Genomic DNA, 55717 nt, shown 5'->3' on the forward strand with positions numbered 1-55717 from the left:
CTGGCCGATGCCGTTGACGCTCTCCGCGCCCAAGGACTCCCGGTCCACCGTGTCCTGCTGCTGGGTGGCGGAGCTCGCTCCCGCGCCGTCCAAGCCCTGGCCCCAGCCCTCCTCGGCGCCGAGGTCATCCTCCCCGAACCAGCCGAGTACGTCGCCCTCGGCGCCGCCCGCCAAGCCGCCTGGGCCCTCACCGGCACCGACACCCCGCCCACCTGGCAGGTCCCGGTAGGCAAACCCGAGCCCTCCACAATGACCGACGCCGAAGCCGCCAAGGTCCGCAGCCTCTACTCGCACGTCCTCACCAACACCCAGCCCGTCCTCTCCACCCCGTACAACCGGTAGGGCGAGGAGCCGGGCGGCGGGTCGGCGCGTCTGACCAGCGTGGAAGAGCGTGAGCGGACCGCAGCCCGTCCCGAGGAGCCATCGCGTGCTCGGGCCAAGCGGCAGTGGCGAGTTGCGCCCGATGGCGTGATGTTCGTGTTCGTGGCGGTGATGATCGCCGGGGTCGGGTACGCCGAGATCGACGACAACCGGGTGCTGGAGCGGCGGGGTGAGGTCGTGGCCGCCATCGTGGTGCACGAGGAGACCGGCCGTAGCCCGCTGATCGAGGTTCGGTTCGTGACTCGCGACGGGCGGACGGTCGAGACCACCACCGAGAACTACCAGGAGGCCGAGGTCGGCAAGACCATCCAGCTGATCTACGACCCGCTGGATCCCACCCGGCTGCAGTCCACCGACTGGGGCTACGACAACCGGACCCCAGCGATCGCCTTCGGTGGTGGCGCTCTGGCAGCTCTGATCGTCGCCTTGTCCAGGTTCTGGAGCCGGCCGGACGAACCACCGACCGCCTAGAGCCGGGGGCCGAGGGGGTCTTCGTCGGGCGGGGCGGGCGCGCGGCGGGTGGTGTTGGTGAGGGAGCGTTCGGGGAGCCACAGGACGAAGGTGCTGCCTACGCCCACCTCGGAGTGCAGGGCGACGGTGCCACCGTGGGATTCGGCGATCTGGCGGACGATGGCGAGGCCCAGGCCGGCGCGGCGTTGGCCGGTGGACGGGACGGTGGCCGGGGACTGCCGCTGACCGGAGCGGAAGAAGCGGTCGAAGACGCGGTCGGCGTCCTCGGCGGCGATGCCGGGACCTTCGTCGCGAACGGCGATCCAGGCCCAGCCGTTACGGCTTCCCACGGCCAGCACCAGCTCGCTTCCACCGCGAGCGAGCCGGACCGCGTTCGAGAGCAGGTTGTCGACCGCCCGCCGGAGCGCCGATGCGTCCCCGGCCGCGGTCGGTCCCGGCGACAGGCGTCGTACGACGTGAAGCTCGCGATCGGCCGCGAGGAGTTGGTACTCCTCGGCCGCCTCGCCGGCGATCGCGGCCAGGTCCACATCCGCGTCGACGAACGCCGGAGAGGAACGGCGGGCGGATGCCAGCAGGTCCTCGACCAACCTGGTCATCCGCTGGATCGCGCGGCTCACGATCGCGGTCGCCTGGGCCCGGTCGTCGGGCGTGGTGTCATCGTGCGCGAGTACGGCGTCCACGTTCGCCTGGATCACCGCGAGTGGATTGCGCAGCTCGTGCGACGCGTCGTCCACCAGTTGCCGCTGGGACACGAACGCGGACTCGAGCCGGCCGAGCATGTCGTCGACGGTGTCGGCCAGAGTCTTCAGCTCGTCTCGCGGTCCGTCGAGGGCGATCCGGCGGGACAGGTCGGTCGCCGAGATCTCCTGGGCCGTCGTGGTGATCTGCCGGACCGGCCGGAGCGCCCGGCCGGACAACCACCAGCCGGTACCGAGGCTGACCAGGAAGAGGCCGGCCATGCCCGCGGCCGAGTAGTTCCGCAGGCTCTGCAGGGTCTGGTAGTTGACCGCGGACTGGAGGCTGGAGATCTCCGCGGCCTGGATCACCTGGCCCGGCTTGAGATGGAGGTTGCCCGCCTGATCCTTGTAGTACTTCTTGACCTCGATCTGGTCCAGCGGCTTGGGGTCGAGGATCTGTGACAGGGCGACGTACACGCCGCCGAGCAGGAGCGCCGACAACGCGATCAGTACGGCCGAATACGTCAGCGTGAGCCGGAACCGGATCGTCTGGGTCCACGGCGGGAGCTTGATCTTCACGTGTCACCTCTGAGCCGGTAGCCCCGGCCGATCACTGTTTCCAGGACGGGGTCCTCGCCGTCCTGGGTGAGTTTGCGGCGCAGCGTGCCGACGGTCACCCGGACGCTCTGGGTGAACGGGTCGGCGTTCTCGTCCCAGACGTGCTCGAGTAGTTCCTCGGCCGAGACGACGTGTCCGGGTCGGGACATCAGATACCGCAGTACGCCGAATTCCTTCAACGTCAAGGGAAGTTCGCGGCCGGACCGGGTCGCGAGGTGGCGGGACGAGTCGAGCACGAGGTCGCCGACATGCAGCTGCGTGCTGCCATTGGTGACGTCACGGCGGAGCAGGGCGCGGATCCGGGCGAGCAGCTCGACCAGGGCGAACGGCTTGGTCAGGTAGTCGTCCGCACCTTCGTCGAGCCCGCGGACCCGGTCCGCCAGCGATGCGCGCGCGGTGAGCATCAGCACCCGCAGCTCCCGGCCGGACGCCACCTCGATCTCACCCCGGCGTACGGCGCGGCAGAGGTCGAGGCCGCTGGTGTCGGGCAGCGTGATGTCGAGGATCGCCAGGTCGTACGCCGTGGTCGCAAGCTTCTCCATCGCCTCTTCACCGGTCGTCGCCGTGTCCACGGCATAGCCGGCCCGGCCGAGTCCGGAGCGCAGCGCGCTGACCAGGCCTTCCTCGTCCTCCACCACCAGTAGTCGCACGAGACCAAGGTAGCCGGACCGACCGGGTCGTCCAGCCTGCTCTTTCGGTGGACTTTCGCTCTGCTTTCCGGTCGTTTTCGCACTCCTTTGATGGTCTGGGGCCAATCGATCGAAGGAGATTTGATGAACGTCCCAGGTAAACGGCTCATTCTCGGTGCGGCGGTTGCGGTGGCGGCACTCGGCGTCGGCGGGGTCGCGTACGCGGCGGCCGACGACCCGGCTCCTGAGCAGGGTTACGTGACCATCGAGGACGGCGCCACCACGCCGTCGCCCGGCAACACCCAGCAGCAGAGCGGGACCCGGGGTGACTGCCCGGAGAAGAACGGCCAGGGCCAGGGTCAGGGCGAAGGCCAGGGCGAGGCGCAGCCGTCGCAGCTGCAGACTCAGCCGTCGCAGCCGCAGACGCAGCCCGAGCAGACCCAGCCGGACGCGGCCGAGAACGCATGACAACCCCGGACCCATCCACCCCGGCCCGGGGCGTCGCAAGGCCCCCGGCGCCGCCCAGCCCCCAGCCCCACGCGGCGCTGGGGGCGGGGAGTGGGGCGAGGCATTCCGGCCCCGATGCGCCGGGGTGGCCGCCGTCTGGTTCGAGTAATCACGTGGAGGTAGGTGTGGAGAGGCATTCGGAGGCGCGGCGGGAGCTGGGGGTTTCGTCGGCTCTGCTGGAACATGCGCTGTTCGAGGTGAAGCGGGTCGTCGTCGGCCAGGACCACCTGGTCGAGCGGATGCTGGTCGGGCTGCTGGCCCGCGGGCACTGCCTGCTGGAGGGTGTGCCCGGCGTTGCGAAGACGTTGGCGGTCCGGACGCTGGCCGAGGTGATCAGCGGTCAGTTCTCGCGGCTGCAGTTCACGCCGGACCTGGTACCGGGCGACATCATGGGTACGCGGATCTGGCGGCCGTCGGCGGAGGGGTTCGACACCGAGCTCGGCCCGGTGTTCGCCAACCTCGTGCTGGCGGACGAGATCAACCGTGCACCGGCCAAGGTGCAGTCGGCGTTGCTCGAGGCAATGGCCGAGAACCAGGTCAGCATCGGTGGCACCAGCTACCGGCTGCCCGAACCGTTCCTGGTCCTGGCGACCCAGAACCCGATCGAGTCCGACGGTGTGTACGCACTGCCCGAGGCGCAGCGGGACCGGTTCCTGCTGAAGATCACGGTGGACTACCCGAGCCCGCTCGAGGAACTCACCATTCTGCAGCGGATGAGCGCACACCGGCCGCACGCGAACGCCGTACTGACCCCGGATGAGGTCGCTCAGTTGCAGGCGGCAACGGAAGAGGTGTTTGTGCACAACGCGGTCGCGGAGTACGTCGTACGCCTCGTGCATGCGACCCGGGTGCCGCAGCAGTACGGCATCAACGACCTGCAAGGCGTGCTGGAGTTCGGCGCGAGCCCACGGGCCACGCTGGGTCTGGTCGCCGCCGGGCGGGCGCTGGCGTTGCTGCGCGGCCGGGACTACGTCCTGCCTGCTGATGTGTACGACGTCGCCCTCGACGTGATGGCGCATCGTCTTGTCCTCACCTTCGACGCCCTCGCCGACGGTGTCGACCCGCGCGCCGTGATCTCACGCATCCTGCACACCATCGAGCAACCGCACGTCGTCCCCGCTGACGACGCCCAGGGGTCAGCAGCATGAACGAGCGGAGCGAGTTCATCATCAAGCACAGGATGACTCGTGCCTCATCCGCGCCCGGAGCGAAGCGAGGACGTGGATGAGTCCATCAGGCCCGGACCTGTTGGCCGGGCGGGAGCGGGCACTGCGGACACTGGAGCTTTCGGTCAAGCGGAAGCTGGAAGGCCTGCTGCACGGCGAGATCACCGGCCTGCGGAGCGGTCCGGGCAGCGAACCCAACGAGGCTCGGCTGTACCAGGCCGGCCAGGACGACGTCCGCCGGATGGACTGGAACGTCACGGCTCGCTCGCTCGAGCCACACGTCCGGGCGCCGCTGGCCGAGCGGGAGCTGGAGATCTGGGCGTTGCTCGACGCATCGGCCAGCATGGACTTCGGTACCGCGCTCAGCGAGAAGCGGGATCTCGCCATCGCCGTCGTCGGGGCGGTCGGCCTGCTCGCCGACCGGCCCGGCAACCGGCTCGGCGTCCGCATCGCCGTCGGTGACCAGCTGTCCCGGGTCCCCGACGTCGGTGGGGCCGCAGCGCTTCGCCGTACCCTTCGAACACTGTTGTCGTTGCCTAGGGCAACTCCCGGGGAACATCCCGCCGTACCACTCGGCACGGCGATCACCCGCTTCAACCGGGAGCACCCACGACCCGGTCTGCGAGTGGTCGTCTCGGACTTCCACGACGAGTCCTGGGCGGACCCGCTACGGCGGCTGGCCGCGCGGCACGAAGTGATCGCCGTCGAGGTCCTGGATCCGCGCGAGCTCGAGCTCCCCGAGGTCGGCCTGCTCACGCTGGTCGACCCGGAGACCGGCCGGCGACGCGAGGTGCAGACGAGCAGCCGGAAACTGCGCCGGAGGTACGCCGACGCGATGAGAACCAGACGTGAACAGACCACTCGTGACATCCGGGCCGCCGGGGCGGCGCACCTCGTCCTGCGGACCGACACCGACTGGGTCCGCGACGTGGCCGCTTTCGCCACCGCTCGCCGCCGCGCGAGCGTCCGCCGGAACCCGATGGGAAGGACCGGTATCCGATGAGATTCGAGCAACCCCTGTGGCTCTGGCTGCTGGTGCTGGTCGTGGCGCTGGTCGCCGCGTACCTGGTCGCCCAGCGCCGCCGCAGCAAGTACGCCGTTCGGTTCGCGACCCTGCCGATGCTGGAGAAGGTCGCGCCGAAGCGCCCCGGCTGGCGCCGGCACGCGCCGGCCGTCGCGTTCCTGGCCGCACTGACCGTGCTGACGATCGCGATCGCCCGGCCGGTCGCCGACATCCGGGTTCCGCGCGAACGCGCGACCATCGTGGTCGCGATGGACGTCTCCAACTCGATGGCCGCGACCGATGTCGCGCCGAACCGGTTCGAGGTGGCCCAGCAGGCCGCGGTCGAGTTCGTCCAGGAACTGCCGGACAAGTTCAACGTCGGCCTGGTCTCGTTCGCCCGGAGCGCGACCGTGGTCGCACCGCCGAGCACCAACCACCAGGCCACCGTGGACGCGATCAACAGCCTCGAACTGACCGACAGCACCGCGATCGGCGACGCCGTCCTGACCAGCCTGCAGGCGGTCCGCACGATCGACCCGGAGGATCCACCGCCGAGCCGGATCGTGCTGCTGTCCGACGGCGGAAACACCTCCGGCAGCCCGATCGACGAAGCCGCCGACGCCGCGGTCCAAGCCGGCGTACCGGTCTCGACGATCGCCTACGGGACCGCCGAGGGCACTGTGAACATCGAAGGCCGGGACATCCCGGTCCCCGCGGACACCGAGGCGTTGCAGAGTCTCGCCGACGCGACCAGCGGCGAGGCCTATGCCGCCGAGAGCGACGAGCAGTTGCGCGACGTCTACTCCGACCTCCAGTCGTCGATCGGCTGGACCACCGAACCACGCGAGATCACCAACCTGGTGGCGGGAATCGCCCTGGTCGCAGCACTGCTGGCCGCGTTGGCCTCACTGCTGTGGTTCTCGCGCCTCCCTTGAGCCGTACAGCGCATTCCTGGCTGTGAAGGAGCCTTCGATGAGCCCTCATCTCGGTCACCCGTTCCGCGGGCCGCACTATGCGCCCGGTCCACCCCCTGCGGCGCCGATACCTGGCTCGGAACCGCCGTACCCCTTCTCCGTCACCCCGGCCTCCGCTGGGTCGGCACCCCCCTCTCCGGCCGCGGCACCTCAGGCCGGGGTGACGGTCTCACCAGCACGTACTTCGGCACGCCGCGGCCGGATCCTGGTCGCGAGCGTCGCTCTGTCGATCGTGGCCGGCGGGCTGGCCGGAGCGGTGACGGGATCGCGTGATCCCGAGTCCGCGGCGGTCGAACTGCCCCAGGCGGGCGCGCCACCCGCGGCCGCCCAGGGCTCGATCACCGCCGCGGCGGCGAGTGTGCTGCCCGGTGTGGTCTCGGTCCGGGCCGGCCGGGCGACCGGGTCCGGGTTTGCGATCGACCAGCAAGGTCACGTGGTCACCAACGCACACGTGGTGGAAGGAGCGAGCGATGTCTCGCTGGTCCTGTCGAACGGCCGCCGCGTCGACGCCGAGATCATCGGGGCGGACGAGGACAACGACCTCGCCGTACTCCAGGTCTCGGCTTCCGACGCCGAGGGACTGCGTGCGCTCACGCTCGGCCGGTCCGCACAGCTGCGGGTCGGCGACCCGGTGCTGGCCGTCGGCTCACCGCTCGGGCTGGAGGGAACGGTGACCGCCGGCATCGTCAGCGCGGTCGACCGGCAGGCGCGGTTCGGCGACAACGGCAACCGCCAGTCGGCGATCCAGACCGATGCCGCGATCAACCCGGGCAACTCCGGTGGCCCGCTGGTCAACGCCGCCGGTCAGGTGGTCGGCGTCAACACCGCCATCGCCACCCTCAGCAGCAGTTCCCGCACCGGCAACATCGGCATCGGCTTCGCCATCCCGGTCGACCGGATGAAGACGATCGTCGAGGGCCTGATCAACTGATTGCGGATCTCCAGCCCATCACAATCGCCCCGGCCGCGGCCGGCTGAGCGTGGTGCCACCGCGTCGCCGCGGTTGTGATGGCCTGGCGGTCCGGCACCCACCCTCTAGAGTTGGTGGATGGTGTTCTTCGGTGGGTTGCTCGCGCTGATCGGGCTGGGCACGTTGGTGTTCCGGGACGCCGACGTGGTCGGGCTGCCGGCAGTCGGGACCGGAGTGGGCCTGCTGCTGGTCGGCGCGGCGCTGGCCGGGTTCGGTTGGGTACGGCGTACGCGGGTCAAGCGCCGGCGGCGGGAACGCGGCGAGCCTGAGCCGGTCGGGGACGTGTTCGAGCGTGCTCGTGCGTTACCGCGACTCCTGCGCGCCGCCCGGCGAGGGGACTATCCCGGGTTGCCCACGAGCCGGATGGCCCTGTGGGGACTGGCACTGGTGTACCTGGTGTCGCCGATCGATGTGCTGCCGGAGCTGCTGCCGATCATCGGGGTCGCCGACGATGCGGGAGTGGCGGTCTGGCTGCTCACGAGCGTGTCGACGGCTACCGGCCTCTACCTTCGCCACGAGCGTGATCAGTTGCCCGATCGAGAGCACAGGGCGAAATAGCCAGCCAGTCGGCCACGTCCGCAGCAGCCTCATCCGGATGGGTGTAGGCGAAGAGCTGCAGCGGGTCGCTCGGCGCGTGCGGGTGCTCCTGAGCGAGTCGGGTGGCAGCGGCCAGGAGTTGCTGGGCCGCTGCCAGAACAAGCTCGGCCTGCGGCACCGCATCTGCCGCGTTGTCCAGTGTCACGGCCGACCGGGCGAGGTCGGCCACCTCACAAGCCTGGTAGGCCATGGCGATCCGGTGACGATCGGTCATACGGCGGCTCGGACGAAGAAGAGGACGGTCATGGCGATCGCGGTGGTGAGGACCAGAGCACGCAGTACGGCGGCCGGCAGCCGCCTGACCAGGTGGGCACCGGCGTACCCGCCGACGACGGCACCGAGCAGGAGCGCGACCAACTCCCACGGTTGCCCCATGACGTCGGCGGCGAAGAGGAAGATGACGCCGGCGGTGAGGTAGACGGCGGCGACCTGGATCACCCGCAACGGGTTGCCCTTGGCCGGGTCGAGTGACGTGGTCGCGGTCCAGAACGCGAGCATCATCAGCCCGACCGCACCACCGAAGTAGCCGCCGTAGATCGACAGCATGAACTGGCCGGCCAGGATCACCGCCGGCCCGGGCGTGCCCAGCCGGATCGCCTTGGTGAGCCGCCGGCCGAACGCGAGCACGATCGTCGCGAACGCCAGCAACCACGGCACCGCCGCGTCGAAAGATGCCGACGGCAACCACAGCAGCAACCCGGCGCCGAGCGCGCCGCCGACCACGCTGGCCAGCGTCAGACCGAGCGTCGACGGTTGCGGGAAGGCGTGGATCTCGCGCCGGTACACCCACGCGCTGGTCGCGTTACCGGGTAGCAGGGCAACGGTCGTGGTCGCATTCGCGGTGACCGGAGGCATGCCGCTGGCGACCAGCGCGGACAGTGCAACGAAGCTCCCGCCACCGCCGACGGCGTTGAGGGCGCCGGCCGCGACACCGGCCAGGAGGATCATCAGCACCCTTCGAGCATCACGGCTCGGCACCCGCTCCACAATGCGCGATTCCCGTAGTCAGCCTAAGGCTGAGGCGTAGGCTGACCCTCGTGCGGTACGACTTGGACGACCTCCGGCTCTTCACTCAGATTGCGGCAGAACGCTCGATCACCGGCGGCGCGCGGGTGATGCACTTGAGTCTGCCTTCGGCCAGCGCGCGGGTCAGGGCCCTCGAAGCGCAGGCCGGCGTACCTCTCCTGATCCGCGAACGCCGCGGCGTCCGCCTCACCCCCGCGGGCGCAACACTGGCCCGGCACGCCCGCGAGGTCCTCGCCGAGACCACCCGCCTGGACAGCGCCGTCGCGTCGTACGCCGTCTCCCGCACCGAACCCATCCGCCTGGTCGCCGGCGGTTCCGCGATGCACCAGCTCGTCCCCGCTGCGCTCGCCACCTTCCTGCGCGACCATCCCGAGTACGACGTGAACGTGAGCGAACGCCGCACGATCCGCAGCGTGCGGATCCTCGCCTCCGGTGAGGCCGATCTCGGCGTCATCCTCGACGACGAACCCACCGACCTCCGGACCGAACCCCTCGCCGACGACTCGCTCGTCGTCATCGGCCAAGCCGGCGGCGTCCTGTCCGGCCGTACCTCGATCGCGTACGCCGAAGTCGCCGAACATCCCCTGGTCGGCCTCGACCGCGGCTCGCCCCTCACCCAGTGGATGGACGACCGCCTAGGCCCGCACGCCCCGGCTCCTCGCTATCGGACCGTCGTACCAACCCTGCACACGCTCATCACGCTGGCGACTGCGGGCGCCGGGCTCGCGATCGTTCCTCGCCGAGCCGTCGACGCCAACACCGCCGTGGAGATCTGCCCACTCCAGGACGCCTGGTCCACCCGCGCCCACCTGCTCTGCTACTCCTCGAACGCCCCCGACTCGGCCCATCTGCTGGCCACCCACCTGCACGCGGCCGCTAGCTCTTGAGGCTGTTCCCGATGCCGTCCAGCAGGTAGCCCAACCCGAGGTCGAATACCTCGGCGGCATCGCGGTGCCGGCCGTCGTGGACCATCTCGGACAGGATCGGGTAGTCGCCGGTGGCGAACATCCTCAGGATGTGCGGTGCCATCGACGCCTGCCATTCCCGCTGGTCGAGGCCGCTGGCCCGTTCGGCCCGCCGCTTGGCGACCTCGGTCCGGACGGCGCCGGTGAGGTAGACGGTCAGCACTTCGATCGTGCTCATCATCGTGTCGATGTCACTGAGGCCGGCGGCACGCAATGCGGCCAGCGAGGCCTCGCCGTGGGCGCAGGCCGCCGGGCCGAGGCGTGGGCGGCTGCCGAGCAGGTCGGCGAACCATTCGTGCCGCAAGGCGGCATCCCGGATGCCATGAGCGAAGGAGCGCGCGACCTCGCGCCAGCTCGAGCCGGTGGGCCTCGGGATCTCGTCGTACACGGCGTCGACCATGAGGTCGAGCAGCTCGTCCTTGGTGTCGATGTAGCGGTAGAGCCGCATCGGCCCGGCGTCGAGCACCGCCGCGACCTTGCGCAGTGACACGGCCTCGATGCCTTCGGCGTCGGCCAGCGTGACTGCGGCGCGAACGATCCGCTCCCGGCTCAACGGACTGAGCGCGCGCCGCTCGGGCGGCTCGGGTCGCTCCCAGACTGACGGACTGTCTGTCACGGCACACCTCCGATCCGGACAATACACTGCCTTGATCGATACAGTGTATCGTCCGAATACAGCGTATCGAGAGGAGTCCATCATGATCGCGATCATCGGCGGCGGCCCCGGCGGCCTCACCCTTGCGCGGGTCCTGCACGTCCACGGCATCGATGCCGTCGTCTACGAGCGCGACACCTCGCGCGCCACCCGACCGCAGGGCGGCATGCTCGACCTGCACGCCGACACCGGGCAGGTCGCGCTCCGCGCGGCAGGGCTCGAACGGCAGTTCCTCGCCGCTGCCCGCCGCGAGGGTCAGGACCAGCGGATGCTGGACCACACCGGCACGTTGCTGCTCCAGCAGGACACCCCGGACGACGCGCCCATGGACCGCCCGGAGATCGACCGCGCCGATCTGCGAGACCTCCTGCTCGACTCACTGCCGGCCGGCGCGGTCAGCTGGGACCGGGCCTTCAGCCACGCCGAGCCACGGCCCGGTGGCGGGTACGTCGTCCATTTCTCCGACGGCTCCATCGCCGAGTGTGACCTGCTCGTCGGCGCCGACGGTGCGAACTCCCGGGTTCGTCCGCTGCTCACCGATGCCCAACCGGTGTTCGCCGGCACCACCTCGATCCAGAGCGCCATTCACGACGTCGATCGCACCCAGCCCGAGCTGGCAGCGATGGTTGGCCGTGGCAACTACTGGGTGTTCGGACCCGACCTGATCCTGTCCGCGCAGCGCAACGGCGACGGCACCATCCGGGTCGGTATCTTGCTGCCGGGCACACCCGACCTCGACCGGACGCCGGTCAGCGAGCTGCTCGACGGATGGGCGCCTCAGTTCCGGCGTCTGCAGGCCGCGTGTGACGAGCCGTTCGTCGTCCGCCCGATCGCTGTGCTGCCGATCGGCCTGACCTGGCCGCGCCGCTCCGGTGTCACCCTCCTCGGCGACGCCGCACACCTGATGCCGCCGGTCGGAGAGGGTGCGAACGCGGCCATGCTGGACGCGGCCGAGCTCGCCCTCGCCATCGCCGCACATCCAAGCGACCTAGAGGCCGCGCTCGCGGCCTACGAGCCGGCGATGCAGGCACGCGCGACTGAGACTGCCAAGAGATCGGCGGCGGTGATGGACATGATGTCGGGACCGGACGCCGCGCAGAAGGTACTGCGGTTCTTCCAGCCTGAGCTGGTCGACTAGCTTTCAGGTATGACTGCGGACGAGGCCATTCCCCTGCAGGCGTTCAGCGCGCTGCTCCACAGCGACAACGTCGCCACTGTCTGCAGAGCGCTGAACATGTACCAGGTGGCTGCGTCGTACACGCGGTTGTCCGGTGGGAATCCGTTGGAGCCGCTTGGCGGTGAGGTCCGGCAGGTGGCGCGGGACGTGTTGTCGCGGCCGCCGGTGGCCGGTGATTCGGAGATGCGGGCGGCGTTCGATCATCTGAGTGCGCTCAACGTGCTGACGAGTCTTGCCCAGGCCGAGGATGCGGGGTTGATCGCGGAGGTGCTCGAGGGTACGAGTGACGCGGACGTGCGTGCCACGGCTCTGCTTGCGGCGGCCGCCGTACCTGCTGATGGTGTGCCGGACGCGCGGTTGCTGGGTGCCCTTGAAGCGATGGCGCTGGACGAGACGCTCGAGGAGCGGGATCGGGCCCGGGCGCATGCTGTGCGCGAAAAGCTGACGGGGTCCTAGGGCGGCTCGGATAGCGTGCAGACATGCGCGCGTTGACAGTGGAAGAGGCCCGGCGACGGGCGGCAGACCTTGTAGTCCGGTCGTACCGGGTCGACTTCGATCTGACCGGCTCGGGCGACACGTTCGTCACGACCAGCCGGATCCGGTTCGGGGCGACGAGTGACTCGACCTGGGTGGACGTGAAGCCCGAGCGGCTGCTCGCGGTCGAGCTGAACGGTGCCGCGCTGGACGTCGACCTGCTGGCCGAGGGCAGGTTTCCGCTGACCGGGCTGCAGGCCGAGAACGAGGTCGTGGTGACCGCGGAGCTGAAGTACTCCGTGGACGGCGAGGGACTGGTGCGATCGGTCGACGCGGCCGATGGACGCGTCTACACCTACGGGATGTCGTCGCTCGAGTCGGCGCCCCGCTACTTCCCGTGTTTCGATCAGCCGGACCTCAAAGCGCCGTACACGGTGACGGTGAAGTGCCCCGAGGACTGGGTGGTGCTGGGCAACGGTGCCGCGACCCAGGTCGGGCCGGGGGAATGGGAGCTGGCCGAGACGAAGCCGTTGGCTTCGTACTTCGTCACGATCGTCGCCGGCCCGTATCACCTGATCAGGAGCGAGTACGACGGGATCCCGCTCGGACTGGCTTGCCGGCAATCGCTGAAGGAGCACCTGGAGCGGGACGCCGACGACCTGTTTCGCACCACCAGGCAGGCGTTTGACGAATACCACCGGATGTTCCGGCAGCGGTACCCGTTCGGTGAGTACTGGCAGGCGTTCGTACCGGACTTCAATCTCGGCGCGATGGAGAACCCGGGCTGCGTGACGTTCGCGGACCATCTGGTCTTCCGCAGCAAGGTGACCGAGGCGGAGCGCAGTACGCGGGCCCGGATCATTGTGCACGAGATGGCGCACATGTGGTTCGGCGACCTGGTCACCATGAAGTGGTGGAACGACATGTGGCTGAACGAGTCGTTCGCCGAGTACATGGCCCATCGGGTGTCCGAGGATGCGACGGACTACCAGGGCAACTGGACCGACTTCGCCTTCGTCCGCCGGTGGTGGGGACTGCAGACGGACCAGAGCAGCTCGACCCACCCGGTCGCGCCGGACAGCCTGAAGGACGCGCGCCAGTCGCTCGACGACTTCGACGGGATCTCGTACGCCAAGGGCGCCGCGGTGCTCAAGCAACTCGCGAAGTACCTCGGTGACGACGTGTTCCTGAAGGGCGTCAACGCGCACCTCGAGTCGCATGAGTACGGCAACGCCGACCTGCACGAGTTCATCGCCAAACTGACCGAGGCCGGCGCCCAGGACCTGGGCAACTGGTCCGAGCAGTGGCTGCGGACGTCCGGCCTGGACACGATCACGGCCGAGCGCACCCCGGCCGGCATCGTCCTGCACCGCACCAGCCCGGACGCATCCCGCCGGCCGCACAAACTCAGTGTTCGCGGGTACGACGCCGACGGCACCGGCGAAACCGTCGACGTCATGCTCGACGGCGACTTCGTGGAAGTTGCCCTCAGCAATGACCTCGCGGTGATCGTGCCGGATGCGGACGACGACACCTGGGCGAAGATCCGGCTCGACGCCACCAGCCTGGAGAACCTCCCGGCCGTCCTGCCGACGATCGCCGACGGCACCGCCCGCGCGGTGATCTGGAACTCGATCCGCGACGCCACCGCACACGCCGAGCTCGATCCGCGCCAGGCGCTCGAACTCGTCGTCACCGCGATCCAGCACGAGGACAGCGATATCGCGGTCGGCTCGCTGGTCCGCTGGCTGGAGGAGCGGGTGCTCGGTGGCTACCTCCCGTACGACGAGTCGCGCGGCGCCGTCGCCGATGCCTTGGGCAACAAGCTGGCGACCACGGAGCCGGGCAGCAGCCTGCAGCTGGCGACCGTGCGCGGCTTCATCGCGACCACGTCAGACGCTGAGCTCTTGAAGGCCTGGCTCAGCGGCGACAGGACGCCTGACGGCCTGGAGATCGACGCGGATCTGCGGTGGTCCCTGGTCCTGCGGCTCGTCCGGCTGAATGCGTTCGGCGCGGCGGAGATCGACGCCGAGCTGGCCCGGGACACGTCGACCGAGGGCGTCAACCACGCCGCCCGCTGCCGGTCGGCGCTGGCGGATGGCAAGGAAGCCGCCTGGACCCGGATCATGACGGATCCGACCGTCGGCGTGAAGGAACTGCTCGCTGCGGCCGAGGGGTTCTGGCATCCTGGTCAGGCCGCGGTCACCGCGCCGTACGTCGAGCGCTTCTTCACCGACATCCACCGGACGGCCGAGATCAGGGCCGGCATGGTGGTGGCGCTCACCGTGCAACGAATCGTGCCGGAGTTCGTGATCGAGCCGGAGTTGCTGGCCCGGGCCGCGGCGATGGTCGCGGACGAGACCGTTGCCCCGAGCATCCGCCGGCAGACGGCGAACTTCGCCGACAACCTGCGGAAGGCAGTCGCGGTACGTCGCACTTTCCTCTAGCCTGATTACGCAGAGTGTCGCTCCGAGTTCGAGGAGTCACCGAATGCGGCTGGTCAGAGTTGTGCTGGTCCTCGGACTAATCGCACTCGGGACGACTGCGGCCGCCGTACCGAGGGATCCGGTGGCCGAGGTGCTGGCGCGGTTGGACCGGGTCGCCGGGCTGCGGATCGAGAGCGGGAAGCTGATCAACGGCAAACCGTTCTTCGTGCTCTGGTTGCGGCAGCCGGTGGATCAGCACCGCCCGGACGGCGAGCAGTTCGAGCAGCGAATCACCTTGTGGCACAAGGGTTTCGACCGGCCGACAATGCTGCGAAGATCCTGCAGACGTGGCTCGGCGTCCCGGTCGATACGACGATCGGGGCGCTAGTGGACCGTCAGCCGCTCGGCCACGGCCTTCCGGGCCTGGTGGATGCGGGCCTTGACCGTCCCTAGCGGGACGTCGAGTTCGGTCGCGATCTCGGCGTACGTCATCGCGCCGAGGTCCCGGAGAACAAGCGGCTGAACCAGTTGGGGATGGCTGGATTCCAGGTTCTCGAGGGCTTCCAGCAGATCGAGCCGGGAACCGGCGATCACTGACGTGGTGCGCGGATCGATGGCCTCCGGCATCACCTCGGCGGACTGTTCGACCTGGCGCCGCTTGAGTGAACGGTAGGTCTGCCGGGCCTGGTTGGTGGCGACGATCGTCACCCAGCCGGCGAAGCTGCCGGTGCCCTTGAAGGTGTGGATCTTGTTCGCCACCTGGAGCAGGGTGTCCTGGACCGCCTCCTCGGCATCCTCGCGGTACGGCAGGAACCTGGCCACCCGCCGCTGCACCTGCGGACGGATCGCCTGCAGGAGCTCGGGCACGACCGATTGATCCCCCGCCGCGGCCCGGGCCGCGAGTTCCTCCAACTCCTCGTTCATGCTCCCCCAGAGTGGTGTTCGCCTGACAGCTCGGCTGTGGTCGACAATAGCCCGGATGGACGTCATCGGGAGGTACCGGCTACAGGCCAAGATCGGCGCGGGCGCGTTCGCGACGGTCTGGCGTGGGTACGACGACGACCTCGACGTGGACGTGGCCGTCAAGGTGCTCGCCGACAACTGGGCGTCGCGCGCCGACGTCCGGGAGCGATTCCTGTCCGAGGCACGGCTGATGCGGCGGATCGCCAGCGATCGGGTGGTCCGGGTGTTCGACCTCGGCAAGCTGCCGGACGGGCGCCCGTACTTCGTGATGGACTACGTCGGCGGCGGCACGCTGGCCGAGGTGCTGCGCCACGGGCCGCTCGATCCGGCCGACGCGTTGTGGTGGGGTGCGGACCTGTCCCGCGCGGTCGCCGCGCTCCACAGCGAGGGTGTCGTCCACCGCGATGTCACGCCGGCCAACCTGCTGCTCCGACCCAACCAGGGCGACGAGTCGGGCGGCGGGACACATCGGATCGTGCTGGCCGACCTGGGACTCGCCAAGCGGGCCGCCGAGGCGTCCGGACTGACCCAGGCCGTCGGTACGCCGTCGTACATGGCTCCCGAGCAGGGTCGTGGCGACGGTGGTTTCGACGAGCGGGCGGACATCTACGCGGTTGGTGCAGTGACGTACGCGTTGCTCACCGGACATCCGCCGTACTCCGCGGGCTCGATCACCGAGGTGCTCAACCGCGACCCCGACCTGCCGCCGCCGAGCCTGCGGCCGGCGCTGCACGACTCGGTCGGGCAGCTCGACGACCTCTTCGCCCGCGCGCTGGCCTACGACGTCGACGCCCGCTGGGAGCGTGCTGACACCCTCGCCGAGCGGCTGGAGGCGGAGGCGTACCGGCTGGAGCAGGAAGCGCCGCTGCGCGCGCTGGAGCGGACGCATATCAGCGATGAGGATGAGGAACTGCCGACCACGGTCGCCACGGACCCGCCGGTACGACGCCGCCGCCGAACACGAGCCCTGTTCCTGCTCGCACTGCCAGTCGTCTTCGTACTCGCCGGAGTGGGCGGCTGGTATCTGTTCGGTCAATGAGACGAGGGGCTCCTCTCCGGAGCCTGACTCCTTAGAGTAGCCATATGGCTACTCACCGCTGTGTCTTGGTTCTCGGGGTTGCCGTGCTTCCGTTCGTCGTTGCGACCGGGGCTGAGGCGGCGGCGCCGACGGCGAGTTATGCGTGCCGGGCGGACACCAAGTTCGGCCGGCATTTGCTGTCGCTGCGGCAGGGGGTTGATGCGAAGGCGCCGGCCACAGTGCCACCGAACACTCGGTTCACCATCGCTGTCGATCTGAAGCCGGGGTCGCTGCCCGGTGAGGTCAAGGGCTTCAAGCTGAAGGAGGTCCGGGACCTGTCGTTGCGGGTTCCGATCCCGGCCAACTCGTCGTACGTGAGTGCCAAGCTGACCGGCGGCTCGGGTCTCAACTCCACGCCCACCGTGCACCTCGACCGCAGTGTTGTCGTCGTGAAGGTGGCCGGCCCGATCCCCGGCGGCGCCAACTATCAACTCCCGTCGCTGTCCGTCCGGCTGAAGTCCGGTCGCCCCGGCACCGTCATCGAGACCAAACTCAAAGGCACCAGCTACGACGATCCAGGCCTCACCCTGCAGGCCAAGATCAAGTGGAAGTTCGTCACCATCACTTCCCCCGTCTCGTGCTTCCCCGACCCCAACCCCGCCCTGACCCGCACACTCGTCCGCTAGTACGTCCGCTCGGCGGCCGGGACACCTTCTGGTGGGCTTGAACAGGAAATATCGTGTCTCGGCCCACCAGTTTCTGTTCAAGCCCCCGCGATTGCAGGCGTCGAGGCCTGCCTGGGCCGATGCCGGGGTCAGTAGGTGCCGGTGATGCGGGAGGTTGCGGGTCGCGTCTCCGGGCTGCGTGATGGTGCTAGTCGGGGTGGGTGCGTCAAGTGCGCCTTCGGCGTCCGCTTCGCGGATCTTCGACACTTGACCCCCACCACCCCGACCAGGAGGGCGCAGCTATCCCGGAGCTGCTCGGAGGAGTGGTCGCGTGTCTGGGGTGGATCCGGTGGGACGGTCGTGGACCCGGGGAATGCGGTGGGACGGGTCGTGGACCCGGGGAATGCGGTGGGACGGGTCGTGGACCCGGGGGTTAGGACACCGTTTGGTGGGCTTGAACAGGAAATAACGTGTGCCGGCCCACCAGTTCCTGTTCAAGCCCCGCAATGCCGGCGTCGGGGGCGGGTCAGTAGGTGACGGTGATGCGGGAGGTTGCGGGGTCGAGTCGGGCCTGGCCGCCGTACGGGAGGATTTGCTGGGGGTCGGTGTGGCCGATGTCGACGCCGGTGACCAGGAGGGCGGTCGGGTTGTACTCGGACAGTGCGCGGCGGACTGCGGCGTACTGCGACTCGACGTACGACGTGGACTGCTCGGGTGTCGTGTGGTGGTCGAGGGCCCAGGACTTCGGGCGGGCCCAGAGGACGGCGTCGAAGCGTTCGAGGAGGCCGCGTTCGCCCAGGTTGCGGAGGATCCGGTAGACCTGGGTGTCGGTCGGCATCTCCTCGCTGGTCTCGAGGAACAGGATGCCGTCGTACTCCGAGACCGGCAGCATCCACCGCCCGACCGCGAGTTGCCAGTCGAGGATCTCGACGCAGCCGCCCCAGAGCCGTCCGCTGACCGGCTGGTCGCCGTACCAGGTCCAACCCGTGCCGGGGAACAGCGGCGGCTCGGTCTCCAGGGTGGCCGGATCGGCCCAGTCGCGGTCGTGGTCGGTCCAGCCGGTCGCCGGGGTCAGGTCGAAGTCGCCCGGTGTGAACAGCGCGGCCCGCAACGAGCGCTCGGTGTCGGGGTGCATCGCGCCGCCGCGGCCGAACTGCACCATCACGCTGCCGCCGTGGTACGCCGGCAATCCCAACGAATACAGGAAGTTGAGCAGGTTCGTGTTGTCGCTGTAGCCGAAGAACGGCTTCGGATCCGCCCGGAACACCTCGGGATCGAGGTGCTTCAGCACGGTGAGCTGGTCGTCGCCGCCGATACTCGCGATCACCGCGCGGATCGACGGATCCGACCAGGCCGCGTGCAGGTCGGCGGCCCGCTCGGCCGGAGTCGTCCCGAGTTTGCGGGTCGTCGGATACTCCACCGGGTCGAGGCCGAAGTCACGCAGGCGCTGCAGACCGAGCTCGTACGGACCCGGAAAGATCTCCGGCAACCCGCCCGACGGCGAGACGATCGCGACCTTGTCCCCAGGTTCAACCATGCGGTGACTGTACGACGCCTCGCCCGCGGACGTCAGCGATTTATACGCCGATCGGATGCCAGACGGTCTTCAGTTCCAGGTACTGCGTCAGGCGCGACAGGCCCGGCGACTCCGACCAGTCCTCCTCGGCGGGACGTCGTACCCGCTTCAGGTTCTCGGCGGCCGCGGCTTCCAGGTCGCGGGCTTCGTCGGGGGAGTCGATACCGCACAGGTCGATCGCGTTGACGTCCATGTGCGACGCCAGCCACGGGCCGATCTCGGACGCTGACCCGGTCAGGATGTTGACGACACCACCCGGCAGATCGGAGGTCGCCATCACCTCGCCCAGCGTCACGGCCGGCAGCGGGCGCTCGTAGGACGAAACAGCGACGACCGTGTTGCCGGAGACGATCGCGGGCGCGATCACGCTGGTCAGCCCGAGCAGGCTGGAGTCCTGCGGTGCCAGCACCGCGATCACACCGGTTGCCTCGGGCAATGAGAAGTCGAAGTACGGGCCGGCCACCGGGTTGCTCGAGCCGACCACCTGGGCCAGCTTGTCGGCCCAGCCGGCGTACCAGACCCAGCGGTCGATTGCGGCGTCCACGACCGCGCGGGCCTTCGCCGCCGACAGCCCTTCGGACGCTGCCACCTCGGCACTGAACTGCTGGTGCCGGCCCTCCATCACCTCGGCGATCCGGTAGAGGATCTGGCCGCGGTTGTACGCCGTCTTGCCGGACCAGCCGCCGAACGCCTTCCGGGCCGCGACCACCGCGTCCCGGGCGTCCTTGCGGGAGGCCTGCGACGCGTTCGCCAGGAACTTGCCCTTGGCATCGTTCACGACGTACGTCCGGCCGGACTCGCTGCGCGGGAAGGCGCCGCCGACGTAGAGCTTGTAGGTCTTGCGTACCTCGAGCCGCGGGCTCTGTTTGGGAGTCGAGTCCTTAGTGGGCAAGGTAGGCCTCCAGACCGTGGCGACCGCCCTCGCGGCCGTAGCCCGACTCCTTGTACCCGCCGAACGGCGAGGTCGGGTCGAAGCGGTTGAACGTGTTCGCCCAGACGACGCCGGCGCGCAGCTGGTTGGCCATCCACAGGATCCGGGAACCCTTGTCGGTCCAGATCCCGGCGGACAGGCCGAACGGGGTGTTGTTCGCCTTCTCCACCGCCTCGGCCGGAGTCCGGAAGGTGAGCACCGACAGCACCGGCCCGAAGATCTCCTCGCGGGCGATCCGGTGGGCCTGCGTCACCCCGGTGAAGACGGTCGGCGGGAACCAGTACCCCTCGGCCGGCAGCTCGCACTCCGGCGACCAGCGCTCGGCGCCCTCGTCCTCGCCGATCTGGGACAGCTCGCGGATCTTGGCCAGCTGGGCCGACGAGTTGATCGCACCGATATCGGTGTTCTTGTCCAGCGGGTCGCCGACCCGCAGCGTGCCCATCCGGCGCTTCAGCCGGGCGAGCACCTCGTCGTACACGCTCTCCTGGACCAGCAGCCGCGAACCCGCGCAGCAGACGTGGCCCTGGTTGAAGAAGATGCCGTTGACGATGCCCTCGATGGTCTGGTCGATCGGCGCGTCCTCGAAGACGATGTTCGCCGCCTTGCCGCCGAGCTCCAGCGTCACCTTCTTGTCCGATCCGGCGACCGCCTTGGCGATCGACCGGCCGACCTCGGTCGAACCGGTGAACGCGACCTTGTCCACGTCCGGGTGCTCGACCAGCGCCTGACCGGTCCGGCCGGCGCCGGTGACGATGTTCACCACACCGGGCGGCAGGTCCGCCTGCCGGCAGATCTCCGCGAACGCGAGCGCGGTCAGCGGGGTCGTCTCGGCCGGCTTCAGTACGACGGTGTTGCCCGCGGCCAGCGCGGGAGCGATCTTCCAGGCCAGCATCAGCATCGGGAAGTTCCACGGGATCACCTGGCCGGCGACACCCAGCGGCTGCGGGTCCTCGCCGGCACCGGCGTACTCGAGCTTGTCCGCCCAGCCCGCGTAGTAGAAGAAGTGCGCCGCCACCAGGGGGATGTCGACGTCACGCGACTCGCGGATCGGTTTGCCGTTGTCGAGCGACTCCAGCACCGCCAGCTCACGGGCGCGCTCCTGGACCAGCCGCGCGATCCGGTACAGGTACTTCGCCCGGTCCCGGCCCGCCATCGGCCCCCAGACCTTGTCGAAGGCTTTGCGGGCTGCCTTGACTGCTTTGTCGATATCAGCAGGCCCGGCCTCGCTGACCTCCGCGAGCACCTCCTCCGACGACGGACTGACGGTCTTGAACGGTTTCCCGTCCGTCGCCTCGACGAACGCCCCGTTGATGAAGAGCCCGTACGACGACTTGATGTCGACGATGGCCCGGGATTCCGGGGCCGGTGCGTACTCGAATCTGCTCATGCCTCAGTCCAGCGTGAAGTAGTCGGGTCCGGGGTAGTGCCCGGTGGCCAGCTTGGTGCGTTGCATCAGCAGGTCGTTCAGCAGACTGGACGCGCCGAAGCGGAACAGCTCCGGGTCCAGCCAATCGGGTCCGGCCGTCTCGTTGACCGTGACCAGGTACTTGATCGCGTCCTTCGCGGTCCGGATGCCACCGGCCGGTTTGACGCCGATGTGCAGGCCGGTGGCCTCGTGGTAGTCGCGGACCGCCTCGAGCATCACCAGCGTGACCGGCAGAGTCGCCGCGGGGGACACCTTGCCGGTTGAAGTCTTGATGAAGTCCGCACCGGCCAGCATCGCCAGCCAGGACGCCCGCCGGACGTTGTCGTAGGTGACCAGCTCACCGGTCTCCAGGATCACCTTCAGGTGCGCGTCGCCGGCCGCCTCGCGGATCGCGGTGATCTCGTCGAAGACCAGCCCGTAGCGGCCGGACAGGAAGGCGCCGCGGTCGATCACCATGTCGACCTCGTCGGCCCCCGAGGCGACCGCGTCCTTGGTGTCCTGGATCTTGATCGCCAGGCTGGAACGCCCACTGGGGAAGGCGGTTGCGACACTCGCCACGTTGATCCCCGAGCCGCGGAGCTCGTGCTTGGCCGTCGCCACCAGGTCCGGGTAGACACAGACCGCGGCCACCTGCGGCGCGGTCGGGTCGGCCGGGTCGGGCCGTTTCGCCTTCGCGCACAGGGCCCGCACCTTGCCGGGGGTGTCCTGCCCTTCCAGTGTGGTCAGGTCGATCATCTGGATCGCCAGATCGAGTGCGTACGCCTTGGCGGTGGTCTTGATCGACCGGGTGCCCAGGGTGGCGGCCCGAGCCTCGGCGCCGACCTGGTCGACGCCCGGCAAGCCGAGCAGGAACCGGCGCAGCCGGTCCTCGGACGAGGTCACGTCGGCCAGTGTGTCGACGCCGCTGTCGAGTGTGGTCACCCACGGCAGTCTAGTGCCGATTCTGACGGCCGGTTACTTTGTGCTGGTGAAGCCGAAGTCGCCGGAGAGCGAGCAGTATTTGTCCACCTCGAACCGGATCACCGGTGTGATCGTGCTCGTGATCGGCGCGGTCGGGCTGCTCGACATCGTGCTGGAGTGGCGGACCGTCAGCGGTCTGCTGGTCGCCTGCATCCTCGGCATCCTGATGGTGCTCGCGTACGTCGGCCTGGTCCGGCCGTCGGTCACGCTCAGCCCCGAGCACGTCGTGCTGCGTAACCACCTCCGCGACCACACCATCCCGTGGAGCAAGGTCACCGGCGTCGACGTCACCGACATCCTGCGCGTGCACACCGCGGACAACCGGTTCCGCGCTCCCGGCGTCCAACTCGTCATGCGTGACCTCAGGAAGCAGCGGGTCGGCGGCCGCAAGCTCTCGCCCGAGAGTTCGATCTCGCGGGCCGACTTCGTGCTCAACCGGGTCGAGACCCACATGGAGCTGTACAGCGAGAAGTCCGGTGGCGAGGTGGTCACCACCTGGGCCCGCCCTGAGTTGGCCGTCATCGGTGTACTGGCGGTGGTCGCCATCCTCGCCGCCCTGTACCGCTGATCGACGCGGGGCCGACGATGCGCTCGCTGTCCCGCCGCACTCTGATCCGCACGGGCGTGGCGGCCGCGGTCACCGGTGTCGCCGGCGTGGTCGCGCTGGAGACCGGCGTCGTCCCGGGTCGCGCCCGGGTGCACGACGTACTCGGGCTGACTGGTCCGGACGGCGTCGTACCCGACGTGCCTGCCGGTCCGGTCGAGTCGGGGACGTTCGAGTCGTTCGGTCGCCGTACGACGGTCGGCTACAGCGTCATCTACCCACACGGCTACGCGCCGACCGCCGAGCTCCCCGTCGTTATGGTGCTGCACGGTCGAGGCGGCGATCACACGTCCGCGATCAACGACCTCGGCATCGACCGCTACCTGACGGCCGCAGTCCAATCGGGTACGCCGCCCTTCGCCTTGGCGACCGTGGACGGCGGGCCGGACAACTACTGGCATCGCCGGGGCGCCGGCGAGGATCCCGGGTTCATGCTCGACCAGGAATTCCTGCCCCTGTTGGCGAATCGCGGCCTGAACACCGAACGGTACGGTCTCCTCGGCTGGTCGATGGGCGGGTACGGCGCCTTGCTGTGGGTGGCGCTGCACTACTGGCAGCGGCGCGTCCGGCCGGCCACCCGGGCGGTCGCGGTGGGTGCGCTCAGCCCGGCGCTGTGGCGTCGCTTCGAGGACACGACGCCCGGTGCGTTCGACGACGCGGGCGACTTCGAGAACAGTCAGGTGTTCGGTCGCCGGAGCGGGTTCCGGGATGTTGCCGTACGCATCGACTGCGGGCGGGACGATCCGTTCGCCGAGGCGGCCGACGAACTGCGGGCGGAGCTGGGTGCCGCGGGTGGTCTGCAGCTCGGTGCGCACACGGCCGGCTACTGGCGGCGCATGCTCCCTGACCACCTGCGATTCCTCGGCGTACAAGTCACCGGCTGAGGGGAACTCGGCCACGATTCGTGGCGTCAGAGCTCCTGTTCAGCCTGGGATGGACCCCTGTTCACTCCAGGATGAGCACGACACGTCCCTATCTCGAGAGTGGAGAACATGCTCAACCTCTCCCGTAACACCCTGCGGGGTCTGGCCGGCGTCGCTGCCGTCGCCGCTCTCGCAGCCGCGGCACTTCCGAACGCGCAGGCCACGCCGACTGCGAACCCGGCCATCCCGGTGCTGCCGCAGCCGGGCGAGACCCCGAACCAGGCGGTCAGCACGCCGCCGGCGGGCGAAGGCCTGACGACCATGGCGTCCTCGCCGACGAACGTCGTCCGCTACAACCGGCTCTACAACACCCCGGCGATCACGCCGTCGAAGTGCAAGGAGGTCAACGTCTCGCTGCGCACGCAGGCGGGCGTGGCGGCCTACTCCACTCAGCTCTGGACCTGCATGTACGCGGCCTGGGCGGTCCCGCTGAAGGCCGCCGGCGCGGCGTACAAGGTGAAGCCGAAGCTGTCCGTGCACAGCGGCACCAAGATCAACACCGGCTGCGGGATCGCCAACAACACCACCGGCTACTACTGCAGCGCGGGCAACGGTGTCATCTACATCCCGGCCGCCTACATCATGAAGACGTGGGGCCAGAACCCGACCTACGCGCGGGCATGGCTGACCCAGATGATGTCGCACGAATACGGTCACCACGTCCAGTACCTGACCGGCATCCTGAACGCGTCGTGGACGCGTCAGCGGGCCTTCAGCACCAACGCCGCGCGGCTCGAGGAGAGCCGTCGCCGTGAGCTGCAGGCCTCCTGCCTGGGCGCGGCCTACATCGGCGCGAACAAGCGGTACTACCCGATGAGCGGCGGTCTCCTGACGCAGTTCAACTACCTGATCAGCCACATGGGCGACCAGCCGGGTGGAGTCCGTGACCACGGCTCGCCGAAGAACCACGCGTTCTGGTCGACTGCCGGCTTCAACGCGAAGCACACCTACACCGTCGCGGGCAACTGCAACACCTTCAACGCGACGTCGACGTACGTCGCCTGACCTGTTCAGCGGTCTAACGTAACTCAGCCGCCTGGTACGCGTTGGCGTACCGGGCGGCTGTTGCGTTTTGCCGACACGTACACGATCTGCGATCGTGTGGTTACTTGTTTCGCCAGGCGCACGCCGTACAGTTCTCCAGCGAGCAGTCTCACGGCAGGAGTAGGACAGTGAACTACGACGAGTTCAACACCGAGTACGCCAAGGTGCTGGACAAGATCAAGAGCGGCAGGTGCAGCTGGTCCGAGCTGTCCGGTCACGTGACCCGGCTGCGCCAGTCGACCGCCGGGATCACCGTGCCGGTGGAGCGGACCCAGGTCGACCACGATCTGGCCGCACTGAGCCAGATGGTCGACATGTCGCGGCGCACCAACGACAAGGAGGACGTCTGGACGGTCACGTCCGACGCGATCCGCAAGGCCAGTAGCCAGGAAGGCACGGTCGCGGACCGGATCGCCCGGATCGAGGCGAGCATCAACGAGATCGCCAACCTCGCGAACCGGAACCCGGACGAGCGGGACGCGCTGATGCAGTCGACCAGCACCCTGCGCATCCTGCACTCGTCGCTGCAGAGCTCGCTCCGCGCCGAAGAGGCCGAAGCCGCAGCCGCCGCCGCCGCACGCTGACTTCCCCCGGGTGCCACCCGCCAGGTGCTCCCGGTTGTCGAACGTCAGCCGCCGATCCCAGAGGTCGAGCGGCTGACGTTTCGCGTTCAGATCCCCAACGCGGCCGACAGCGACTGCTTGACCGCGGCCAGATCCTCGGCCGCCTGACTGCGGGCCGCTGAGACGTCCGAGTCCGCCACCGGGATGACCACCTCGAGGTAGCACTTCAGCTTGGGCTCGGTGCCGGACGGACGCACCACCACCCGAGCGCCCTCGGACAGCGTGTACCGAAGGCCGTCGGTCGGCGGCAGGGTCTTGCTGCCCTCGCTGAGGTCGTCAACCCGCTCGACCGTGTGACTGCCCAGTACCGTGGGGGGAGCGGCCCGCAGCCGCTCCATGGCGGTCGTGATCAGCGACAGATCCTCAACCCTGATTGACAGTTGGTCGGTCGCGTGCAGGCCGTGCTTCATCGCGAGGTCGTCGAGGAGATCGAGCAGTGTGCGCCCCTCGGACTTGGCCCGGGCCGCCATCTGCAGCACTCGCACCAGCGTCGAGACACCGTCCTTGTCCCTCACCGCGTCCGGGTCGACGCAGTACCCGAGCGCCTCCTCATAGCCGAAGACCAGCCCCGGCACGCGGCCGATCCACTTGAAGCCGGTGAGCGTCTCGACGTACCCGACGCCGTACGACGCCGCGATCTTGCCCAGCAGCGACGACGACACGATCGAGCATGCGGCCACCCCGGACGGCCGCGACGCCAGCAGGAACTCGCCGAGCAACCCGCCCAGCTCGTCCCCGCGCAGCATCCGCCAGCCACGTTGCGCCGGATCTTGGGCCGCCGGATCCGGTACGGCGACCGCACACCGATCCGCATCGGGATCGTTCGCCACCGCGATGTCCGCGCCCACCGACCGGGCCAGCTCGAGCGCGGCGTCGATCGCGCCCGGCTCCTCCGGGTTCGGGAACGACACGGTCGGGAAGTCCGGATCGGGGTCCGCCTGCGATGCCACGACGGCCGCTTCGGAGAACCCCGCACGGGCGATCGCGGCCTCGACCAGCGACCGCCCGACGCCGTGCAGCGGCGTGTAGGCCACGGTCAGCGCCCGCGGCGCGTCCTCGGGGACCAGCGCCGCGATCCGGTCCAAGTAGGCGCCCAGGAGCTCCTCACCGGTCGTCTGCCAGTCGTCCCCGCGCGGCACTGTGTCCAGCGGCCCGACGGCGGCGATCGCCGCGGCGATCTCCGCGTCCGCCGGTGGCACGATCTGCGACCCGTCACCCAGGTACACCTTGTAGCCGTTGTCCTGCGGCGGATTGTGCGACGCCGTCACGACCACCCCGGCCACAGCCTTCAGATGCCTGATCCCGAAGGCAACCACCGGCGTCGGAGCTGGCCGATCCAGCAGTACGGCGTCCAGGCCGGCGCCTCGGACCACGGCCGCGGTGTCCCGGGCGAAAACATCGGACTTGTGCCGGGCGTCGTACCCGATCAGGACCGGGCCGCCGGTGAGTCCCTTCGCCTTCAGGTAGGCGCAGAGGCCGGCCGCGGCGCGGATGACCACGATCCGGTTCATCCGGTTCGGTCCGGCGCCGACGGCGCCGCGCAGTCCCGCCGTACCGAACTCGAGAGTCCCGGCGAAGCGGTCGGCCAGCTCGTCGGCGGCACCGATGTCCAGCAACTGGGCCAGCTCGGCGCGCGTGTCGGGGTCGGGGTCCTCGCTCAGCCAGGCTTCGGCGGCGGCGCGCAAGTCATCGTTGACGGTCACTCCGGCACGATATCCGCCGTACGACGACTAATGCCCGGACGACTGGCAGGGGCGCGCGCGGAGGTCGGCGACGTAGTCGTCCGGCGCGCCGGCGGCCTCGGCCGCCTCGGCCAGGATGCCCAGGTAGCGGGCCGAGGGGAGACCGCCCTCGTAGGCGTTCAGGACGTACATCCAGGCCAGTTGCTCGCCGTCCAGCGTCTGCACCCGGACCTGGATCTTGCTGTAGACGTCCTGGTCGATCCACTCCCACTCGTCCAGCCGCTCGACGTCCTTGGGGTGGACGTCGTACAGCGCGACGAAGACCTGGTTGGCCGGGTGCGACGGGTCCTCGACGACGGTGGCCATGGCGCCCTCCCAGCCGAGTTCCTCCCCGCCGAAGGTGAGGCGCCAGCCGATGATCCACCCGGTCCCGCGCAGGGGGGAGTACGGGCACCGCTCAGCCATCAGGTTCGGGTCCAGATTCGACGCAAACGCGGCGTACAGGGTCACGACGAAACAGGATACGGAAGAATGACCTCCCGTGGCGCGAGTTGTGATCATCGGTGGCGGTCCGGGCGGGTACGAAGCGGCCAGTGCGGCCGCCCAATTGGGCGCGGAGGTGACGGTCGTCGATTCCGACGGAATCGGCGGTTCTGCCGTGCTCACCGACTGCGTGCCCAGTAAGACGCTGATAGCGACGGCCGAGGTGATGACGGAGGTCGAGGAGGCCGGTCAGCTCGGCGTCCGGCTCGAGGACGGTGACGACGATCCGGCGAACTCCGTGCGTGTCGATCTCTCCGTCGTCAACCAACGGGTCAAGCGGCTGGCGGCCGCGCAGTCCGACGGGATCACCCGGCGGCTGGAGCGGGACAAGATCCGGATCATCCAGGGCCGCGGCCGGCTGGACGGGCCGGAGACCGTTGTCGTCGGCGACGAACGGCTCGAGGCGGACGTCGTCCTGATCGCCACCGGGGCAAGGCCGCGGATCCTGTCCGGCTCCGAGCCGGACGGGGAGCGGATCCTGACCTGGGAGCAGGTCTACGAGCTGGAGGAGCTGCCGGAGCGGCTGATCGTGGTCGGGTCCGGTGTCACCGGTGCGGAGTTCGCCAGCGCGTACGACGCCCTGGGCACCGACGTGGTCCTGGTGTCGTCGCGGGACCGGGTGCTTCCCGGTGAGGACGCCGACGCGGCCGCCGTCCTGGAGGACGTCTTCAAGCGGCGTGGGCTGACCGTGCTGGGCAAGTCCCGGGCCGAGTCGGTGAAGCGGCACGGCGACGGGGTCGTGGTGACCCTGACCGACGGCCGGACGGTGGAGGGTTCGCACGCGCTGCTGGCGGTCGGATCACTGCCGAACACCGATGACATGGGTCTGGTCGAGTCGGGCGTGTCGCTGGGCGACGGCGGCTTCGTCACGGTCGATCGGGTCAGCCGGACGACGGCCCGCGGGGTCTACGCAGCCGGCGACTGCACTGGCATCCTGATGCTAGCCTCGGTCGCCGCCATGCAGGGCCGGATCGCGATGGCGCACGCCCTCGGCGACGCGGTCACCCCGCTGGACCAGTCGACCGTCTCCGCGAACGTCTTCACCGCCCCGGAGATCGCCACCGTCGGCGTCTCCCAGGCGGTCGTCGACGCCGGCGACACGACGGCGATCGTGGTCAAGGTCCCGCTGTCCGACAACGCCCGGGCCAAGATGCAGGGCGTCCGGGACGGCTTCGTCAAACTCTTCTGCCTCCCGAACACCGGGATCATCGTCGGCGGCGTGGTCGTCGCCCCCCGCGCCAGCGAACTCATCCACCCCATCTCCCTGGCCGTCGGCGCCCGCCTCACCGTCGATCAGATGGCCCAGTCCTTCACTGTCTACCCCTCGGTCTCCGGCTCCATCGCCGAAGCGGCCAGAAGGCTGCACCTCCGCTCATGAAGTTCCTGGTGCTGTGGCAGATGGAGCTGAGCCTGCTGTCTCCCGAGATGGCCCGGGCGGTCGGTGCGATGCCGGAGTACGGCGAACGCCTGCAGCGCGAGGGCAAGGTGCTGGCCCGGTACCACGTGGTCGGATCGCACGGCGGGGCCTGGATCTACGAGGTCGACTCGCACGAGGAGTTCGAACGGCTGCTCGGCCGGGCGCCGGTCTTCAACTTCGCCCGCTACACCGTGCACGCCCTGGCCGAGATGGATTCCGGCCGCCCGGGCGATTGACGCGGCCGCCGCGGCCGAGGGATGGTGACTGCACGGGAGGGGTCCCATGTTCGAGGATCGGAGTGACCTGGCCGTCGACCGTCATCTGGTCGTCAGTCACCGGCTGCGTGCCCGCCGGCTGCAACTCGGCCTGACGCAGAAGCAACTGGTCAGCCGGCTGGCGCGGCGGGGGATCAGAACGACCAACAAGACGTTGTCCAGCTTCGAGCACGGCGCCGGCGTCGACGTGGTTCGGTTGCCCGAACTGGCCGCGGCGCTCGACTGCACCGTCACCTACCTGCTCGGTCTGACCGAGGATCCGGCCCGTTGGGAGCCCGACCACGCGAGTGCGCCGGACGACCGGCCGGTCCCGCGTCCCGCCGTATTGACCTCAACGGGAATCGTGAGTCAGCCGGCCGGTCACGGGATTCTCGGCCCGGACATCCCGGCCCGGCCGCCCCGCCGCTGAGCCATTCGCTCGTTCACCAGGGTCAGGTGGTGCGCCGAATAGTGGCGTAAGGCAACCATCTGGGCCGGGGTCAGCCGGTCGCAGACCCACTCCCAGTGCAGCGACACCCAGTCGCCCGGATCCAACCGCTCGATCAGGCGCACGCCGTCGAAACCACGGATCGCGGTCTCCTGCTGCGGCGGGCCGAGGGCGAGTTGGCTGCCGTCCCACAGCAGTGGTCGCGACTCCACCACGACGTGGTCGGTGGTGTCCGCGATCACCCGGCCCCACCGGATCCGGCACTGGTCGAGCACCCGGAGTGCTTGCGCCGTACGGCGTTCGTCGCCCAGCAGATCCGCCCACGGATACAGGCAGAACACCTGGTAGCTGTGATGGGGCAGACCGCCGCGGGCGTTGCGGGCCCGGTCCAGCAGCCGGTTGCCGATCCAGTAGGCCTCGACCACCTCGCGGTCGAGTGGATCCGCCGTACCGGTGGCCGCGGCGATCAGGCGCAGCTGGGGCCAGGCGCCCTCGAACTGCTTCGCCAGCGCGCGGAATCCGCCGTCGGCCCGGCCCAGAGCGCCGTACTCCAGCAAGGCATCGGCGTCGGCGGGACCGCAGTACCCGAGCCGGTTGGGTGCGAACGCGTACCGGACGAACAGTGCCGGGCCAGTCGTCACAGGTCGGCCCCGAAGAACGCCATCGCGTCGGCAGCGCGCTCCGGTGACATCCGCTCGAGCGCGAAACCGCTGTGGATCAGCACGTATTCACCGGGGACGAACGGCCCGTCGAGCAGGGACAGGTTGATCTCCCGGACGACACCGGCCACCTCGATCCGGCCGAGGTCCGCGCCGTCCGGGCAGTCGACCACCCGACCCGGGATACCGAGGCACATCGGGCTACATGTCCCTGATCCGCAGGTAGCGCCGGATGTCCTCCAGCCCGTAGTAGCCGATCGCCAACAGCACCAGCAGCAGCAATCCCAGCAGCATGAGGCGCATCACGAACTCCTCTCCGTCACCCCCACCGGCCGATCAGCCGGTACGGCGCTCTGTCCGGTGACCAGATCGGTCACCACTTGAACTGCGGTCGCGACCGCGTCCTGGACGGCCGACGACAACCCGATCCCGGCGTCGATGCCGGCCGGCTCGCAACCGACCACCACCACTGGTCCCACCGTGCCACCGAGCCGCGGAACAAGCGAGAGCACAGCGTCCGGTGCGAGGTCGTGGGCGTCCATGCTGACCTCCGGCCCGGGCTCGGCGCCCGGCTCGGCCTCGATCACGTACACCGTCCCCGGCGATCCACCCCGCTGGACCGCGTCGACCAGCACGACCAGTTCGTAGGGCTCGAGCAGTTGGTAGGCGAGGTGGATGCCCCGGATCCCGAAGTCGCGCACCTCGACGCCGTCCGGCAGGCTCCGCTTGGCGAGCTCCTCGACGACCGCGACGCCGAACGCGTCGTCACCGCAGAACAGGTTGCCCAGCCCGGCCACGAGAATGGTCATTCCGCACCGACCAGTGGCTCGAGTTCGTCCGGGCTGAAGTAGAGGTACCGGCCGTGCGACCGCTGGACCTCGCCTTCCGCACCGTCCAGTGCGACCGCGACATGGGTCTGGCCGTCGACATCGGACAGTACGGCGACCACGGTGCCGAGCCGGCCGGTGAGGAACATGTCCTGCGCGTCGGCGCGCCGGATGCCGGGCCGCAGCCGGACCCGGGCACCGTTGCCGACGGCGACGGCACCGATCATCACGGTGTCGGTCTCCGGTGACACCGTGGAGTCGTTGCCGGGGTCCCACCACGGGGTGTCGGCCGGCGTCGGCTCGGGCTCGGTGACCTTGCGCAGGTACCGGACCGTGCCGTGCAGCCGGTCGAGGAACTCCTGCGGCATCGTGTCGACCCGGGCCAGCAGCTCCGCCGCCCGCGGGTCGGTGCCGCGGACCTCGCGCTTCTCGTCGTCGGTCAGGGTCATCGTGCGCAGGCTGAGGATCTCGTCGATCTCGGTGGCGTCGAACAGGTCGCCCTGACTCTCCGGTGCGATCCGCGGGTGGTCGTACAGGATGATCGGCGACGACAGCAGCACGTCGTCGGCCAGCACCGGGTAGACGCCGAGGTTCTCGCAGCCGGCGGCGTACGCGCTGGCCCACTCGGGCGGCTCCAGCAACGAGAGGAAGCGGCAGCCGTCCGCCGCGACCAGGATGTGGTGGGCGATCAGGGCCTGCCGTAACGCCCCGACGCGTTCCGAGCTGCTGTCCGGCGTGGTGTTCTCGACCCGGATCCGTAGTCGCGTCACGCCGTACGGGCCGTGCAGCGGTTTGATGCTCAGAGCAACGACTCCGGTGACCGGCAGCCGGGTCCGGCGGAGGAAGCCGGCGGTCCCGATCGCCTCGATCTCGGTGCCACCGGCGATCCGGAACGGAAACTCGCGCGGCAGTCTGCGCAGGTCGACGGTGAGGTCGACGGTCCGCACCACGGCCTCGTCCCACGGCAGGTACGTCGCGTCGTCGGTCTGCAGCGATGCGACCTCGACCTCATCGGCGTCCAGGACCGTACGACGCTGTGCCTGCAGGAACCGGACGCGAACGATCAGCCCGGCCTGCTCGCCGTCGAGCAGACACTCGGTCTGCGACCAGCCCCGCTCGGACCCATCCACCGCGCAGTAGTCGGGCGGCATCAGCACGCCGAACTGCCAGCGCACCCGGTTCTTGCCGTCCGACGCGCGATAGGGGTAGAGCACGTATCCCTCGAACAGCAGCGCGTCCGCGACCTGCTGGACCGCGTCGAACCTGTTCATTCCAACTGCTCCTTGAGCAGCCGCTCGATCGCGTCGTCCCATCCAGGCAACGCTTCCTTGGTCCGATAGCGATAGAGCCGGTCGAACGTGTCCTGCCGCAGCCGCAGCCACGCGGCACCCGGGAAGTGCTGGTCCATCGCCTCCCGCCACACCGGCACCGGCAGCGCGTACGTCGTCTCCTTCTGCCAGGCGACCGGGGTCACCGACAGCGTGCCGGGACTACCGGTGAAGATCGTCCCGTTGAACAGCAGGAGCAGGGGTACGCCGCCCTCGCGCAGCGCGTACAGGTACTTGTGGGCCGCGACATCGAAGTCGTAGCTACACGGCAGGTGCAGATCCACCTCGGTCGATTCGGAGAACCCTGGCACCATCTGGGTCACGAACGCCAGTTGCAGCGGCTTCAACGTCTCGCCCCAGCGAGTCCGGTCGCCGAACAGGTCCGCGAGCCCCTCGGCTTCCTCGTCGTCGTAGCGTCGCCGGATCGGTTCGATCCTGATCTGGCACCGCAACGCCAGTGCGTGCACCGGCGTTGCGGTGGTTTCCTCGATCCGAAGGTGCAGGCGGATCGAGGGGATCGCGGCGTACCGGTCGGCCTCCGCACCCGTGCAGGTGAAGTCCAGGTCAACCACGGCAGCGCTCCCGGACACCGGTGAAGAAGTCGTCGATACGCCGCCAGACTTCCTCACCACCCGCGAAACCCTCCCAGTACTGGCGCACGATGCCGACCAACTCGTAACAGGCATCGATCGGGACCAGATAGCACTCGAACCCGTCGTCGACCCGGCGCAGCAGCACCGCCTCGACATCCGGGGTCAGCTCCTGCAGCAGGCGATCACCCGCGACCACGCTGTTCCAGTCGGCCAGGTCGAGCAACGACTCGGTGGCACCACCAGGGCTTGGGTAGAAGGCGACGTACCGGGCCTGGTCGGACTGGTAGAAGAGGAAGGCCAGGCTGACCGGAATGCCCATGGCGTCCCACTCCGCCGCGGACAAGGTGAAACCCGCGTTGAACCGATAGTTCTCCGGTACGGCGCGGTAGTGTCCGTGCGACGCGCCACCGTCGGTGAACAGCAGATAGCAGGACCGGCACGTGCAGAGCAGCCGGTGACCCTGTACGTCGGCCAGGTGCGAGTGCTGCGGACCGATCGGTACGGCGCACATCTCGCACTGCTCACCTGGTGCGGCCTGCTCGCGGACACCGCCGGTGAACTCACGCAGCACCGCGACCGGATCGACGGCCGGCCGCTGCCCGCCGACGGAGGAGGCCGTACCACTCTTCTGCCGTGCCAGAGCTCGCAGCGTCGGCGAAGGTCTCACGCCGGCTGCACCCCCGGGATGGCGACCTTCCACCCGGACCCCTCCGGTAACAGCGGAAGTGCCTCGAGTGGCGGTGCCCCTTCCGGCGCCAGCGCGCGCCCGGCCAGCCGGACGTCGTACGCCGCTGTGCAGCGTGGGCAAGTGAGTCGGTCACTGTCCAGCACACCGTGGTGCAGGGCCGACGAGCAGACCGGACAGTTGTTGCGATAGGCAAAGAGCGTTCCGGCCAGGTTGGCGACCAGCACGTCGAGGCCGCCGATAGTTAGGTGCTGGACCTGGCCTGGAGGGGTGACCAGGTCCAGCTGGTGCCAGCCATCCCGGTGGGTGCGGAACGGCTGGATGGTCAACAGGGTCTGCTGTGTCTCGACCATGCCGGCGACATCGACCGCGACAGCCTCAGGGGCGGCGTCGAGGACGGCGTTCTCGACCGTGAGCCGAACGGTCGCGGTCGAGCCGGGACATCCGTCGCAGCTGCCCTGCAGACGCAGGTGTACGACGCCGTCGTCGTCGAGGCCGAGGTAGTCGATGCCACCGGCATGGGAGCCCAGGTACGGCCGGACCGAGTCGAGGGCGTGCTGGATCCGGGTCGCGACATCGTCCGGGTGCAGGTCGTGCAGCAGGAGCAGACCGGCGACCACGTCGTCGTCGACCAACTGCTGGACCTGCTCCTGGCTCAGCAGGCTCAGCAGTTGACCGAGGGCGGCGCCGTGCAGTGACAGCACCGCACGGACGAGCTCCTCGACCTTGAGAGTGATCTCGGGCTCGGCCCGTCGCTGGACCTCGTCCAGCAGGACGTCGATCCGTTCGCTCACCGCCTGGATATCGTGCCGGTCCATGTCAGTAGGGCTTGACCGCGATCGAGGGTGAGTGCAGGTGGGTCTTCTCCCGCCCGTTGCCGACGAACATGTGCACGCCGCACGGCAGGCACGGGTCGAAACTGCGGACCGCTCGCATGATGTCGATGCCCTTGAACCGGTCCGGTGGGTTCTCCTCGAAGATCGGCGTGTTCTGGACCGCGTCCTCGTACGGCCCCGGGGTCCCGTAGGTGTCCCGGACGCTGCCGTTCCACGGGGTCGGCGGGTACGGGTGGTAGTTCGCGATCTTGCCGTCGCGGATCACCATGTGGTGCGAGAGCACGCCCCGGACCGCCTCGGTGAAGCCGCAGGAGATCGCCTCGTCCGGCACCTTGAACGGGGTCCAGGTCTCGGTCTCGCCGGCCCGGACCTCGGCCATCGCCTTCTCGCAGAAGTGCAGGGCCAGTGCGGCCGCGTAGGCCTGGAAGTAGGTCCGGGCCCGGTTCCGCTCGATCGCGTTGCTCCAGCGCGGGATCTTCCACTCGTACTCGGTGGCCGGCTTGAGCGCGGTCCTGGGCAGCTGGATCTTCACGCTGTGTCCGGTGGCCTGCACGTTGCCCGTGTTCACCAGACCGGACAGCGCCGTCGACCAGAGCCGGGCGATCGGGCCGCCGCCGGTGTCCAGGGCGAGGTGGTCGGTGCCGTCGAACCAGCGCGGCGACATGGTCCAGCTGTAGGCGTTGGAGAAGTCGCGCTTCTGCGGTTTGGGCAGGGTGTGCTGGTTCCACGGGTGCCGGACGTCGATCGGGTTGCCGAGCGGGTCGATGTCGACGAACTTCTCGTGACCGCCGCCGACCCAGTCGTCGTAGTACGAGCTGCCGAGCAGGATGCGCAGGCCGAGGTTGATGTCGACCAGGCTGTTGGTGACCAGTTGGCCGTCCACCACCACGCCCGGGGTGACGAACATCCGCCGGCCCCAGTCGGCCATCGTCTGGTACCGGAAGTCGCAGATCGCCGGGTCGTTCAGGCTGCCCCAGCAACCGAGCAGGATGCGCCGCTCGCCGACGTGCTCGTACCCGGGCAGCGCCTCGTAGAAGAAGTCGAACAGGTCGTCGTGCAGCGGTACGACCTTCTTCATGAACTCGATGTAGCGCATCAGCCGGGTCAGGTAGTCGGTGAAGAGCTGGATGGTGGCGACCGTGCCGACACCGCCGGGGTAGAGCGTCGACGGGTGCACGTGCCGGCCCTCCATCAGGCAGAACATCTCCCGGGTGTAGCGGCTGACGTGCAGCGCCTCCCGGTAGAAGTCGCCCTCCAGCGGGTTCAGCGAGCGCATGATGTCGCCGATGGTCCGGTAGCCGTGGTCACCGGCGTGCGGTGCCTCGGTCCGGTTCGCCAGTTCGAGCACGCCCGGGTTGGTCTCCTTGACCATCCGCTCGCAGTAGTCCACCCCGACCAGGTTCTCCTGGAAGATGTTGTGGTCGAACATGTACTCCGCGGCCTCGCCCAGGTTGATGATCCACTCACCCAGAGGCGGCGGCGCGACGCCGTACGCCATGTTCTGGGCGTAGACCGAACAGGTGGCGTGGTTGTCACCGCAGATGCCGCAGATCCGGCTGGTGATGAAGTGCGCGTCGCGCGGGTCCTTGCCCTTCATGAAGATGCTGTAGCCGCGGAAGATCGACGAGGTGCTGTGGCACTCCTGGACGGTCTTCTGCTTGAAGTCGACGTTGGCGTAGATGCCCAGGCTGCCGACGATCCGGGTGATCGGGTCCCACGCCATCTCGACGACGTCGGAGCTCTTCGACTCACTCGCGGCCGGGGTGATCTTGGGGTCGGTGGTGGTCATGGCCTACCACACCTTCTCGTAGCCGGTGGCGAGGTCGGAGCCCTTGCGCCGCCACTTGGGTTCCTTGTTGCTCGTGTTCTGGGTGATCTTGCGCAGCCGCCGGATCACGGTGCCGTAGACCATGCTCGCGGTGGTGGAGATCTTGCTGCCCGGCGGTTCGTCCATGAACGGCATGAACTTGTCCGGGAAGCCGGGCATCGTGCAGGCGATACAGATCCCGCCCACGTTCGGGCAGCCGCCGACGCCGTTGATCCACCCGCGTTTGGGCACGTTGCAGTTCACCACCGGGCCCCAGCAGCCCAGTTTCACCAGGCACTTGGGCGAGCCGTACTCCTTGGCGAAGTCACCCTGCTCGTAGTAGCCGGCCCGGTCGCAGCCCTCGTGCACCGTCCGGCCGAACAGCCATTGCGGTCGCAGTTCGGCGTCGAGCGGGATCATCGGGGCCTGGCCGGCCACCTGGTACAGCAGGTAGACGAGGGTCTCGGACAGGTTGTCGGGGTGGATCGGGCAGCCCGGTACGCAGACGATCGGCAGGCCGGCCTTGGACTTCCAGCTCCAGCCGAGGTAGTCCGGTACACCCATCGCGCCGGTCGGGTTGCCGGCCATCGCGTGGATCCCGCCGTACGTCGCACAGGTGCCGACGGCAACGACTGCGGTCGCTTTCGGGGCCAGTCGGTCCAGCCACTCCGAGGTCTTCATCGGCTGGCCGGTGGCCGGGTTGTTGCCGAACGCGGCCCAGTAGCCCTCGGTCTTGATCGCCTCGTTCGGGATCGAGCCCTCGACCACCAGCACGAACGGCTCGAGTTCACCGCGGTCGGCCTTGTGCCACCACTCGATGAAGTTGTCGGCGCCGGTCTCCGGGCCGCACTCGAAGTCGATCAGCGGCCAGTGCACCGCGATCCGCGGCAGCCCCGGCAACGCGCCCAGGACGATCTCCTCGATACTGGGTTGGGTGGCCGCGGTGAGGGCGACCGAATCGCCGTCGCAGCTCAGTCCGCCGTTCATCCAGAGGATGTGCACCACACCCTCGTCGGTCTCCTGCTGCGCCTGGTCCGGCTCCAGTGTCGTGGACACGACCCGCCTCCCTCGGACAGAGCGACCTCCGGATCTTTCGACCGTACTTCTGCCCAACCGGTCTCCGACAGACACTTGTGTCAGGTATTTATGGCGGTGTCCGGAATTCCCGGAATCGCGGATTCCAGGACAATTTGGCGCGGCTTTTCCACGGCTTTGCACCGGTAATCTTGGCCAATGGATGATCCCGGCCGCGAGGTGTTCGTCTCACCCGTGGTCGTCGTTTCGCAGGCCTTCCCGGCCCGGCCCGGGTCGTTGCCGGACGCCGAGCAGTTCGTTCGCGAGGCGCTCGAACCGGTCACCCTCGAGGCGGAGGAGAACCAGGCCCTCTACAACGCGATCACCGCCGCGCTGCTGGCCGCCGCGGGACCGAAGGACGGCGTGTTCGACGTGACCGTGCGGATCTTCCCGGACGGCGTGGAGGTCGAAGTGCTGCACGGTGCCGGCATACGCCGGGTGCAGCCCGCGGCGGAGCCGTTCGCCGACTGGCTCAACGGTGTCCTGCGCGGCCAGGGGCTGTCCCAGCAGGCCGCCGCGCAGCGGATCGGGGTGTCGGTCCGGACCATCAGCCGATGGTTGCGTGGCGACACCGAGCCACGGCTGCGCGACCTGCGCCGGGTGCACGAGATCTTCGGCCCCTGATCTCTGGTGTGGGCCGCCGGGCCGGGTTTAGTGTCGATTTGTCCGCAGATCGCGGATTACGTCATTGGACCTCGCCCGGCGGGGGGCGCATCACGAACGAACCGGAACGCGTACGCAGCCGGCTGCTGGTCACCGGCGTCGTTCAGGGCGTCGGTTTCCGTCCGTTCGTCTACGCGCTGGCTCGCGAGCTCGGGCTGTCCGGTCAGGTCGGCAATACCGCCGCCGGGGTGGTCGCCGAGGTCGAGGGATCAGCCGCGGCGGTGACCGCATTCGGGGACCGCGTGCGCACCGACGCACCACCACTGGCCGTGGTGCGGACGGTGACGCCGCAGCCGGTGCCGGCGCTCGGCGGGACCGAGTTCGTCATCCTGGACTCCATCGCCGGACCAGGCCGGACCCTGGTCTCGCCGGACGTCGCGACGTGCGCGGACTGCCTGGCCGAGTTCGCCGACCCGTCCGACCGGCGCTACCGGCATCCGTTCATCAGTTGCACCAACTGCGGCCCGCGGTTCACCATCATCACCGGCCTGCCGTACGACCGGCCGGCCACCACGATGGCCCACTTCCCGCTCTGTCCGGACTGCGCCCGCGAGTACAGCGATCCGGCCGACCGCAGGTTCCACGCCCAGCCGATCGCGTGTCCCGCCTGCGGGCCCCGGCTGAACCTGGTCCAGCCCGGGCACGAGACGGCGTACGACGAGGACGCGCTGGCGACCGCGCACCGGCTGCTCGTCGACGGCGCGATCCTCGCGGTCAAAGGGCTCGGTGGTTTCCACCTCGTCTGCGACGCGGCCGACGAGGCGGTCGTGACCACGTTGCGGAAACGCAAGGACCGGGGCGACAAACCGTTCGCCGTGATGGCCGCCGACCTCGACATGGCCCGGCGGATCGCCGAGGTCGACGCGGCCGAGGAGGAGTTACTGACCGGAATCCGGCACCCGATCGTGCTGCTCCGTCGCCGGGCCGGTGCGGCCGTCGCCGAAGCCGTTGCCCCTGGCAACCCTGATCTCGGCGTGATGTTGCCGTACACACCGCTGCACCAGTTGCTGTTCGACCAGCCCGGACCGTGCGTGCTGGTGATGACGAGCGGCAACCTGTCGGGTGAGCCGATCGTGACCTCCGACCATGCGGCCCGGTCCCGGCTGAGTGGTCTGGCGGACGCGTGGCTCGGCCACGACCGGCCGATCCACGTGCCCTGCGACGACTCCGTCGTACGGATCGTGGACGAGACCGAGCTGCCGGTTCGCCGGTCCCGTGGGTATGCGCCGTTCCCGATCGATCTGCCGAGGCCGGTCCGGCCGGCGCTGGCGGTCGGTGGGGACCTGAAGAACACGTTCTGCGTCGGCGACGGGCAGTACGCGTGGCTGTCGGCGCATGTCGGGGACATGGACGACCTCGCCACGCTGCGCGCCTTCGACGGGGCCGAGCTGCACCTCGAGCAGCTCACTGGGGTCCGGCCCGAGGTGCTGGTGACGGACAAGCATCCGTCGTACCGCTCGCGTCAGTGGGCGGTGCTGAACGCAGCCGGCCGGCCGGTGGTCGGTGTGCAGCACCATCATGCGCATCTCGCCTCCGTCATGGCCGAGCACCGGTACGACGGGGACCGCGTGATCGGCTTCGCCTTCGACGGCACCGGGTACGGCGACGACGGCGCGGTGTGGGGCGGCGAGGTGCTGCTGGCCGGGTACGACGGGTTCGATCGTCATGCGCATCTGAAGTACGTTCAGTTGCCTGGCGGTGACGCGGGGGTGCGGAATCCCTGCCGGATGGCCTTGTCGCACTTGAAGGCCGCCGGGATCGGCTGGGATCCGCGGCTGCCGTCGTACCTGGCCTGCGCAGGTCCGGAGCACGACCTGCTGGTGACGCAGCTCGATCGGGACATCGCGTGTGCGCCGACGTCCAGCATGGGCCGGCTGTTCGACGCGGTCTCGTCGCTCGCCGGGGTGTGTCACCGGGCCGGGTACGAGGCGCAGGCCGCGATCGAGCTGGAGGGGCTGGCCTCGGTGGAGGCAGGTCTCGGTGCGTACGAGTTTGCGATCGAGGGGGAGGAGATCGATCCGGCGCCGGTGCTGGCCGGCGTCGTCCGAGATGTACTGAGCGGAGTGTCGCCGGGCGTGGTGAGCGCCCGCTTCCATCAGGGGTTGGCCGAGCTGATGGTGTCGGTGGCCGAGCGGGTCCGCGACGCCGAAGGCCTGTCCACCGTCGCCCTGTCCGGCGGTGTGTTCGTCAACCGAGTGTTGCTATCAGCAACTACCAGGGCGTTGTCCGCGGCCGGCTTCACCGTGCTGCGGCATCGCCGGGTGCCGCCGACGGATGCCGGTCTCGCACTGGGACAGCTGGCCGTCGCGGCCTCCCAGCGCTAGGACAACAGAGTGGGGAGGAGTGAACAGCATGTGTCTAGCCGTACCGGGAAAGGTCGTGGAGATCCGGGAGGAGGACGGTACCCGGATGGGCCGGGTCGACTTCGGCGGTGTTCTCAAGGACGTCTGCCTGGAGTACCTGCCCGACCTGGAGGTTGGTGAGTACACCATCGTGCACGTCGGCTTCGCGCTGCAGCGGCTGGACGAGGAGTCCGCGATGCAGTCGCTCGCGCTGTACCGCAAGCTCGGCGCGCTGGAGGAGGAGTTCGGCGACCAGTGGGGCCTGGCCGCACGACAGGCCGGCGAGCGTCGCCCACCCGGCACCGAGTGGAACCAGGAGACGGTGGGATGAAGTACCTCGACGAGTTCAGCGATCCGGTCCTGGCCAGGAAGCTGGTCGACCAGATCCACGCGACGGTGACGCAACCGTGGGCGATGATGGAGGTCTGCGGCGGCCAGACGCACACGATCGTGCGGCACGGGATCGACCAGTTGCTGCCCGACGGTGTCGAGATGATCCACGGACCGGGCTGCCCGGTCTGCGTCACGCCCTTGGAAGTGATCGACAAGGCGCTCGAGATCGCCTCCCAACCGGACGTGATCTTCTGCTCCTTCGGCGACATGCTGCGGGTGCCCGGCAGCGGCCGGGACCTGTTCCGGGTCAAGAGCGAGGGCGGTGACGTGCGGGTCGTCTACTCGCCGCTGGACGCGCTCCGGCTGGCAAGTGAGAACCCGGACAAGCAGGTGGTCTTCTTCGGTATCGGCTTCGAGACGACCGCACCGCCGAACGCGATGACCGTCTACCAGGCGAAGAAACTCGGCATCCCGAACTTCAGCCTGCTGGTCTCGCACGTCCGGGTGCCACCGGCGATCGAGGCGATCATGCAGTCGCCGTCCTGCCGGGTGCAGGGCTTCCTCGCCGCCGGCCACGTCTGCAGCGTGATGGGTACGGCGGAATACCCGGAGCTGGCCGACAAGTACGGCGTACCGATCGTGGTCACCGGGTTCGAACCGCTGGACATCCTGGCCGGGATCCTGCGCACGGTCAGCCAGTTGGAGCAGGGCGAGCACGTGGTCGAGAACGCCTACCGCCGTGCGGTCCGGGACGAGGGCAACCCGGCCGCCAAGGCGATGCTCGCCGACGTGTTCGAGACCACCGACCGGGCCTGGCGGGGGATCGGCATGATCCCGCAGAGCGGCTGGCGGCTGTCCGAGCGGTATCGGGAGTACGACGCGGAGTACCGCTTCCAGGTGCGCGACATCGACACCCAGGAGTCGACCGTGTGCCGCAGCGGCGAGGTGTTGCAGGGGCTGATCAAGCCACACGAGTGTTCGGCGTTCGGGACGCTCTGCACACCGCGCAACCCACTCGGCGCGACGATGGTGTCGAGCGAAGGCGCCTGTGCGGCGTACTACCTCTACCGTCGACTGCAGACCCCCGCGCCCGCTGAGGCGGTGGCGACCAGTGGCTGAGCAGGTGACGTTGCCGGATCCGGCGATGCCGGATCCACCGGACTTCGACGGGTGGACCTGTCCGATGCCGCTGCGGGACCACCCGAACGTCGTGATGGGGCACGGCGGTGGCGGTCAGATGTCGGCTGAGCTGATCGAGCATCTCTTCGTGCCGGCGTTCGCCAATCCGGTGCTCGGCGGCCTGACGGACTCGGCGGTGTTCACGCTCGGGGATGCCCGGCTGGCCTTCTCGACCGACTCGTTCGTGGTCCAGCCGCTGTTCTTCCCCGGCGGAAGCATCGGACACCTGGCCGTCAACGGCACGGTCAACGACCTTGCGATGAGCGGCGCCCAAGCGGCGTATCTGTCCTGCGGTTTCATCCTCGAGGAAGGTGTCGAACTGTCCGTCGTCGGCCGGATCGCTGCGGACCTCGGTGGGGCCGCCGAGCTGGCCGGGGTGACGATCGCGACCGGCGACACGAAGGTCGTCGATGCGGGCCACGGCGACGGCGTGTACATCAACACCGCGGGCGTCGGCCTGGTCCCGGCCGGAGTCGACATCCGGCCGCAGCGCGCGGCACCGGGTGACGTCGTCCTGGTCAGCGGTCAGATCGGCGTCCACGGCATCGCGATCATGAGCGTGCGCGAAGGGATTTCGTTCGGCACCGAAGTGGTCAGTGACTGCGCGCCGCTGAACGGTCTGGTCGCGGCGATGCTCGCCGTGACCAACGACCTGCATGTCCTGCGCGATCCGACCCGCGGTGGCGTGGCGACCTCGCTCAACGAGATCGCCAAGGCGGCCGGGGTCGGTATCGAACTGACCGAGAGCGCGCTCCCGGTCCCGGAGGCAGTCGCCAACGCGTGCTCGTTCCTCGGCCTCGATCCGCTGTACGTCGCGAACGAGGGCAAGCTGCTCGCGATCGTGGCCCGGGAGGACGGGGACGCCGTCCTGGCGGGGATGCGGGCCCATCCGCTGGGCGCGGACGCGGCCGTCATCGGTGAGTGTGTGGCGGCCCATCCCGGCATGGTGGTGACGAAGACCGCCTTCGGTGCGACCCGGGTGGTGGACACCCCGATCGGAGAGCAGTTGCCGAGAATCTGCTAGCGGGCCGCGAGCCAGTCGTGCCAGCTGTCCAGTCCGTCGCCGCGGGTCGCGGAGACGGGCAGCATCTCCACGTCCGGTTTGACCTGGTGGATCAGGCCGAGGCAGAGGTCGACGTCGAAGTCGACGTACGGCAGCAGGTCGATCTTGTTCAGCAGGACGAGGTCGGCGGTGCGGAACATGTACGGGTACTTGGCCGGTTTGTCGGCGCCTTCGGTGACCGAGATGATCACCACCCGGGCCGCCTCGCCGAGGTCGAACAGGGCCGGGCAGACCAGGTTGCCGACGTTCTCGACGAAGACCAGCGAGCCGTCCGGCGGGGCGAGCTCGGTCAGGCCGCGGTCCAGCATCTCGGCGTCCAGGTGACAGCCGGCGCCGGTGTTGATCTGGACCACCCTGCTGCCGGTCGCGCGGATCCGCTGGGCGTCGAGCCAGGTTTCCTGATCGCCTTCGATCACCAGCGTCTCGCGGTGGCCGGCCAGGTCGCGGACGGTGCGTTCCAGCAGCGTCGTCTTGCCCGAGCCGGGTGAGCTCATCAGGTTGATCGCGGTCACCGCGTGCTCGGCCAGTCGATGCCGGTTGGCGGCGGCCAGCAGGTCGTTCTTGGCCAGGATGTCCTGTTCGAGCAGCACCGTCCGCGTGCCGGCCTCATGGCCGTGACCGTGACCGTGACCGTGTTCGTGTCCATGACCGTGGCCGTGGCCGTGCTCGTACGGGTGGTCGTGCTCGTGGGCTGTTTCGGGTCCGTCGACCAGCGTTACCCGGGTGGTGCCGTCCTCACCCGAACAACCACAGGTGCTGCACATGTCATCGCACCTCCACCGAGACGATCCTCAGCTCGCGGCCGGACAGGATGTCGAGTTCCGCGCTACCGCAGGCGCACAACATGATCGGATCGTCGAGCGTGAACTCCCGCCGGCACTCCCGACAGTACGCCCGGCCGGACGGCTCGTCGATGTCCAGCCGAGCGCCCTCCAGCCCGGTGCCGCCGGCCACGATCTCGAAGCAGAACCGGATCGAGTCGACGACCACACCGGACAACTTGCCGATCTCCAACCGCACGGCCGCCACCGGTCCGTCGCCGATCTTGTCGGTGATGGCATCGACCACGCTCTCCGTGATGGCGAGCTCGTGCACACCTGTGACGGTAGGCCGGGCCGCCGCGACGCGACAAGGCCGGAAGACACGGGAAAACCTGCACGTCGGCAAAGGCGTGGGTGGATACGCGGTGTGATCGGGTCCGTTCGGCGTCGTTCCGGGCAGAAATCGCGGTTCTCACCGCCTGCCGATTTATATTGGTCACCAATAGTTACCGTTGCTTGCGGCAACCATATGGCGCGGCGGCGAAACTGCCGGTGCGGTCGCTGTCGCCAGGCCGGTAAGGGGTCTTACCCTCCGGATGATCAGTCTGCGGTCCGCGGGGGGACCGCCCACTCCGGAGGGGAAGCATGAGACGACGCCTGTCGCACGGTGCTGCGTTCGTTGCCCTGACCACCTTGATCGTCGCGTCCCTGAGGCCGGCGCCGGTCCAGGCCGCGACCGGAGAGGATCCGCCGCCGACGCAGGGCGCGACCCAGGTCAAGACCGCCGTCGACGCCGTCCTGGCCAAGCTCGACCCCAAGCTGGAGACGAAGGTCAAGAAGGGCGAGACCGCCCCGGTGGCCGTGTTCGCGACCGTCCAGGGTGACACCGCGCAGGCACGTGCGGTCCTCGACAACGCCCGCGTCGCGAAGTCCGGCGACACCGGCATCGTGCTGGGGTCGATCCCCGTCCAGGCGCTGCCGAAGCTGGCCGCCGTACCGGGTGTGGTCTCCATCCAGCCGGTCGAGCTGGGCAAGACCGGCCAGCCGTTGACCGACCCCGATCCCGAGCTGCACCAGCCGCCGACCAAGGCCGAGCAGCAGGCCGCGGTCGCCAAGATCAAGACCGACGAGGTCCCGTACGACGAGGCGCCGCCGCTGCGGACGTCGAACTTCGACAAGCTCCGGCACCAGAACCTGCTGGACGCCAAGTCGCACAACTTCACCGGCGCCTGGAACGCGGGCTTCACCGGTCAGGGCGTGACCGTCGGCGTCCTCGACGGCGGTACCGACTTCGGTCACCCCGACCTGCTGAACACCTGGCAGACCTGGACCGGCCAGACCGGTGCGAAGGCCGGCTGGAACGGCTGGCCGAAGGCCTTCGACCCGTACGGCACCCTGCAGTGGCTGTCCGCACCGGCGCAGATCGACCAGGGCCTGTCCTGGTACACCAAGACCACTGCGGCGACGTGCAGTCGCACGGGTGCTTCGTGTGACGTCGACTTCGCCACGAGGACAGGACCGTCGCGCAACTTCAGCGCACCGGACGGCACGAACCAGCACACGTACGACTTCCCGTCGGCGTGGAGCAAGTCCGGCAAGGTCATGCTCGGCAGCCACCCCGACGACCACCTGCTGCAGCTGTACGGCGAGCGACCCGCATTCCTGGTGACCGACCCGCACACGGCCGGCGTCTACGACACCGTGTACGTCGACCTGGACGACGACCACTCGTTCGCGGACGAGAAGCCGGTCACCAAGACCTCTCCGGCGTCGTACCGGGACATGAACGGCGACGGCTACACCGACCTGTCCGGCGGCCTGCTGTATTACGTCTCCGACGGCAAGACCCCGATCCCGGGGGGTCTGGACGCGTTCGGTGTGAGCGACACGTCGTACGGCTCCGGCCAGCTGCTGGCGTGGACCGGTGACTATGACCCGGCGATCGAGGGCCACGGCACCCTGACCGCGTCGAACATCGTCGGCCAGGCCGTCATCAATGGGAAGGCGCCGACGTTCAAGGACATCCCGGGCGGCAAGTACGCGGGCGCCGTACTCGGTGGTGCTCCGCATGCCAAGCTGGCGCCGTTCGGCGACATCTACCTCGGCTTCGACTTCTCCACCCAGTTCGGGTATCTGCTGTCCACCCGGCAGGGTGTTGACATCACCTCCAACTCCTACGGGCAGTCCGCCGTCGACAACGACGGCTGGGACGCGGCCAGCCAGGAAGCCGACGTCATCCACGACGGCTACAAGACAACCCCGCTGTTCTCCACCGGCAACGGTGCCCCCGGCTTCGGTACGACGGGCTCCGCGGCACCCACCGCCGGGATCGAGGTCGGCGCGTCGACCCAGTTCGGCGGCACCGGCTGGGACTCGATCGTGCGGACCAGCCAGATCACCGACAACGACGTGATGGTCTGGTCCAACCGCGGCTTCGGGGCGAACGCCACCAACGGCGTCGATGTCGTTGCCGACGGCGCCTATGCGCCCGGTGACGCGACCCTGAACACCGTGCTCGACGGCCGGAACGCCTGGGTCAGCTGGGGCGGCACCAGCCGGTCCACCCCGGTCGCGGCCGGCGCGACGGCGCTGGTCTACCAGGCCTACGAGAAGGCGCATGGCGGGCAGCTACCGGCCGGCTTCTACAAGACCGCGAAGGACATCCTGAAGTCGTCCGCGAAGGATCTCGGGTACGACGCCAACGTCCAGGGCTCCGGTTCGATCGACGCCGGCAAGGCAGTGGCGAGTGCGGCCGGCCAGCGTGCTGTCGTGACGCCGTCGCAGTGGCGGGTCGGTGACTACCGCGGTACGGAGTACCCGGTGTTCGCCAATATCATCTCGCCCGGTGCGACCGACTCCCAGAAGTTCACCATCCAGGGTCCAGGCGCCTGGCAGGTCAGCGATCGGCAACTGGTCCGGACCGACAACACCACGTTCTCCTTCAACAGCAAGGATCTGAGCAAAGAGAGTACGTCGAACTTCAACGCACCCGACTACCTGATGGACCTCACCAAACAGGTCAAACAGCATCGCGACGCCGACCTGATGGTGGTCAAACTCGAGTACCCACGGTCGGAGTTCGACGGTGACAACAACCTGACCGAGGACCAGGGCTGGCGGCTGCTCACTTACGACTGGACCGACGTCAACCACGACGGCAAGTTGTGGACGGACACGAACCACAACGGCGTCGTCAACCACACCGACAAGACGACCAGCTCGAATATCGACGGCTTCCTCGACCTGGACTTCGCCAAGTCGGAGATGCAGCAGGGCGAGTACAGCCGGTTCATGTACCACCGGGCCGGCGCTAACGCCCTGCAGTCGTACGTCGCCGACCCGGCCAAGCGGATGGCGGACGGACTGTTCCTCGGCCTGCAGCACTCGGCCAAGAACACCTCCATCCCGGTCACCAACTTCACGATCTCGATCGACTGGTACAAGAACAGCGACTGGAAGTGGGTCAGTACGCCGAAGGTCGCGAAGGGCTCGTTCACCGCGTCGATCAAGGTGCCGAGCAGTACGCCGTACGGGATGTACTCCGGTGCCGTCGTGCTGACCCGGGGTTCGGACTCGATGGTGGTGCCCGTGTCGGTCGCCGTCGCGGCGAAGGCGACGCAGGACGCGAGCGGCAAGATCACCGGGGCGATCACCTTCGGCGGTGACGATGTCGCGAAGGCGCAGAAGAATTACACCTACAACAATGGGTCGGTGTTCGGTGCGAACGACTGGACCTGGCGGGCCGAGTCCGGCGACTGGCGGTTCTTCTACCTCGACGTACCGAAGACACCGGCGGACGGCACGAAGTTCCTGGCCAACACGAGTTGGGAGGACTCGGGTCCGTACACCGATATCGACACGTTGATCATGGGCCGGTCGGTGAACCACTTCCAGCTCGAACCCGACTCCGTGTTCGGGGCGCCGTACACCCTCGACACGGTCGGGAAGAGCCCGAACACCAACGTGCGTGCGGGTGTCTGGCGGTTCGACACGGCGACCGGCGGCCCGGCCGACGTGGTGACGGCGCCGGCACAGGAAGGGCTGCAGGCGGTCGCGTTGCACCAGGTCAGCTGGCAGGGCGACAAGTTCGACACCCCGTTCAAGGTGCAGTTGGGTAGTGCGTCCGTCTCACCGTCGTCCGTCGTACAGACCGCGACCGGCGACACCGGTGGGTTTGACGTCAAGTTCGAGTCGAGTGTGCCGCTGGACGGGCTGAAGGCGGCCGCGTTCGGTCTCAGCCAGCCGAGTACGACGACCGAGGTGGCGCACCAGGACAACCCGGACGACCCGTCGACGGCGAGTGTGAAGCGGAACCTGACGCTGTCGCACGCATCCCGGCTGAGTGTGAGTACGGCGCTCGACAGCAACGATCTGGACCTGTACGTGGTCCGGGACGCCAACAACGACGGCGTCTTCTCCTCGTCCGAGATCGTCGCCTCGTCGGCCGGCGGTACGGCGAACGAATCGGTCGACCTGGTCAACCCGCCGGACGGCAACTACCAGATCTGGGTGCACGGATACTCCGTCGCCGGTACGCCGTCCTTCGCGCTGAACGTGAACGCGGTCCAGGGGAACGACCTGACCGTGAGCGGCCTGCCCACCGGCCCGGTTCCGGCCGGCACCCAGGTCAGCCTGCATGTCGACTACACCAAGGCGATGACGCCCGGCCAGACCTACAACGGCGAGCTGCTCCTCGGCCCGACCACGGCCCCCGCCGCCCTGTCCGTCCCGATCAAGATCACCAGATAGGAGACAACTTTTCCGGCCCAGGCCGTATCAAGCTCTTCGTGAAGACCCTCCGAAAGGACTTTCCGATATGAGCGTGAAACGAGCCGCCGCCGTCGCCGCATCCGCCGTACTGCTGGGAGCGCTGGCAACAGGTCCCGGCGGTACGGCGGTCGCGTCGACGACCGCCGCCTGCGGGATCAACCCCGGCTCCATCACGAGCGGCGGTGACCTCGCTCACACGAGCATCACCGCCTCGACCCCGCCGACCGCCGAGCACAGGACCGGCAGGCACATGTTCACCCCAGGTCTCGCCCGGATCAGCTCGACCTGGACCTACACGGTCCTCAACCCGGTCGGTTACTACGACTCGGCCTACGTCGTGCTGGGTTCGTCGCTGTACTTCGCGCAGTACGGCGAGGGCACAGACAGCCGGCCGATCAACACGGTGAAGCGCATCGGTGGCGGCTGGGACAAGTTCACCGCGTTCGAGGAGTCGTTCTACTGGGGCACCACCAACCGGTCCACCAAGTACGGCCTGCGCAACGACGGGGTGTTGTTCCGCTGGTCGAACGGCTTCTCGAAGGTCAGCTCGTACCCCGGCTTCAGTTCGGTGAAGACGATGACGCTGATCAGCGAGACCGCGACGTACGACACCTTCCTCGCCACCACCCGCGGCGGCGCTCTGTACACGATCCGCATCCCGGTCACGACCCCGATGAAGCCGGTCGTCAAGGTGGTCCGGGCGTCCACCTGGGGCAGCTTCGAGCACCTCGTCGCGGAGAAGCGCGGCGCGCAGAGCACCCTGCTGACCGCGATCGACAAGGACACCGGCTCGGCCTACCTGTACGCCGTGGGGCACGCCAACGGCACCCGCGACGGTGATCAAGGGCCTCGGCAAGGTCCCGGGCACCTACAAGGACCCCGTCTACTACCTCAACACCGCCGAAGGCAACGCGCCGTTGTTCGGCGAGTAGGCCCGCAGAAGGAACGAGCCCCGGCGACCGTTGCGGTCGCCGGGGCTCGTTGTAGGTCGGGTCAGAAGTCTCCGCCGAAGTCGCCCCCGCCGAAGTCCCAGCCGCCGGAGTCGCCGCCGCCGAAGTCTCCGCCGAAGTCGCCACCGCCGTCACCGCCGCCGTCGCCACCACCGTCACCGCCGCCATCGCCGCCGCCTTCGGAGCCGGCCGCGTAGTCGCCGTACCCACCGCCGGCGAACATGCCGCCGAGCATGGTGCCGAGGAACATGCCGGTCATCACACCGCCGAGGGCGCCGAACATGCCCTGCGCGTACGGCGAGTAGGCCGGGCCGGCCTCCCAGTACGGAACTCGCTGCGGGCCGACCATGACCTTGCGGACATCCGGCTCGGCGCCGGCGCGGACCCGCTCGGCGTCGGCCGCGCAGGCCGGCACCTCACGCGGCGCGCCACCCGGCGGCGCCCAGCTCACGTCCTCGACGGACGGGCCGTGCTGCGGGTTGAAGAAACAGGACGGACGGCGCTGCGGCAGCGGCTCGCCGTTCACCCGGGCGCGCACACACGCCGCCGCGTAGCGGCCGTCCTCGAGGATCTCGATCACATGCTTGATCTCCTCGGCCTGGGTGACCTTGCCGACCGCTTCCTTGGCCGACTCGTAGGAGTCCAGGGCGCGCTGGTAGTCCTGCCGGGCCCCGTCACCGAGGTCCTTGCCGACCATGTCCAGATCCAGGTCCTGCAGTTCCTCACCGAACCTGGTGATGTCTTCGTCGGCGGTGCGCTTCACCGACTCGAGCTCAGCGGCGGTGATCTCGTGCTGCTTACGGCTCTGCAGCTGGGTCCGCCGGTACGACCGGTATGCCAGAACAGCGATCACCACGAGCGCGATGATCAGGATGAGTTCCATGACGGGCCTCTTCTGCCTCTAGGGCTGGTTTCGCAGGGCTTTATGCCGAGCCTATCCAATCGCTCAACCGAATGGCGCCACGCAGGGTGACCGTAATCCCCCGAAAGCGATCACTCAGCGCGCATAATCGATTACCGCCGCCCAGCGACCGTCGTACCTCCGCCGGAAGGCAGTGCCATGAGCAAGACCTCCCGACTCGTGACGCTCGCGGTGACGGGTCTCGCCCTCGCCGCTCCGCAGGTCCTGCCGGATCGCCAGTCTGTCCCTCCCACTACACCACAGCCGGCCCCGGTCGAGGCGTCGTACCAGGAACTCGCGCTCGACGGTCCGTCGGTGGCGGCGGAGACGAAACCGTTCACGATGGTCGGGATCACCTGGCCGAGCGGCGTGACGGGGGTTCAGGCGAAGGTCCGGGTCCAGCGCGCCGGGCAATGGAGCGACTGGGAGCCGCTGCGGATCGAGGACGAGCACGGGCCGGATCCGGCAGTTCCCGAAGGAACGGAACGGTCCGGCACGGAGCCGCTGTGGGTCGGCGATGCGACCGGAGTGCAGGCCAGTGCGGTGACTCTTGACGGTACGACGGTCGGCGACGCGAAGGCGGTCCTGATCCAGCCAGGTGTGCTGGCCACGGACGCCGACGAACCGACCGTGCAGAGTGTCGAGCCTGAGGCGACCAGGGCGCCGTACCCGATGCCGGCGATGGTGAGCCGTAAGGCGTGGGGTGCGGACGAACGGCTGCGCAGCCACAACGGCAAGGCTTGTGCACGACCGAAGTACACGACGACCGTGCAGGCCGCCTTCGTCCACCACACCGCCGATCGCAACGACTACACCCGCACGCAGGTCCCGGCGATGGTGCGCGCGATGTACACGTATCACGTGAAGAGCCGCGGCTGGTGCGACCTCGGGTACAACTTCCTGGTCGACCGTTTCGGCCGCGCCTTCGAGGGGCGGTACGGCGGTGCGCAACTGCCCGTGCTCGGCGCGCACACCGGCGCGTTCAACGCGAACTCGTTCGGCGTCGCGCTGATCGGCAACTTCGAGAAGGCGGCGCCGACGCAGGCGATGCTGGAGAAGACGGCCCGGGTGATCGCGTGGAAGATGGACGCGAACTACCGGTCGCCGCTGGCGACGATCGTGTTCGACGGCAGTCGGCTGCACACCGTCTCCGGGCACCGCGACACCAAGGCGACGGCGTGTCCGGGCAACCAGTTGTACAAGAAGCTCGGCTGGCTGAAGCAACGGATCAACGTGCTGATCGGCGGCAGTGTCTCCACTCCGATCTATCGTTTTGCGAAACGCATCGGCTTCCGCAGCGTGGGCCAGCCGTTCTGGGGTGAGCACCGGACGAAGACCGGCTGGGCGACGTACTTCGCCGCTCGCGACGTGTTCTACTCCGTTGCCACTGGCACCCATTCGACCGTCGGTGTGTTCCGGGCGCGGTACCGCCGGCTCAGGCCCGACACCATCCTCGGCCTGCCCACCGGTGAATACCGGAACAGCGCGGGCGGTGTGAAGGTGCAGCCGTTCCGCAACGGCGCGCTCTACTGGTCGAAGTCGATCGGCACCCGTCCGGTGGCCGGCCTGATCTACCGCAAGTACGCCGCTCTGGGCGCGGAGCGATCGCGGCTCGGCCTGCCGATCACGGACATGTACACGGTGAAGGGCGGGCTGCGGCAGAAGTACCAGCGCGGCTGGCTGACCTACAACGAGCATCGCGGCAAGGTCTACGTCCAGTACCGGAGTACGTCATGAAGAAGCGTGCGATCGCGGCCGTCGTCCTCACCTCCACGTTGATCAGCGCGACCGCCGAGGCCCGTCAGATCGAGCCGACCGCCGCGCCGGACACCACCATCAGCGGTCGCGGTTTCGGCCACGGCCGGGGGATGTCGCAGTACGGCGCTCAAGGCGCGGCGATCGCCGGTAAGTCGGTGCGGCAGATCCTCGACTTCTACTACCCCGGTACGTCGATCGGCAAGGCGACCGGGAGCATCCGGGTCCGGATCACCGCGGACACCACCGACGGCATCCGGGTCGGCACGGTGAACCGTCTGAAGCTCCACGACCTGAAGACCGCCAAGGTCTACACGTTGCCCAAGGCATCGACCAGGAACCAGTGGTCGATCGACCCGTACGGCGACCACGGCACCAAGGTGAGCTCGTTCGACGCGAAGACCCGGAAGTGGACGCTGTGGAAGACGTTCACCGGTATGACGCAGTTCGAGGGCGCGGCGGTGACCGGCCTGATCCTGCCCAGTGGAGCGGTACGCCGCTATCGCGGTGCACTCCGGGCCGTCGACGTATCAGGTGCTCATCTGGACACGGTCAACGTCGTGTCGCTGGAGTACTACCTGCGCGGCGTCGTACCGCGGGAAGCCTTGTCCACTTGGCGTCCGGCGGCTCTACAGGCCCAGGCTGTTGCCGCACGCACCTATTCCGTCTTCCACCGGAACCGGGCGACACGGCGCGCGTACGACCTGTGCGACACCATCTCGTGTCAGGTGTACGGCGGCTACGACTCGGAGAAGGCGTCGACCAACACCGCGATCGCAGCCACTGCGGGACAGATCCGGCAGTACAAGGGCAAGCCGATCATCGCCGAGTTCTCCTCGTCGAACGGCGGGGCGACGGCGACCGGGTCGGTGCCGTATCAGGTGATGAAGGCCGACGGTTGGGATGCATACCCCGGCAACGGGAATCCGAACGTGACTTGGACCGTGACGCGAACGGCGGCTGAGATGCAGGCCGCGTTCGACGTCGGGTCGATCCGCAGCCTGCGGGTGCTCAAGCGGAGCGGCGTCGGGCCGAGTGGCGGCCGGGCGTTCACGGTGGAGGCGGTCGGGTCGAAGGGCCGGCGGGTGCTGACCGGTGACCAGCTGCGCGGCCGGCTGCATCTGCGCTCGTCCTGGATCGCGTTCGTACCCAGTCCGCTTGATATGCCAACTGGATCTGATCAAACCGTCGGTCGCTGAGGCATTGACGAGATTCCCCTGTGCCGGTTAGAACGTGACATCGATGTCAACCGCCACCGCCCAGGAGGAGCAAGGTCGATGCGCAGGAAATTTGGTATATCAACCAGGATCGCGGCCGGTGTGCTGTCGGTCGCCGTACTCGGGTCTCTGCACCTGACCGCGGCTGATGCCGTGACCAGCCCGGCGGCCCGTGCCGAAGCGTCGTACGAGGCGCTGAACAAGTACTTCGATGCGGGGCAGAACCTCCTGCTCGAGGAGTACCCGAACACCCACGAGAACCCCTACGCCTACGTCTGGCCGTACTCGCAGGCGGCGATCGCGGCTGAGAACCTGGCCGGTATCCCGGGCGCCGGGATCACGGCGTCGAAGGAGGCCGACCGCCGGATCGCGGCGTACGAGCCGTACTGGAACGCGGGCACGACGCCGAAGGGGTACGACTCGTACGTGCGCCCGCCGCTGGGTCAGGGTGGCGACAAGTTCTACGACGACAACGAGTGGATCGGGCTGCACCTGATCCAGCACTACAAGCGGACCGGTGACCGTGCGGCGCTGGCCCGGGCCAAGGAGATCTTCGACCTGGTGGTGTTCGGCTGGGACACGGATCCGGCACACCCGTGCGCAGGCGGGGTCTACTGGACGCAAGCGCCGTGGAGCCAGGACCGCAACACGGTGTCGAACGGGCCGGGTGCGGAGCTCGGCGCGCATCTGTACCTGCTGACCAAGAACAAGTCGTATCTGACCTGGGCGCAGCGGATGTACGAGTGGACCCAGGACTGCATGCTCGCGCCGAACGGGCTGTACTGGGATCACATCGACCTGGCCGGCACGATCGAGAAGACGCAGTGGAGCTACAACCAGGGTGTGATGCTCGGTGCCGGCGTTTTGTTGTACAAGGCAACGGGTGACCGGCAGTACCTCAACGACGCCAAGTCGGTGGCGAACGCGTCACTCGCCTTCTACGGTGAGGACGACCGGCTGTGGAAGCAGCCGACCCGGTTCAACTCGATCTGGTTCAAGAACCTGCTGATCCTCGACTCGGTCGCCCCCGACCACCGCTACAAGCAGACCATGCAGGCGTACGCCGACCGTGCCTGGAACGAGGCCCGCGACCCGGCGACCGGCCTCTACCACTTCGTCGACGGCCCGGTGCAGCTGCTCGAGCAAGCCGGCATAGCCCAAATCGAGGCCCTCCTAGCCTGGCCCCGCTCCAAGTACGGGCTCCTGGCCTGACCCGGCACCCGCTCATCCCACCCCTGCGGATGGGAAGAGCGGGCCCTACCAACAACACGCCCGGCCGTTCCCACTGGGAGCGGCCGGGCGTGCTTCTGCTCAGGCTGCTGCGGTGGCAGTCTTGATGTTCACCGGAGTGACAGGCGCACCATCGGTGGGCCCGTTCTGGGGGACGACGCCGGCTTCGGCGACCTTGTCGAGCAGCTTCAGGCTGGGCTCGTCGATCGTGCCGAACGCGGTGAAGTCCGGGCCGAGTCCGGACGCGTCGCCGTACACGATGAAGAACTGGCTGCCGTTCGTGTTCGGGCCCGAGTTCGCCATCGCCAGGATGCCGCGGCCGTACTTCAGCGTCGGGTAGACCTCGTCCGCGAAGCTGTACCCGGGTCCGCCACCGCTGGTGCCGGTCGGGTCGCCGCACTGCAGTACCTGCAGGCCCTCGCCGACGGTCAGCCGGTGGCACTTCGTGTTGTCGTAGAACTTCTGCCCGACCAGGCTGAGGAAGTTCTTCACCGTGCACGGTGCCAGCGAGCTGTCCAGGGTCAGCTTGAGATCGCCGATCGAGGTGTTCAGGCTGACCTTCGACGTACCGGACGCCTTGGTCTTGCCGTCGGCCGGCAGGTTCACCTTCTTGCTGGCCGCCTCGGTGCTCTTCTTGTACGTGCAGGTCACCTCGGCAGGCAGCGCGGTCGGCCGCTTCGGCGCCGCCGCGAGCGCGGTCGGGATGCTCTTCGGCTTGCTGTCCGGACCGGCCGACGACGGCAGCTCGGTCGGCGAGGACGCCGGCGATTCGTCACCGTTGTTCCCGACCACCACGAAGACCCCGACCACCACCACGACCACCGCGGCGATCGCGGTGATGCTGATCCCCAGGTTCCGCCGCTGCCGTCGCTGCTCGGCAACCCGCTCGGCCTGCCGTTTCGCCTTCCGCGCCGCCAGCTGCTGCTGATGGGTCTTCTTGGACATGCAGAA

56 protein-coding genes (1 of these 56 running past the window's edge) are annotated in these 55717 nt (G+C 68.7%); 31 read left to right on the forward strand and 25 right to left on the reverse strand.

What is annotated here, in order from left to right:
• Nucleotides 1-342 carry the end of a xylulokinase gene (xylB, locus tag EV652_RS11830; protein WP_132209087.1) on the forward strand. It extends 1089 nt beyond the left edge of the window, so the window shows 342 of its 1431 coding nt (coding positions 1090-1431); its start codon lies off the left edge, out of view; it ends in the stop codon at nucleotides 340-342.
• A gap of 129 nt (nucleotides 343-471) precedes the next feature.
• A complete protein-coding gene (locus EV652_RS11835) occupies nucleotides 472-852 on the forward strand; it encodes a DUF3592 domain-containing protein (RefSeq protein WP_132209088.1) in 381 nt (126 codons plus the stop codon).
• Here EV652_RS11835 and EV652_RS11840 read toward each other — a convergent pair.
• Both EV652_RS11840 and EV652_RS11845 read right to left on the reverse strand, forming a co-directional pair.
• Nucleotides 849-2108, reverse strand: a complete 1260-nt coding sequence (locus EV652_RS11840; protein WP_132209089.1) for a sensor histidine kinase — start codon at nucleotides 2106-2108, stop codon at nucleotides 849-851. The genes EV652_RS11835 and EV652_RS11840 overlap by 4 nt on opposite strands.
• On the reverse strand, nucleotides 2105-2797 hold the full coding sequence (locus tag EV652_RS11845; RefSeq protein ID WP_132209090.1) for a response regulator transcription factor: 693 nt from the start codon (nucleotides 2795-2797) through the stop codon (nucleotides 2105-2107). The genes EV652_RS11840 and EV652_RS11845 overlap by 4 nt, the downstream gene beginning before the upstream one ends.
• 123 nt (nucleotides 2798-2920) lie before the next feature.
• Between EV652_RS11845 and EV652_RS11850 the strand changes: the two genes are divergently transcribed.
• From EV652_RS11850 to EV652_RS11875, 6 genes are all read left to right on the forward strand, one after another.
• On the forward strand, nucleotides 2921-3244 hold the full coding sequence (locus EV652_RS11850; protein ID WP_132209091.1) for a hypothetical protein: 324 nt from the start codon (nucleotides 2921-2923) through the stop codon (nucleotides 3242-3244).
• 164 nt (nucleotides 3245-3408) lie between these two features.
• Entirely contained in the window at nucleotides 3409-4431 is a 1023-nt protein-coding gene (locus EV652_RS11855) for an AAA family ATPase (protein ID WP_242001700.1), read from the forward strand.
• 76 nt (nucleotides 4432-4507) lie between these two features.
• A complete protein-coding gene (locus tag EV652_RS11860; RefSeq protein ID WP_132209092.1) occupies nucleotides 4508-5452 on the forward strand; it encodes a DUF58 domain-containing protein in 945 nt (314 codons plus the stop codon).
• On the forward strand, nucleotides 5449-6387 hold the full coding sequence (locus EV652_RS11865; protein ID WP_132209093.1) for a VWA domain-containing protein: 939 nt from the start codon (nucleotides 5449-5451) through the stop codon (nucleotides 6385-6387). The genes EV652_RS11860 and EV652_RS11865 overlap by 4 nt, the downstream gene beginning before the upstream one ends.
• 37 nt (nucleotides 6388-6424) lie before the next feature.
• A complete protein-coding gene (locus tag EV652_RS11870; protein WP_132209094.1) occupies nucleotides 6425-7357 on the forward strand; it encodes a S1C family serine protease in 933 nt (310 codons plus the stop codon).
• A 117-nt stretch (nucleotides 7358-7474) separates the two neighbouring features.
• The gene (locus EV652_RS11875; RefSeq protein WP_132209095.1) at nucleotides 7475-7954 is read left to right on the forward strand and encodes a YkvA family protein; all 480 of its coding nucleotides are present in this window, start codon (nucleotides 7475-7477) and stop codon (nucleotides 7952-7954) included.
• 249 nt (nucleotides 7955-8203) lie between these two features.
• On the opposite strand, the gene EV652_RS11880 is transcribed toward EV652_RS11875, so the two are convergent.
• Nucleotides 8204-8941, reverse strand: a complete 738-nt coding sequence (locus EV652_RS11880) for a sulfite exporter TauE/SafE family protein (protein WP_132209187.1) — start codon at nucleotides 8939-8941, stop codon at nucleotides 8204-8206.
• Between the two features lie 89 nt (nucleotides 8942-9030).
• On the opposite strand from EV652_RS11880, the gene EV652_RS11885 reads away from it, so the two are divergent.
• On the forward strand, nucleotides 9031-9906 hold the full coding sequence (locus EV652_RS11885; RefSeq protein WP_132209096.1) for a LysR family transcriptional regulator: 876 nt from the start codon (nucleotides 9031-9033) through the stop codon (nucleotides 9904-9906).
• Here the strand turns inward: EV652_RS11885 and EV652_RS11890 are convergent.
• The gene (locus EV652_RS11890) at nucleotides 9896-10600 is read right to left on the reverse strand and encodes a TetR/AcrR family transcriptional regulator (protein WP_199238123.1); all 705 of its coding nucleotides are present in this window, start codon (nucleotides 10598-10600) and stop codon (nucleotides 9896-9898) included. The two genes, EV652_RS11885 and EV652_RS11890, sit on opposite strands and share 11 nt — an antisense overlap.
• An 82-nt stretch (nucleotides 10601-10682) precedes the next feature.
• On the opposite strand from EV652_RS11890, the gene EV652_RS11895 reads away from it, so the two are divergent.
• Genes EV652_RS11895 through EV652_RS11910 form a run of 4 tightly spaced genes read left to right on the forward strand, consistent with a single transcriptional unit; the run spans nucleotide 10683 to nucleotide 15104 of the window.
• Nucleotides 10683-11777 (forward strand): FAD-dependent oxidoreductase, encoded by a 1095-nt coding sequence (locus tag EV652_RS11895; RefSeq protein WP_199238124.1) that lies wholly within the window; start codon nucleotides 10683-10685, stop codon nucleotides 11775-11777.
• A 9-nt stretch (nucleotides 11778-11786) separates the two neighbouring features.
• Complete coding sequence (locus EV652_RS11900) at nucleotides 11787-12272, forward strand: hypothetical protein (protein ID WP_132209097.1); 486 nt, start codon at nucleotides 11787-11789, stop codon at nucleotides 12270-12272.
• Between the two features lie 23 nt (nucleotides 12273-12295).
• Entirely contained in the window at nucleotides 12296-14737 is a 2442-nt protein-coding gene (pepN, locus tag EV652_RS11905; protein WP_132209098.1) for an aminopeptidase N, read from the forward strand.
• 43 nt (nucleotides 14738-14780) lie between these two features.
• Nucleotides 14781-15104 carry a hypothetical protein gene (locus tag EV652_RS11910; protein WP_132209099.1) on the forward strand — a complete coding sequence of 108 codons (324 nt, stop codon included), beginning with the start codon at nucleotides 14781-14783 and terminating at the stop codon, nucleotides 15102-15104.
• On the opposite strand, the gene EV652_RS11915 is transcribed toward EV652_RS11910, so the two are convergent.
• Entirely contained in the window at nucleotides 15101-15640 is a 540-nt protein-coding gene (locus EV652_RS11915; RefSeq protein WP_242001701.1) for an RNA polymerase sigma factor, read from the reverse strand. The two genes, EV652_RS11910 and EV652_RS11915, sit on opposite strands and share 4 nt — an antisense overlap.
• A 55-nt stretch (nucleotides 15641-15695) precedes the next feature.
• Here EV652_RS11915 and EV652_RS11920 point away from each other — a divergent pair, with 55 nt between their 5' ends.
• A complete protein-coding gene (locus tag EV652_RS11920) occupies nucleotides 15696-16718 on the forward strand; it encodes a serine/threonine-protein kinase (protein WP_132209101.1) in 1023 nt (340 codons plus the stop codon).
• A gap of 44 nt (nucleotides 16719-16762) precedes the next feature.
• Complete coding sequence (locus tag EV652_RS11925) at nucleotides 16763-17383, forward strand: hypothetical protein (protein ID WP_132209102.1); 621 nt, start codon at nucleotides 16763-16765, stop codon at nucleotides 17381-17383.
• A 505-nt stretch (nucleotides 17384-17888) separates the two neighbouring features.
• On the opposite strand, the gene EV652_RS11930 is transcribed toward EV652_RS11925, so the two are convergent.
• Genes EV652_RS11930 through deoC form a run of 4 tightly spaced genes read right to left on the reverse strand, consistent with a single transcriptional unit; the run spans nucleotide 17889 to nucleotide 22216 of the window.
• On the reverse strand, nucleotides 17889-18899 hold the full coding sequence (locus EV652_RS11930) for a S66 family peptidase (RefSeq protein ID WP_132209103.1): 1011 nt from the start codon (nucleotides 18897-18899) through the stop codon (nucleotides 17889-17891).
• Nucleotides 18900-18939: 40 nt separating this feature from the next.
• The gene (locus EV652_RS11935; protein ID WP_132209104.1) at nucleotides 18940-19830 is read right to left on the reverse strand and encodes an aldehyde dehydrogenase family protein; all 891 of its coding nucleotides are present in this window, start codon (nucleotides 19828-19830) and stop codon (nucleotides 18940-18942) included.
• Entirely contained in the window at nucleotides 19820-21256 is a 1437-nt protein-coding gene (locus EV652_RS11940; protein WP_132209105.1) for an aldehyde dehydrogenase family protein, read from the reverse strand. The genes EV652_RS11935 and EV652_RS11940 overlap by 11 nt, the downstream gene beginning before the upstream one ends.
• 3 nt (nucleotides 21257-21259) lie before the next feature.
• Entirely contained in the window at nucleotides 21260-22216 is a 957-nt protein-coding gene (gene deoC / locus EV652_RS11945) for a deoxyribose-phosphate aldolase (RefSeq protein WP_132209106.1), read from the reverse strand.
• A gap of 46 nt (nucleotides 22217-22262) precedes the next feature.
• On the opposite strand from deoC, the gene EV652_RS11950 reads away from it, so the two are divergent.
• From EV652_RS11950 to EV652_RS11965, 4 genes are all read left to right on the forward strand, one after another.
• On the forward strand, nucleotides 22263-22823 hold the full coding sequence (locus tag EV652_RS11950) for a PH domain-containing protein (RefSeq protein ID WP_242001702.1): 561 nt from the start codon (nucleotides 22263-22265) through the stop codon (nucleotides 22821-22823).
• Nucleotides 22824-22840: 17 nt separating this feature from the next.
• Complete coding sequence (locus tag EV652_RS11955; protein WP_132209107.1) at nucleotides 22841-23743, forward strand: alpha/beta hydrolase; 903 nt, start codon at nucleotides 22841-22843, stop codon at nucleotides 23741-23743.
• Between the two features lie 108 nt (nucleotides 23744-23851).
• The gene (locus tag EV652_RS11960; RefSeq protein WP_132209108.1) at nucleotides 23852-24787 is read left to right on the forward strand and encodes a neutral zinc metallopeptidase; all 936 of its coding nucleotides are present in this window, start codon (nucleotides 23852-23854) and stop codon (nucleotides 24785-24787) included.
• A 167-nt stretch (nucleotides 24788-24954) separates the two neighbouring features.
• The gene (locus tag EV652_RS11965; RefSeq protein WP_132209109.1) at nucleotides 24955-25410 is read left to right on the forward strand and encodes a hypothetical protein; all 456 of its coding nucleotides are present in this window, start codon (nucleotides 24955-24957) and stop codon (nucleotides 25408-25410) included.
• An 86-nt stretch (nucleotides 25411-25496) separates the two neighbouring features.
• Here EV652_RS11965 and EV652_RS11970 read toward each other — a convergent pair whose 3' ends face one another.
• On the reverse strand, nucleotides 25497-27152 hold the full coding sequence (locus EV652_RS11970; RefSeq protein WP_132209110.1) for a phospho-sugar mutase: 1656 nt from the start codon (nucleotides 27150-27152) through the stop codon (nucleotides 25497-25499).
• 27 nt (nucleotides 27153-27179) lie between these two features.
• On the reverse strand, nucleotides 27180-27641 hold the full coding sequence (locus EV652_RS11975; RefSeq protein ID WP_132209111.1) for a gamma-glutamylcyclotransferase: 462 nt from the start codon (nucleotides 27639-27641) through the stop codon (nucleotides 27180-27182).
• A 31-nt stretch (nucleotides 27642-27672) separates the two neighbouring features.
• Between EV652_RS11975 and EV652_RS11980 the strand changes: the two genes are divergently transcribed.
• The 3 genes from EV652_RS11980 to EV652_RS11990 are packed head-to-tail and all read left to right on the forward strand — an operon-like array spanning nucleotide 27673 to nucleotide 29775.
• Nucleotides 27673-29052 (forward strand): NAD(P)H-quinone dehydrogenase, encoded by a 1380-nt coding sequence (locus tag EV652_RS11980; RefSeq protein WP_132209112.1) that lies wholly within the window; start codon nucleotides 27673-27675, stop codon nucleotides 29050-29052.
• Entirely contained in the window at nucleotides 29049-29327 is a 279-nt protein-coding gene (locus EV652_RS11985; RefSeq protein ID WP_132209113.1) for a muconolactone Delta-isomerase family protein, read from the forward strand. The genes EV652_RS11980 and EV652_RS11985 overlap by 4 nt, the downstream gene beginning before the upstream one ends.
• Nucleotides 29328-29373: 46 nt before the next feature.
• On the forward strand, nucleotides 29374-29775 hold the full coding sequence (locus tag EV652_RS11990; RefSeq protein ID WP_132209114.1) for a helix-turn-helix domain-containing protein: 402 nt from the start codon (nucleotides 29374-29376) through the stop codon (nucleotides 29773-29775).
• Here EV652_RS11990 and EV652_RS11995 read toward each other — a convergent pair.
• From EV652_RS11995 to EV652_RS12035, 10 genes are read right to left on the reverse strand one after another with little or no spacing between them, the layout of a single operon-like run.
• Nucleotides 29727-30434 (reverse strand): DUF6390 family protein, encoded by a 708-nt coding sequence (locus EV652_RS11995; RefSeq protein ID WP_132209115.1) that lies wholly within the window; start codon nucleotides 30432-30434, stop codon nucleotides 29727-29729. The two genes, EV652_RS11990 and EV652_RS11995, sit on opposite strands and share 49 nt — an antisense overlap.
• Nucleotides 30431-30649, reverse strand: coding sequence for a HypC/HybG/HupF family hydrogenase formation chaperone (locus EV652_RS12000; protein WP_132209116.1), 219 nt, complete (start codon nucleotides 30647-30649; stop codon nucleotides 30431-30433). The genes EV652_RS11995 and EV652_RS12000 overlap by 4 nt, the downstream gene beginning before the upstream one ends.
• A gap of 4 nt (nucleotides 30650-30653) precedes the next feature.
• A complete protein-coding gene (locus EV652_RS46375; RefSeq protein ID WP_439649052.1) occupies nucleotides 30654-30755 on the reverse strand; it encodes a DUF6893 family small protein in 102 nt (33 codons plus the stop codon).
• Entirely contained in the window at nucleotides 30755-31261 is a 507-nt protein-coding gene (locus EV652_RS12005) for a hydrogenase maturation protease (RefSeq protein ID WP_132209117.1), read from the reverse strand. The genes EV652_RS46375 and EV652_RS12005 overlap by 1 nt, the downstream gene beginning before the upstream one ends.
• On the reverse strand, nucleotides 31258-32550 hold the full coding sequence (locus EV652_RS12010) for a hypothetical protein (protein WP_132209118.1): 1293 nt from the start codon (nucleotides 32548-32550) through the stop codon (nucleotides 31258-31260). The genes EV652_RS12005 and EV652_RS12010 overlap by 4 nt, the downstream gene beginning before the upstream one ends.
• Nucleotides 32547-33179 (reverse strand): DUF6084 family protein, encoded by a 633-nt coding sequence (locus EV652_RS12015; protein WP_132209119.1) that lies wholly within the window; start codon nucleotides 33177-33179, stop codon nucleotides 32547-32549. The genes EV652_RS12010 and EV652_RS12015 overlap by 4 nt, the downstream gene beginning before the upstream one ends.
• Nucleotides 33172-33867: a DUF5947 family protein gene (locus tag EV652_RS12020; RefSeq protein WP_199238125.1), complete on the reverse strand. Its 696-nt coding sequence runs from the start codon at nucleotides 33865-33867 to the stop codon at nucleotides 33172-33174. The genes EV652_RS12015 and EV652_RS12020 overlap by 8 nt, the downstream gene beginning before the upstream one ends.
• On the reverse strand, nucleotides 33864-34703 hold the full coding sequence (locus EV652_RS12025; RefSeq protein ID WP_132209120.1) for a NifU family protein: 840 nt from the start codon (nucleotides 34701-34703) through the stop codon (nucleotides 33864-33866). Before EV652_RS12025 ends, EV652_RS12020 begins: the two co-directional genes overlap by 4 nt.
• A gap of 1 nt (nucleotide 34704) precedes the next feature.
• On the reverse strand, nucleotides 34705-36510 hold the full coding sequence (locus EV652_RS12030) for a nickel-dependent hydrogenase large subunit (protein ID WP_132209121.1): 1806 nt from the start codon (nucleotides 36508-36510) through the stop codon (nucleotides 34705-34707).
• Nucleotides 36511-36513: 3 nt separating this feature from the next.
• Nucleotides 36514-37584, reverse strand: coding sequence for an NADH-quinone oxidoreductase subunit B family protein (locus EV652_RS12035; protein WP_199238126.1), 1071 nt, complete (start codon nucleotides 37582-37584; stop codon nucleotides 36514-36516).
• A gap of 177 nt (nucleotides 37585-37761) precedes the next feature.
• On the opposite strand from EV652_RS12035, the gene EV652_RS12040 reads away from it, so the two are divergent.
• Genes EV652_RS12040 through hypE form a run of 5 tightly spaced genes read left to right on the forward strand, consistent with a single transcriptional unit; the run spans nucleotide 37762 to nucleotide 43143 of the window.
• Nucleotides 37762-38226, forward strand: a complete 465-nt coding sequence (locus tag EV652_RS12040; RefSeq protein WP_132209122.1) for a helix-turn-helix domain-containing protein — start codon at nucleotides 37762-37764, stop codon at nucleotides 38224-38226.
• A 38-nt stretch (nucleotides 38227-38264) separates the two neighbouring features.
• A complete protein-coding gene (gene hypF / locus EV652_RS12045) occupies nucleotides 38265-40589 on the forward strand; it encodes a carbamoyltransferase HypF (protein ID WP_199238127.1) in 2325 nt (774 codons plus the stop codon).
• A 28-nt stretch (nucleotides 40590-40617) separates the two neighbouring features.
• Nucleotides 40618-40938, forward strand: a complete 321-nt coding sequence (locus tag EV652_RS12050; RefSeq protein WP_132209124.1) for a HypC/HybG/HupF family hydrogenase formation chaperone — start codon at nucleotides 40618-40620, stop codon at nucleotides 40936-40938.
• On the forward strand, nucleotides 40935-42059 hold the full coding sequence (gene hypD, locus EV652_RS12055) for a hydrogenase formation protein HypD (protein WP_132209125.1): 1125 nt from the start codon (nucleotides 40935-40937) through the stop codon (nucleotides 42057-42059). Before EV652_RS12050 ends, hypD begins: the two co-directional genes overlap by 4 nt.
• On the forward strand, nucleotides 42052-43143 hold the full coding sequence (gene hypE / locus EV652_RS12060; protein WP_305000202.1) for a hydrogenase expression/formation protein HypE: 1092 nt from the start codon (nucleotides 42052-42054) through the stop codon (nucleotides 43141-43143). Before hypD ends, hypE begins: the two co-directional genes overlap by 8 nt.
• Here hypE and hypB read toward each other — a convergent pair.
• The gene (hypB, locus tag EV652_RS12065) at nucleotides 43140-43946 is read right to left on the reverse strand and encodes a hydrogenase nickel incorporation protein HypB (RefSeq protein ID WP_132209126.1); all 807 of its coding nucleotides are present in this window, start codon (nucleotides 43944-43946) and stop codon (nucleotides 43140-43142) included. The genes hypE and hypB overlap by 4 nt on opposite strands.
• A gap of 1 nt (nucleotide 43947) precedes the next feature.
• Nucleotides 43948-44277 (reverse strand): hydrogenase maturation nickel metallochaperone HypA/HybF, encoded by a 330-nt coding sequence (locus tag EV652_RS12070; RefSeq protein WP_132209127.1) that lies wholly within the window; start codon nucleotides 44275-44277, stop codon nucleotides 43948-43950.
• Between the two features lie 311 nt (nucleotides 44278-44588).
• On the opposite strand from EV652_RS12070, the gene EV652_RS12075 reads away from it, so the two are divergent.
• A complete protein-coding gene (locus EV652_RS12075; protein ID WP_132209128.1) occupies nucleotides 44589-48692 on the forward strand; it encodes a S8 family serine peptidase in 4104 nt (1367 codons plus the stop codon).
• A 1014-nt stretch (nucleotides 48693-49706) separates the two neighbouring features.
• Here EV652_RS12075 and EV652_RS12085 read toward each other — a convergent pair.
• The gene (locus EV652_RS12085; RefSeq protein WP_132209129.1) at nucleotides 49707-50546 is read right to left on the reverse strand and encodes a hypothetical protein; all 840 of its coding nucleotides are present in this window, start codon (nucleotides 50544-50546) and stop codon (nucleotides 49707-49709) included.
• Nucleotides 50547-50723: 177 nt separating this feature from the next.
• Between EV652_RS12085 and EV652_RS12090 the strand changes: the two genes are divergently transcribed.
• The 3 genes from EV652_RS12090 (at nucleotide 50724) to EV652_RS12100 (ending at nucleotide 54748) form a co-directional block, all read left to right on the forward strand.
• Complete coding sequence (locus EV652_RS12090; RefSeq protein ID WP_132209130.1) at nucleotides 50724-52301, forward strand: N-acetylmuramoyl-L-alanine amidase; 1578 nt, start codon at nucleotides 50724-50726, stop codon at nucleotides 52299-52301.
• Nucleotides 52298-53518 (forward strand): SpoIID/LytB domain-containing protein, encoded by a 1221-nt coding sequence (locus EV652_RS12095; protein ID WP_132209131.1) that lies wholly within the window; start codon nucleotides 52298-52300, stop codon nucleotides 53516-53518. Before EV652_RS12090 ends, EV652_RS12095 begins: the two co-directional genes overlap by 4 nt.
• 78 nt (nucleotides 53519-53596) lie before the next feature.
• Complete coding sequence (locus EV652_RS12100; RefSeq protein ID WP_132209132.1) at nucleotides 53597-54748, forward strand: glycoside hydrolase family 76 protein; 1152 nt, start codon at nucleotides 53597-53599, stop codon at nucleotides 54746-54748.
• 99 nt (nucleotides 54749-54847) lie between these two features.
• Here EV652_RS12100 and EV652_RS12105 read toward each other — a convergent pair whose 3' ends face one another.
• A complete protein-coding gene (locus EV652_RS12105; protein WP_132209133.1) occupies nucleotides 54848-55711 on the reverse strand; it encodes a peptidylprolyl isomerase in 864 nt (287 codons plus the stop codon).
• Nucleotides 55712-55717: the final 6 nt, after the last annotated feature.

Source organism: Kribbella steppae, from assembly GCF_004342025.1.
GTDB lineage: Bacteria > Actinomycetota > Actinomycetes > Propionibacteriales > Kribbellaceae > Kribbella > Kribbella steppae.

Bases quoted from the DNA above. Each gene is read 5' to 3' on its own strand.
- EV652_RS11835 (WP_132209088.1), top strand. From the start codon at position 472: ATGTTCGTGTTCGTGGCGGTGATGATCGCCGGGGTCGGGTACGCCGAG.
- EV652_RS11850 (WP_132209091.1), top strand. From the start codon at position 2,921: ATGAACGTCCCAGGTAAACGGCTCATTCTCGGTGCGGCGGTTGCGGTG.
- EV652_RS11860 (WP_132209092.1), top strand. From the start codon at position 4,508: ATGAGTCCATCAGGCCCGGACCTGTTGGCCGGGCGGGAGCGGGCACTG.
- EV652_RS11865 (WP_132209093.1), top strand. From the start codon at position 5,449: ATGAGATTCGAGCAACCCCTGTGGCTCTGGCTGCTGGTGCTGGTCGTG.
- EV652_RS11870 (WP_132209094.1), top strand. From the start codon at position 6,425: ATGAGCCCTCATCTCGGTCACCCGTTCCGCGGGCCGCACTATGCGCCC.
- EV652_RS11875 (WP_132209095.1), top strand. From the start codon at position 7,475: ATGGTGTTCTTCGGTGGGTTGCTCGCGCTGATCGGGCTGGGCACGTTG.
- EV652_RS11880 (WP_132209187.1), bottom strand. From the start codon at position 8,941: ATGATCCTCCTGGCCGGTGTCGCGGCCGGCGCCCTCAACGCCGTCGGC.
- EV652_RS11895 (WP_199238124.1), top strand. From the start codon at position 10,683: ATGATCGCGATCATCGGCGGCGGCCCCGGCGGCCTCACCCTTGCGCGG.
- EV652_RS11900 (WP_132209097.1), top strand. From the start codon at position 11,787: ATGACTGCGGACGAGGCCATTCCCCTGCAGGCGTTCAGCGCGCTGCTC.
- pepN (WP_132209098.1), top strand. From the start codon at position 12,296: ATGCGCGCGTTGACAGTGGAAGAGGCCCGGCGACGGGCGGCAGACCTT.
- EV652_RS11910 (WP_132209099.1), top strand. From the start codon at position 14,781: ATGCGGCTGGTCAGAGTTGTGCTGGTCCTCGGACTAATCGCACTCGGG.
- EV652_RS11915 (WP_242001701.1), bottom strand. From the start codon at position 15,640: ATGAACGAGGAGTTGGAGGAACTCGCGGCCCGGGCCGCGGCGGGGGAT.
- EV652_RS11920 (WP_132209101.1), top strand. From the start codon at position 15,696: ATGGACGTCATCGGGAGGTACCGGCTACAGGCCAAGATCGGCGCGGGC.
- EV652_RS11925 (WP_132209102.1), top strand. From the start codon at position 16,763: ATGGCTACTCACCGCTGTGTCTTGGTTCTCGGGGTTGCCGTGCTTCCG.
- EV652_RS11930 (WP_132209103.1), bottom strand. From the start codon at position 18,899: ATGGTTGAACCTGGGGACAAGGTCGCGATCGTCTCGCCGTCGGGCGGG.
- EV652_RS11940 (WP_132209105.1), bottom strand. From the start codon at position 21,256: ATGAGCAGATTCGAGTACGCACCGGCCCCGGAATCCCGGGCCATCGTC.
- EV652_RS11955 (WP_132209107.1), top strand. From the start codon at position 22,841: ATGCGCTCGCTGTCCCGCCGCACTCTGATCCGCACGGGCGTGGCGGCC.
- EV652_RS11960 (WP_132209108.1), top strand. From the start codon at position 23,852: ATGCTCAACCTCTCCCGTAACACCCTGCGGGGTCTGGCCGGCGTCGCT.
- EV652_RS11985 (WP_132209113.1), top strand. From the start codon at position 29,049: ATGAAGTTCCTGGTGCTGTGGCAGATGGAGCTGAGCCTGCTGTCTCCC.
- EV652_RS11990 (WP_132209114.1), top strand. From the start codon at position 29,374: ATGTTCGAGGATCGGAGTGACCTGGCCGTCGACCGTCATCTGGTCGTC.
- EV652_RS12000 (WP_132209116.1), bottom strand. From the start codon at position 30,649: ATGTGCCTCGGTATCCCGGGTCGGGTGGTCGACTGCCCGGACGGCGCG.
- EV652_RS46375 (WP_439649052.1), bottom strand. From the start codon at position 30,755: ATGCGCCTCATGCTGCTGGGATTGCTGCTGCTGGTGCTGTTGGCGATC.
- EV652_RS12005 (WP_132209117.1), bottom strand. From the start codon at position 31,261: ATGACCATTCTCGTGGCCGGGCTGGGCAACCTGTTCTGCGGTGACGAC.
- EV652_RS12010 (WP_132209118.1), bottom strand. From the start codon at position 32,550: ATGAACAGGTTCGACGCGGTCCAGCAGGTCGCGGACGCGCTGCTGTTC.
- EV652_RS12025 (WP_132209120.1), bottom strand. From the start codon at position 34,703: ATGGACCGGCACGATATCCAGGCGGTGAGCGAACGGATCGACGTCCTG.
- EV652_RS12030 (WP_132209121.1), bottom strand. From the start codon at position 36,510: ATGACCACCACCGACCCCAAGATCACCCCGGCCGCGAGTGAGTCGAAG.
- EV652_RS12040 (WP_132209122.1), top strand. From the start codon at position 37,762: ATGGATGATCCCGGCCGCGAGGTGTTCGTCTCACCCGTGGTCGTCGTT.
- EV652_RS12050 (WP_132209124.1), top strand. From the start codon at position 40,618: ATGTGTCTAGCCGTACCGGGAAAGGTCGTGGAGATCCGGGAGGAGGAC.
- hypD (WP_132209125.1), top strand. From the start codon at position 40,935: ATGAAGTACCTCGACGAGTTCAGCGATCCGGTCCTGGCCAGGAAGCTG.
- hypB (WP_132209126.1), bottom strand. From the start codon at position 43,946: ATGTGCAGCACCTGTGGTTGTTCGGGTGAGGACGGCACCACCCGGGTA.
- EV652_RS12075 (WP_132209128.1), top strand. From the start codon at position 44,589: ATGAGACGACGCCTGTCGCACGGTGCTGCGTTCGTTGCCCTGACCACC.
- EV652_RS12085 (WP_132209129.1), bottom strand. From the start codon at position 50,546: ATGGAACTCATCCTGATCATCGCGCTCGTGGTGATCGCTGTTCTGGCA.
- EV652_RS12090 (WP_132209130.1), top strand. From the start codon at position 50,724: ATGAGCAAGACCTCCCGACTCGTGACGCTCGCGGTGACGGGTCTCGCC.
- EV652_RS12095 (WP_132209131.1), top strand. From the start codon at position 52,298: ATGAAGAAGCGTGCGATCGCGGCCGTCGTCCTCACCTCCACGTTGATC.
- EV652_RS12100 (WP_132209132.1), top strand. From the start codon at position 53,597: ATGCGCAGGAAATTTGGTATATCAACCAGGATCGCGGCCGGTGTGCTG.
- EV652_RS12105 (WP_132209133.1), bottom strand. From the start codon at position 55,711: ATGTCCAAGAAGACCCATCAGCAGCAGCTGGCGGCGCGGAAGGCGAAA.